Source organism: Opitutia bacterium KCR 482, from assembly GCA_029269845.2.
Classification (GTDB): Bacteria; Verrucomicrobiota; Verrucomicrobiia; order Opitutales; family Intestinicryptomonadaceae; genus Merdousia.
In genome coordinates, this window is sequence record CP149973.1 from 1,940,139 (window position 1) to 1,995,786 (window position 55,648).

66 protein-coding genes and 3 tRNA genes (2 of these 69 only partly in view) are annotated in these 55,648 nt (G+C 51.0%); 60 read left to right on the top strand and 9 right to left on the bottom strand.

The window, feature by feature from the left end; genetic code table 11:
* From P3B99_008270 to P3B99_008280, 3 genes are all read left to right on the top strand, one after another.
* Positions 1-4: the final stretch of a hypothetical protein gene (locus tag P3B99_008270; GenBank protein WYJ07193.1), read on the top strand. Its footprint begins 257 nt before the window's first position; only the last 4 of its 261 coding nucleotides appear in the window; its start codon lies off the left edge, out of view; the stop codon is at positions 2-4.
* A gap of 105 nt (positions 5-109) precedes the next feature.
* Positions 110-1,015: an exonuclease domain-containing protein gene (locus P3B99_008275; protein WYJ07194.1), complete on the top strand. Its 906-nt coding sequence runs from the start codon at positions 110-112 to the stop codon at positions 1,013-1,015.
* An 83-nt stretch (positions 1,016-1,098) separates the two neighbouring features.
* Positions 1,099-1,175 (top strand) — tRNA-Met (locus P3B99_008280).
* A 192-nt stretch (positions 1,176-1,367) separates the two neighbouring features.
* On the opposite strand, the gene P3B99_008285 is transcribed toward P3B99_008280, so the two are convergent.
* A complete protein-coding gene (locus P3B99_008285) occupies positions 1,368-1,625 on the bottom strand; it encodes an energy-coupling factor transporter transmembrane component T (GenBank protein ID WYJ08446.1) in 258 nt (85 codons plus the stop codon).
* Between the two features lie 193 nt (positions 1,626-1,818).
* Here P3B99_008285 and P3B99_008290 point away from each other — a divergent pair, with 193 nt between their 5' ends.
* The 11 genes from P3B99_008290 to P3B99_008340 all read left to right on the top strand — a co-directional run bounded on the left by P3B99_008290 (position 1,819) and on the right by P3B99_008340 (position 9,047).
* On the top strand, positions 1,819-2,493 hold the full coding sequence (locus P3B99_008290) for a phosphate propanoyltransferase (GenBank protein WYJ07195.1): 675 nt from the start codon (positions 1,819-1,821) through the stop codon (positions 2,491-2,493).
* A gap of 41 nt (positions 2,494-2,534) precedes the next feature.
* Positions 2,535-2,804: a BMC domain-containing protein gene (locus tag P3B99_008295; protein ID WYJ07196.1), complete on the top strand. Its 270-nt coding sequence runs from the start codon at positions 2,535-2,537 to the stop codon at positions 2,802-2,804.
* Positions 2,805-2,834: 30 nt separating this feature from the next.
* Positions 2,835-3,110, top strand: coding sequence for a BMC domain-containing protein (locus P3B99_008300; GenBank protein ID WYJ07197.1), 276 nt, complete (start codon positions 2,835-2,837; stop codon positions 3,108-3,110).
* A gap of 13 nt (positions 3,111-3,123) precedes the next feature.
* Positions 3,124-4,296 (top strand): acetate kinase, encoded by a 1,173-nt coding sequence (locus tag P3B99_008305; protein WYJ07198.1) that lies wholly within the window; start codon positions 3,124-3,126, stop codon positions 4,294-4,296.
* A gap of 28 nt (positions 4,297-4,324) precedes the next feature.
* On the top strand, positions 4,325-4,615 hold the full coding sequence (locus tag P3B99_008310) for a BMC domain-containing protein (protein WYJ07199.1): 291 nt from the start codon (positions 4,325-4,327) through the stop codon (positions 4,613-4,615).
* An 18-nt stretch (positions 4,616-4,633) separates the two neighbouring features.
* Positions 4,634-4,945: a EutN/CcmL family microcompartment protein gene (locus P3B99_008315; GenBank protein ID WYJ07200.1), complete on the top strand. Its 312-nt coding sequence runs from the start codon at positions 4,634-4,636 to the stop codon at positions 4,943-4,945.
* A 63-nt stretch (positions 4,946-5,008) separates the two neighbouring features.
* A complete protein-coding gene (locus P3B99_008320; protein ID WYJ07201.1) occupies positions 5,009-6,454 on the top strand; it encodes an aldehyde dehydrogenase in 1,446 nt (481 codons plus the stop codon).
* 45 nt (positions 6,455-6,499) lie between these two features.
* Positions 6,500-6,757 carry a EutN/CcmL family microcompartment protein gene (locus tag P3B99_008325; GenBank protein ID WYJ07202.1) on the top strand — a complete coding sequence of 86 codons (258 nt, stop codon included), beginning with the start codon at positions 6,500-6,502 and terminating at the stop codon, positions 6,755-6,757.
* 8 nt (positions 6,758-6,765) lie between these two features.
* Positions 6,766-7,065, top strand: a complete 300-nt coding sequence (locus tag P3B99_008330; protein ID WYJ07203.1) for a EutN/CcmL family microcompartment protein — start codon at positions 6,766-6,768, stop codon at positions 7,063-7,065.
* 12 nt (positions 7,066-7,077) lie between these two features.
* A complete protein-coding gene (locus tag P3B99_008335) occupies positions 7,078-8,127 on the top strand; it encodes a class II aldolase/adducin family protein (protein ID WYJ07204.1) in 1,050 nt (349 codons plus the stop codon).
* Positions 8,127-9,047 (top strand): lactate/malate dehydrogenase family protein, encoded by a 921-nt coding sequence (locus P3B99_008340; GenBank protein ID WYJ07205.1) that lies wholly within the window; start codon positions 8,127-8,129, stop codon positions 9,045-9,047. The genes P3B99_008335 and P3B99_008340 overlap by 1 nt, the downstream gene beginning before the upstream one ends.
* 442 nt (positions 9,048-9,489) lie before the next feature.
* Here the strand turns inward: P3B99_008340 and rffA are convergent, their stop codons facing one another.
* Positions 9,490-10,623 carry a dTDP-4-amino-4,6-dideoxygalactose transaminase gene (rffA, locus tag P3B99_008345; protein WYJ07206.1) on the bottom strand — a complete coding sequence of 378 codons (1,134 nt, stop codon included), beginning with the start codon at positions 10,621-10,623 and terminating at the stop codon, positions 9,490-9,492.
* A gap of 210 nt (positions 10,624-10,833) precedes the next feature.
* Between rffA and P3B99_008350 the strand changes: the two genes are divergently transcribed.
* Positions 10,834-11,886, top strand: a complete 1,053-nt coding sequence (locus P3B99_008350) for an ADP-ribosylglycohydrolase family protein (GenBank protein WYJ07207.1) — start codon at positions 10,834-10,836, stop codon at positions 11,884-11,886.
* A 127-nt stretch (positions 11,887-12,013) separates the two neighbouring features.
* Here P3B99_008350 and P3B99_008355 read toward each other — a convergent pair whose 3' ends face one another.
* Positions 12,014-13,180, bottom strand: a complete 1,167-nt coding sequence (locus P3B99_008355; GenBank protein WYJ07208.1) for a DUF5696 domain-containing protein — start codon at positions 13,178-13,180, stop codon at positions 12,014-12,016.
* A gap of 146 nt (positions 13,181-13,326) precedes the next feature.
* Here P3B99_008355 and P3B99_008360 point away from each other — a divergent pair, with 146 nt between their 5' ends.
* From P3B99_008360 to P3B99_008385, 6 genes are all read left to right on the top strand, one after another.
* Positions 13,327-13,557 (top strand): ferredoxin, encoded by a 231-nt coding sequence (locus tag P3B99_008360; protein WYJ07209.1) that lies wholly within the window; start codon positions 13,327-13,329, stop codon positions 13,555-13,557.
* A 276-nt stretch (positions 13,558-13,833) separates the two neighbouring features.
* Positions 13,834-16,089, top strand: coding sequence for a putative LPS assembly protein LptD (locus tag P3B99_008365; protein WYJ07210.1), 2,256 nt, complete (start codon positions 13,834-13,836; stop codon positions 16,087-16,089).
* Between the two features lies 1 nt (position 16,090).
* Positions 16,091-16,903, top strand: a complete 813-nt coding sequence (locus tag P3B99_008370) for a segregation/condensation protein A (protein WYJ07211.1) — start codon at positions 16,091-16,093, stop codon at positions 16,901-16,903.
* Position 16,904: 1 nt separating this feature from the next.
* Positions 16,905-17,147, top strand: a complete 243-nt coding sequence (locus tag P3B99_008375; GenBank protein WYJ07212.1) for a hypothetical protein — start codon at positions 16,905-16,907, stop codon at positions 17,145-17,147.
* A 2-nt stretch (positions 17,148-17,149) separates the two neighbouring features.
* Positions 17,150-18,496: a phosphoglucosamine mutase gene (locus P3B99_008380; protein ID WYJ07213.1), complete on the top strand. Its 1,347-nt coding sequence runs from the start codon at positions 17,150-17,152 to the stop codon at positions 18,494-18,496.
* A gap of 49 nt (positions 18,497-18,545) precedes the next feature.
* On the top strand, positions 18,546-19,976 hold the full coding sequence (locus tag P3B99_008385) for a tetratricopeptide repeat protein (protein ID WYJ07214.1): 1,431 nt from the start codon (positions 18,546-18,548) through the stop codon (positions 19,974-19,976).
* A gap of 174 nt (positions 19,977-20,150) precedes the next feature.
* On the opposite strand, the gene P3B99_008390 is transcribed toward P3B99_008385, so the two are convergent.
* Both P3B99_008390 and P3B99_008395 read right to left on the bottom strand, forming a co-directional pair.
* Positions 20,151-21,563, bottom strand: coding sequence for a Mur ligase family protein (locus tag P3B99_008390; GenBank protein WYJ07215.1), 1,413 nt, complete (start codon positions 21,561-21,563; stop codon positions 20,151-20,153).
* 152 nt (positions 21,564-21,715) lie between these two features.
* Positions 21,716-23,089, bottom strand: coding sequence for an SGNH/GDSL hydrolase family protein (locus P3B99_008395; GenBank protein ID WYJ07216.1), 1,374 nt, complete (start codon positions 23,087-23,089; stop codon positions 21,716-21,718).
* A gap of 126 nt (positions 23,090-23,215) precedes the next feature.
* On the opposite strand from P3B99_008395, the gene mutL reads away from it, so the two are divergent.
* The 4 genes from mutL to P3B99_008415 all read left to right on the top strand — a co-directional run bounded on the left by mutL (position 23,216) and on the right by P3B99_008415 (position 28,678).
* The gene (gene mutL, locus P3B99_008400; protein ID WYJ07217.1) at positions 23,216-25,123 is read left to right on the top strand and encodes a DNA mismatch repair endonuclease MutL; all 1,908 of its coding nucleotides are present in this window, start codon (positions 23,216-23,218) and stop codon (positions 25,121-25,123) included.
* 61 nt (positions 25,124-25,184) lie between these two features.
* Complete coding sequence (locus P3B99_008405) at positions 25,185-26,897, top strand: hypothetical protein (protein WYJ07218.1); 1,713 nt, start codon at positions 25,185-25,187, stop codon at positions 26,895-26,897.
* Positions 26,898-27,149: 252 nt separating this feature from the next.
* A complete protein-coding gene (locus tag P3B99_008410; protein ID WYJ07219.1) occupies positions 27,150-28,433 on the top strand; it encodes a carbohydrate porin in 1,284 nt (427 codons plus the stop codon).
* A 168-nt stretch (positions 28,434-28,601) separates the two neighbouring features.
* Positions 28,602-28,678: transfer RNA gene (locus P3B99_008415), tRNA-Asp, on the top strand.
* A gap of 242 nt (positions 28,679-28,920) precedes the next feature.
* Here the strand turns inward: P3B99_008415 and P3B99_008420 are convergent.
* The 3 genes from P3B99_008420 to P3B99_008430 all read right to left on the bottom strand — a co-directional run bounded on the left by P3B99_008420 (position 28,921) and on the right by P3B99_008430 (position 32,320).
* Positions 28,921-30,021: a hypothetical protein gene (locus P3B99_008420; GenBank protein WYJ07220.1), complete on the bottom strand. Its 1,101-nt coding sequence runs from the start codon at positions 30,019-30,021 to the stop codon at positions 28,921-28,923.
* A 132-nt stretch (positions 30,022-30,153) separates the two neighbouring features.
* Positions 30,154-31,209, bottom strand: a complete 1,056-nt coding sequence (locus tag P3B99_008425; protein ID WYJ07221.1) for a hypothetical protein — start codon at positions 31,207-31,209, stop codon at positions 30,154-30,156.
* On the bottom strand, positions 31,157-32,320 hold the full coding sequence (locus P3B99_008430; protein WYJ07222.1) for a hypothetical protein: 1,164 nt from the start codon (positions 32,318-32,320) through the stop codon (positions 31,157-31,159). Before P3B99_008430 ends, P3B99_008425 begins: the two co-directional genes overlap by 53 nt.
* Positions 32,321-32,867: 547 nt before the next feature.
* Between P3B99_008430 and P3B99_008435 the strand changes: the two genes are divergently transcribed.
* The 11 genes from P3B99_008435 (at position 32,868) to P3B99_008485 (ending at position 39,254) form a co-directional block, all read left to right on the top strand.
* Positions 32,868-33,284 (top strand): hypothetical protein, encoded by a 417-nt coding sequence (locus P3B99_008435; GenBank protein WYJ07223.1) that lies wholly within the window; start codon positions 32,868-32,870, stop codon positions 33,282-33,284.
* Positions 33,281-34,231, top strand: a complete 951-nt coding sequence (locus tag P3B99_008440; protein ID WYJ07224.1) for an AAA family ATPase — start codon at positions 33,281-33,283, stop codon at positions 34,229-34,231. Before P3B99_008435 ends, P3B99_008440 begins: the two co-directional genes overlap by 4 nt.
* Before the next feature lie 11 nt (positions 34,232-34,242).
* Positions 34,243-34,650 carry a DUF669 domain-containing protein gene (locus tag P3B99_008445; protein WYJ07225.1) on the top strand — a complete coding sequence of 136 codons (408 nt, stop codon included), beginning with the start codon at positions 34,243-34,245 and terminating at the stop codon, positions 34,648-34,650.
* 9 nt (positions 34,651-34,659) lie between these two features.
* A complete protein-coding gene (locus P3B99_008450; protein WYJ07226.1) occupies positions 34,660-34,797 on the top strand; it encodes a hypothetical protein in 138 nt (45 codons plus the stop codon).
* Positions 34,798-34,809: 12 nt separating this feature from the next.
* A complete protein-coding gene (locus P3B99_008455; GenBank protein WYJ07227.1) occupies positions 34,810-35,427 on the top strand; it encodes a hypothetical protein in 618 nt (205 codons plus the stop codon).
* Positions 35,366-36,115, top strand: coding sequence for a hypothetical protein (locus tag P3B99_008460; protein WYJ07228.1), 750 nt, complete (start codon positions 35,366-35,368; stop codon positions 36,113-36,115). The genes P3B99_008455 and P3B99_008460 overlap by 62 nt, the downstream gene beginning before the upstream one ends.
* Positions 36,112-36,633, top strand: a complete 522-nt coding sequence (locus P3B99_008465; protein ID WYJ07229.1) for a hypothetical protein — start codon at positions 36,112-36,114, stop codon at positions 36,631-36,633. Before P3B99_008460 ends, P3B99_008465 begins: the two co-directional genes overlap by 4 nt.
* Before the next feature lie 4 nt (positions 36,634-36,637).
* On the top strand, positions 36,638-37,234 hold the full coding sequence (locus tag P3B99_008470; GenBank protein ID WYJ07230.1) for a DUF3102 domain-containing protein: 597 nt from the start codon (positions 36,638-36,640) through the stop codon (positions 37,232-37,234).
* A 6-nt stretch (positions 37,235-37,240) separates the two neighbouring features.
* A tRNA-Met gene (locus P3B99_008475) sits at positions 37,241-37,312 on the top strand.
* A gap of 45 nt (positions 37,313-37,357) precedes the next feature.
* Positions 37,358-38,413, top strand: a complete 1,056-nt coding sequence (locus tag P3B99_008480) for a hypothetical protein (protein WYJ07231.1) — start codon at positions 37,358-37,360, stop codon at positions 38,411-38,413.
* A 226-nt stretch (positions 38,414-38,639) separates the two neighbouring features.
* On the top strand, positions 38,640-39,254 hold the full coding sequence (locus tag P3B99_008485; GenBank protein WYJ07232.1) for a hypothetical protein: 615 nt from the start codon (positions 38,640-38,642) through the stop codon (positions 39,252-39,254).
* Here the strand turns inward: P3B99_008485 and P3B99_008490 are convergent.
* Positions 39,251-39,526: a hypothetical protein gene (locus P3B99_008490; GenBank protein ID WYJ07233.1), complete on the bottom strand. Its 276-nt coding sequence runs from the start codon at positions 39,524-39,526 to the stop codon at positions 39,251-39,253. The two genes, P3B99_008485 and P3B99_008490, sit on opposite strands and share 4 nt — an antisense overlap.
* A 178-nt stretch (positions 39,527-39,704) precedes the next feature.
* On the opposite strand from P3B99_008490, the gene P3B99_008495 reads away from it, so the two are divergent.
* The 24 genes from P3B99_008495 to P3B99_008610 all read left to right on the top strand — a co-directional run.
* Positions 39,705-40,322, top strand: coding sequence for a hypothetical protein (locus P3B99_008495; GenBank protein WYJ07234.1), 618 nt, complete (start codon positions 39,705-39,707; stop codon positions 40,320-40,322).
* A gap of 342 nt (positions 40,323-40,664) precedes the next feature.
* Positions 40,665-41,081 (top strand): hypothetical protein, encoded by a 417-nt coding sequence (locus P3B99_008500; protein WYJ07235.1) that lies wholly within the window; start codon positions 40,665-40,667, stop codon positions 41,079-41,081.
* A 23-nt stretch (positions 41,082-41,104) separates the two neighbouring features.
* Positions 41,105-41,743: a ParB/Srx family N-terminal domain-containing protein gene (locus P3B99_008505; protein WYJ07236.1), complete on the top strand. Its 639-nt coding sequence runs from the start codon at positions 41,105-41,107 to the stop codon at positions 41,741-41,743.
* Positions 41,740-43,251 carry a ParB N-terminal domain-containing protein gene (locus P3B99_008510; protein ID WYJ07237.1) on the top strand — a complete coding sequence of 504 codons (1,512 nt, stop codon included), beginning with the start codon at positions 41,740-41,742 and terminating at the stop codon, positions 43,249-43,251. The genes P3B99_008505 and P3B99_008510 overlap by 4 nt, the downstream gene beginning before the upstream one ends.
* Before the next feature lie 14 nt (positions 43,252-43,265).
* Entirely contained in the window at positions 43,266-43,667 is a 402-nt protein-coding gene (locus tag P3B99_008515; GenBank protein WYJ07238.1) for a hypothetical protein, read from the top strand.
* 42 nt (positions 43,668-43,709) lie between these two features.
* Complete coding sequence (locus tag P3B99_008520) at positions 43,710-43,940, top strand: type II toxin-antitoxin system RelB/DinJ family antitoxin (protein WYJ07239.1); 231 nt, start codon at positions 43,710-43,712, stop codon at positions 43,938-43,940.
* Positions 43,930-44,259, top strand: coding sequence for a type II toxin-antitoxin system PemK/MazF family toxin (locus P3B99_008525; GenBank protein ID WYJ07240.1), 330 nt, complete (start codon positions 43,930-43,932; stop codon positions 44,257-44,259). Before P3B99_008520 ends, P3B99_008525 begins: the two co-directional genes overlap by 11 nt.
* 22 nt (positions 44,260-44,281) lie before the next feature.
* Positions 44,282-44,977, top strand: a complete 696-nt coding sequence (locus P3B99_008530) for a methyltransferase domain-containing protein (GenBank protein WYJ07241.1) — start codon at positions 44,282-44,284, stop codon at positions 44,975-44,977.
* Positions 44,978-44,992: 15 nt separating this feature from the next.
* On the top strand, positions 44,993-46,774 hold the full coding sequence (locus tag P3B99_008535) for a terminase gpA endonuclease subunit (protein WYJ07242.1): 1,782 nt from the start codon (positions 44,993-44,995) through the stop codon (positions 46,772-46,774).
* Between the two features lie 52 nt (positions 46,775-46,826).
* Positions 46,827-47,228, top strand: a complete 402-nt coding sequence (locus tag P3B99_008540; GenBank protein WYJ07243.1) for a DUF2513 domain-containing protein — start codon at positions 46,827-46,829, stop codon at positions 47,226-47,228.
* A gap of 121 nt (positions 47,229-47,349) precedes the next feature.
* Entirely contained in the window at positions 47,350-47,607 is a 258-nt protein-coding gene (locus P3B99_008545; protein WYJ07244.1) for a hypothetical protein, read from the top strand.
* 23 nt (positions 47,608-47,630) lie between these two features.
* Positions 47,631-49,019, top strand: coding sequence for a phage portal protein (locus P3B99_008550; protein ID WYJ07245.1), 1,389 nt, complete (start codon positions 47,631-47,633; stop codon positions 49,017-49,019).
* Positions 49,009-49,833, top strand: a complete 825-nt coding sequence (locus P3B99_008555; GenBank protein ID WYJ07246.1) for a S49 family peptidase — start codon at positions 49,009-49,011, stop codon at positions 49,831-49,833. The genes P3B99_008550 and P3B99_008555 overlap by 11 nt, the downstream gene beginning before the upstream one ends.
* Positions 49,834-49,838: 5 nt before the next feature.
* A complete protein-coding gene (locus tag P3B99_008560) occupies positions 49,839-50,243 on the top strand; it encodes a hypothetical protein (protein WYJ07247.1) in 405 nt (134 codons plus the stop codon).
* Complete coding sequence (locus P3B99_008565; protein WYJ07248.1) at positions 50,244-51,137, top strand: hypothetical protein; 894 nt, start codon at positions 50,244-50,246, stop codon at positions 51,135-51,137. It abuts the gene before it with no gap.
* Positions 51,137-51,355: a hypothetical protein gene (locus P3B99_008570; protein WYJ07249.1), complete on the top strand. Its 219-nt coding sequence runs from the start codon at positions 51,137-51,139 to the stop codon at positions 51,353-51,355. Before P3B99_008565 ends, P3B99_008570 begins: the two co-directional genes overlap by 1 nt.
* Positions 51,356-51,358: 3 nt before the next feature.
* Positions 51,359-51,607: a hypothetical protein gene (locus P3B99_008575; GenBank protein WYJ07250.1), complete on the top strand. Its 249-nt coding sequence runs from the start codon at positions 51,359-51,361 to the stop codon at positions 51,605-51,607.
* 98 nt (positions 51,608-51,705) lie between these two features.
* Positions 51,706-52,971, top strand: a complete 1,266-nt coding sequence (locus P3B99_008580) for a hypothetical protein (protein WYJ07251.1) — start codon at positions 51,706-51,708, stop codon at positions 52,969-52,971.
* A 111-nt stretch (positions 52,972-53,082) separates the two neighbouring features.
* Positions 53,083-53,310 carry a hypothetical protein gene (locus tag P3B99_008585; GenBank protein WYJ07252.1) on the top strand — a complete coding sequence of 76 codons (228 nt, stop codon included), beginning with the start codon at positions 53,083-53,085 and terminating at the stop codon, positions 53,308-53,310.
* Entirely contained in the window at positions 53,307-54,047 is a 741-nt protein-coding gene (locus tag P3B99_008590) for a hypothetical protein (protein WYJ07253.1), read from the top strand. The genes P3B99_008585 and P3B99_008590 overlap by 4 nt, the downstream gene beginning before the upstream one ends.
* A gap of 68 nt (positions 54,048-54,115) precedes the next feature.
* Positions 54,116-54,445 carry a hypothetical protein gene (locus P3B99_008595; GenBank protein ID WYJ07254.1) on the top strand — a complete coding sequence of 110 codons (330 nt, stop codon included), beginning with the start codon at positions 54,116-54,118 and terminating at the stop codon, positions 54,443-54,445.
* Positions 54,446-54,475: 30 nt separating this feature from the next.
* Positions 54,476-54,838 (top strand): hypothetical protein, encoded by a 363-nt coding sequence (locus tag P3B99_008600; GenBank protein WYJ07255.1) that lies wholly within the window; start codon positions 54,476-54,478, stop codon positions 54,836-54,838.
* Positions 54,838-55,368 (top strand): hypothetical protein, encoded by a 531-nt coding sequence (locus tag P3B99_008605; protein WYJ07256.1) that lies wholly within the window; start codon positions 54,838-54,840, stop codon positions 55,366-55,368. The genes P3B99_008600 and P3B99_008605 overlap by 1 nt, the downstream gene beginning before the upstream one ends.
* Positions 55,355-55,648, top strand: partial view of a hypothetical protein gene (locus P3B99_008610; protein WYJ07257.1) — the start only. Its footprint extends 1,185 nt past the window's final position; the window shows 294 of its 1,479 coding nt (coding positions 1-294); it begins with the start codon at positions 55,355-55,357; its stop codon lies off the right edge, out of view. The genes P3B99_008605 and P3B99_008610 overlap by 14 nt, the downstream gene beginning before the upstream one ends.

Genomic DNA, 55,648 nt, shown 5'->3' on the forward strand with positions numbered 1-55,648 from the left:
GTAGTTTTTTTTCATAATAATCCCAAAGCGGTGTCGGAATTTTCCGATACCGCTTTTTTTTCGGAAAATCCGTTGACGCGCTCCGCCTAAAAAATCTAATCTTTTCGGCATGGATTTTACGGCGATAGATTTCGAAACCGCCAACGCAAGCCGCGCGTCGATATGCGCGGTCGGGCTTGTGCGCGTCGAAAACGGGGAGGCCGTGGAGCAGTTCCACAGGCTTGTGAACCCGCAGTGTTCGTTCAATTTCTACAACACGGCGGTTCACGGAATAACCGCGTTCGACGTCCGCGACGCCCCGTGCTTCTGCGATGTCTACGAAGACATGAAGCCCTTTCTTGCCGACAACGTCGTTGCGCACAACGCGGCGTTCGACATCTCTTGCCTTCGCTCTTCGCTCGAACGCTACGACATCGCCGCGCCCGACTTCGACTATTTCTGCACGCTTTGCATAAGCCGTAAGGTGCTCGCAAACCTGCCGAGCCGCAAGCTCGACGTTCTTGCGCAGTACTACGGACTGGGCGACTTCAACCACCACAACGCGCTCGACGACGCCAGAATTTGCGCCCAGCTTTTCGGGATATTCTCCGACAGGTGCGACGTTGCGCCGCTGAAAAAAAGCTTCCGCGAAAAGACCGTCCGCCGCTCTAAGCCCGACGTTTTCGAGTCGGCTCGGCGAACCCTCGACCGCGCCCGAAAACACGAGGAGCGGCGCGCCTTGCACACCCCGCAGACCGACTTGGAGTTCGACTACTCGCCCGTGGATTTTTCGAAGACATTTGTCGTAAGCGGCGATTTCGGCGAAATGGGAGCACAGTACGTGGAGGGGCTGATTGCGCGGCAGGGCGGACGCATTCGGCGAACAGTGGACGCCGAGACCGACTACGTTGTCGTGGCGGACAGCCCGTCGGCGGCGTGGGGCGCGGGCGAGTACGGGCGCGAGATTGACGCGGCTCTTGGCTACGGACGCGCAAAGTTTTTGAGAATGTCGCACTTATTGCGCGAGATTATGTAGGGCGGGCAGGGCGCGAAAATTTTTTCGAAAAAAAAGCTTGCGCGGAACTTGAAAATCGTTTGTATGTCCAACCTATTAAATGTCGCAGGGTGGAGCAGCTTGGTAGCTCGTCAGGCTCATAACCTGAAGGTCATTGGTTCAAATCCAATCCCTGCATCCAATTTTAAAACCGTCCGTTTGGACGGTTTTTTTGTGTTTATATTTTTGAATGTGTTTGAGCTTGGGCGGTGTTAGCCAGCGGATTGTAGTGGCGGGCGGCTTAGGCAAGCCCGCAGTCGAGCAACAGGCGCGTGTCGGCGAGGATTTCTCCGATTCTTCCGAACGCAGCGGCGGCAAGTTCCGCAATCCGAATCTACCCCGCCCGCGCGGGAATGCCGGCAAGTCCCCTGTTTTGCATTGCGGCGAAAATGCCGTCGGCTCTGTCCGCGCTCCGCAACAGGAGCGAAACTATCATGTGCGGAAAATGCCGCATTCTGATTTTCGGGTGCGACGGCGACCTCAGCACGCACGCCCTGCGCATTATCGATGCTTCCTCGGCGAGAGTGCGGAGGTATCTTGCCGTGAGCAGAAGTTGGAGCGCAACCATTTTCGGAACTTTCAGTTTTGCCAGTGCCGCCTACGGCTTGCCCGAAAAAACACCTAAATTCCCAAAATGGGTACATAATCCATATGTCATTTTCCGTTTTGGGTGCTAAATTGCGCATTTTTGGTTTAATTTAGGTTTTTGGGGATTTTTTTTAAAAAATGTCTTGAAATCTGTTTGAAAGTGTTGTCTATTGTTCGAGGTTTGAATTTCAACAGCTATGAATCTTTATAAAGATACTCCGCGCACAAAAATAGAACAGCTTGTTCGCGAAACGGTATACAAAGAACTGAACCTGCCCGTTCCGCACCCCGCGGAAGGGCCGAATCCGTTGGTCGTGAACGTCAGCGCGCGCCACGTGCACCTCACGCAGGAGGCGGTCGAGGCTCTGTTCGGCAAGGGCTACCAGCTCAACGTCCACAAATGGCTCTATCAAAAAGGGCAGTTTGCCGCAAAGGAATCCATTACCCTCATCGGTCCGCGCAGCAGGGTTATTTCCAACCTGCGCATTTTGGGCCCGTGCCGCAAGGAAAGCCAAGTCGAGCTTGCCCTGACCGACGCCCGCGCATTGGGCTTCGACGTTCCCCCTAGAAACAGCGGCGACTTGAAGGGAACGCCCGGCTGCATGCTCATGGGCCCCGCGGGCTTTTACGAAATGCCCTTCGGGGTAATCCGCGCGGCGCGGCACGTGCACATGAGTCCCGCCGACGCCGAATTCTACGGCGTGAAAGACAAGGACATGATGAAGCTTCGCGTCTACGGCGAAAACTCCATTGTGTTCGAAAATCTCCTTTGCAGGGTTGATTCCGCGCTAAAACTCGAAGTCCACATCGATACAGACGAGGGCAACGCGTGCGACCTCAACCCGCACTCGCTGTGCGAGCTTGTGAAATAATTTTCAATCTAAAAAAACAAATTCAATACGAAAGGCAAAATATGAGTCAGTCATTGGGAATGATAGAAACCCGCGGTTTTACCGGTTGCGTTGAAGCGACCGACGCGATGGTCAAGGCGGCGAACGTCGAACTCGTCAAGCAGGTGCAAATCGGCGGCGGATACGTCACGGCGATTGTGCGCGGCGACGTCGGCAGCGTAAAGGCGGCGGTCGAAGCGGGCAAACAGGCGGCGCAGGCGGTCGGCGAACTTGTGGGCGCGAACATCATCGCAAGCCCGCACCCGACGCTTCTCGAAAAAATGGGTCTCTAATTTCAACACCTCGAAAAGGAATTTTACTATATGAAACAGGCATTGGCAATGGTTGAAACCAAGGGTTTTGTTGCGGCTATGCAGGCTGCCGACGCGGCTGTCAAGGCGGCGAACGTGGAACTTTTGGGCTGGAAAAAAGTCGGAAGCGGCCTCGTGGCGGTATTCTTCACGGGCGACGTGGCATCGGCAAAGGCGGCGTTGGACTCGGCGGTCGAAGCGGCGGGCCGCATCGGCGAAGTTTCGTCCGCCGACGTAATCGCGCGTCCGCACGACGACCTCTCGAAACTCGGCTGCTTCTCGTTCTAACAGGCAGGATACCGTGAAAAGAATTCTGATAGCAAACGTAGGTTCGACAAGCTACAAGTACACGGTTTTCGACGTGTCGGAAACGTGCAAGGAGCTTGTGCGCGGGGGAATCGAAAGAGTCTCCGACTACGAACTTGCGATTGCGCGCTCGCTTGAAGACTTGGCGGGAAAGGGCATTCCGAAAGAGTCGATTGACGCCGTTGCGTTCAAGACGGTCTTGGGTAAAGACCTGTCGGGACTGCGCGACGCCGACTCGAAAGTGCTCGACGCCCTCGAAGCCATGAGCTACGTTGCGCCCGCGCACAACCCGCCCTACGCGGCGGCGATACGCGCGTTCGCAAAGGTTCTTCCGTCGGCGCGGGGCGTGGTGCTGTTCGAAACGTCGTTCTACCGCTGGGCGGACGCGGCGTGGAAACGCTACGCCGTGCCGAAAAGCTGGGACGAAATCGGAATTCGCAGAAACGGCTTCCACGGGGCGAGCCACAAATTCGCCGCCGAACGCGTCGCGGAGCTTTGCGGAGAGGCTGAGGCCGCCGAAAGCGCGCGCATGCTGTACGTCAACGACGGGCCGATGAAGCTTGCAAAACCGTTCAGAATGGTGAACTGCCACTTGGGCGGGTCGTCGTCGGTTTGCGGCATACTAAACGGCGCGGCGGTCGGTTCGAGCATGGGCTTCACGCCCCAGAGCGGGCTTCCCCAAAACAACAGAGTTGGCGACTTGGACTCGATGGCGATTCCCTTCGCAATGAAAACGCTGGGAATTACCGCCGAAGAGGCGGCGTCGGAACTGTCCAAAAAAGGCGGGCTTCTCGGAATAAGCGGCGTCTCCAACGACATGCGCGACGTCCGCGCGGCGGCGGAGGCGGGCAACCGCGACGCGGAGCTTGCGATAGACGTTTTGGCGTACGCGGCGAGATCGTACATCGGGCAGTTCATGGCGCAAATGGGCGGCTTGGACGCAATCGGGTTCAGCGGCGGAATAGCCGAAAACAACCCGTGGCTCAGGGCTAAGATTCTCGATCCGCTCGCGGGCTTGGGCGTCGTAGTGGACGCGGAGAAAAATTCGAAACTCGTAAAGGCGGAGGGCGTGTTCTCTTCGCCGGATTCAAAAATCAAGGCGGTCGCGGTCGTCGCAAACGAGGAAATCGTGATAGCGCGCGAGGCCGCTGGGTACTTGAAAAAATAAAATTTAATAACTAAAAAAAGGCAAAAAAATGGCAAACGCAATCGGTATATTGGAAACACAGGGAATGGTAGCCCTCGTAAAGGGCGTAGACGCAATGCTCAAAGCGGCGAGCGTAAGCTTGGCGGGGCAGTACAAGGACGTCGGCAGCGCGTACATGAGCGCGGCGGTCGTCGGCGACGTTGCGTCGGTAAAGGCGGCGGTCGAAGCGGGAGCTACGGCGGCGGGCGAAGTCGGCAAGGTTTGCAGCGTGCACGTAATCGCGCGTCCGAACGAAAACACCGAAGCCATTCTCGCGCCCAAAGCGGCTTCCAAGAAATAAAAACGGAAACGTTCCGACATGTATCTTGCAAAGGTCATAGGGCAGGTTGTAGCCACACAGAAGGACGACAAGCTCAGAGGCAGCAGACTTTTGGTGCTGCGTCCGTTGCAGATTGACGGCGAAAAGCCCGCAAAGCTCGTCGAGAGCAGGAGCGCGATAGTCGCGGTGGACAACTGCGGCGCGGGGACGGGGCAGATTGTCCTGTTCGCGTCGGGGTCGAGCGCGCGTCAGGCGGAGGGCATGAAGGCTCTTCCTGTTGACGCGGCGGTCATCGGGCTTGTAGACAGCGTTGAGGCGTTTTCGCAGGAGGTTTTCAAAGTCGAAAAATAGGCGGCGCAAGCCGCGCTACCAAATTGGGAACGCGGCGGCGCAAAAATTTAAGGAAGGCAAAACATGGGCATAAATTTGGACGAAGCTGCGCTCAGACAGATAGTGCGCGGCGTAATCGAGCAAATGGGCGGGGCGCAGGGCGCGCAGCAGTGCCGCTGCGGCGGCGCGGCTCCCGCAATAGTGCATTCAACCCCCATGAACGGGATTTTCCCCGATGCAAAGTCGGCGGCGGAGGCAGCGTTCGACGGGTACAAACAACTTTGCAAGGGTGGTTTCGAAGCCCGCAAGGCGGTAGTGGACATCGTGAAGTCGATGACGGTCGCCAACGCGAAAGAGTGGGGCACTTTCGAATACAACGAAACGAAAATCGGCAAGCTCGAACACAAAATCGGCAAGCTTGAAATCGTGAAACTCGTCCCCGGCGTCGAGTGGATTCGCCCCGACGCGTACAGCGGCGACCATGGAATCATGCTCGAAGAGTACACACCCTACGGGGTCGTCGGCGCGATTACGCCCGTCACGCACTCGATTCCCACGATTGCCGGCAACATCATCAACATGGTCGCCGCGGGCAACGCGATAGTTTTCAACCCGCACCCCGGCGGCGTCAAGAGCGCGGTGAAGGCGATTTCGGCGTTCAACGCGGAAATCGAAAAACGCCTCGGCATACGCAACCTTATTTGCTGCGTCGGCAACCCGACGCTCGAATCGTTCGACGCAATCTGCAAGAGCGATTTGGTATCTATAATGTGCATTACGGGCGGCCCTGGGGTCGTCAAGGCGGCGATGCTTTCGGGCAAAAAGTCCATTTGCGCGGGTCCGGGCAATCCCCCCGTGATTGTCGACGACACTGTCGATTTGAACAAGGCTGCCGCCGACATCATCGCGGGAGGCTGCTTCGACAACAATCTGCTTTGCATAGGCGAAAAGGAAATCTTCGTCCTCGAAAGCGTAGCCGACGCGTTCATGCGCGCGCTCGACGCGCAGGGAGCGGTTAAAATCGGCGGAAGCGCGCTCGACAGGCTCACCGACGCCGTGTTCGCAAAGAAGGACGGCCGCTACGTTCTCAAACGCGACTTGGTCGGCAAAGACCCGCAGGTTCTGGCGCAGGCGGCAGGCGTTTCGGTTTCGGCGAACGCGCCCATGCTCTACGCGCAGACCGACGCAAACCACCCGTTTGTGGTCGAAGAACAGATGATGCCGATGATTCCCGTGACGGTTGTGAAAGACTTCGATTCGGCGGTTGACGCGGCGATGAAGGCGGAACACAACTACAAGCACAGCGCGATAATCCACTCGCTGAACGTCGGCAGAATGACGCAAATGGCGCGGGCGCTCAACACCACGCTTTTCGTCAAGAACGGGCCTTCCACATGCGGCTTGGGTCTGGGCGGCGAGGGCTACCTTTCGTACTCGATTGCCACGGCGACGGGCGAAGGCATATCGAACCCCAAGACGTTTACGCGCCGCCGCAGGTGCGTAATGGTGGACAACCTCAACATATTCTAAACAAAACGGCGCGTTCGGCGGAGCGTCGGACGCGCCAAGACAAAAATGCAGCTTGCGAAAATAGTCGGAAACATCGTGATGTCCCACGCGCATTCGAGCGTGTCGGGCAACGCGCTGCTCGTCTGCCAGCCCATCGACGAAAACGGGGCGGAGGCGGGAGAGCCTATTGTCGCGATAAGCCCCTTCGGGGGCGGCGCGGGGTCGCGGGTGCTGGTGCTCGCCGACGGCAGCGTCGCGGCGGAGTATGTGGGCGACAGCCACACGCCGATTCGCAACTCGATAGTCTGCATTTTGGACGACTGATTTTTTACATGAAACTGGCAAGGGTAATAGGCAGGGTTGTTCTCTCGAAGAAAGACGCAAATCTTCCGAGCGGGTTCCTGCTGCTTGCGTCGCCGCTCGACAGGTCGCAGATGTCGGGGGCGGACTCGTCGGAGCTTTCGAAGCGGACGAAAAACCTCGTGGTTTTCGATTCGTTCGGGGCGGTTCGCGGCGACGTCATAGGCTATGTCGAAGGGGCGGAGGCAACCGCGCCTTTCGAAACGCCCGCGTGCGTGGACGCGTACAATGTCGGCATAGTCGAGACTTTAAACTACAATCCGAATTTATAAACACAGACAAAGATGAAAAGAGTATACACGGCAAAAGACATCGAAGAACTCAAACTAAACGGCGGAAGCGTTCCCGCCGGCGCAATCCTCACCCCGCAGGCGAAAGAGCTTCTCGCGGGCGGAGCGTTCGTCGCGTCGCAACCGAAACCGCAGGCGGCGGTGCGCAAAGAGTACACCGTTCCCGTCAAGGAATACAAGTGGGTTTCGGGGCAGGACCCCAAGACGCCCGAAGAAATCGAAAAGTTCTTCCGCTCGCCCGAAATCGAAAAACTCAAAAGGCTGATTGTAGACTTGGGCAGACGCTCGTACTCCAAAAACTACAACGACGGCAACGGCGGCAATTTCAGCGTCAGAGTGGGCGACAACCTCGTGCTCTGCACGCCCACGATGATTTCGAAAGGCTCGATGTCGCCCGAAGACATGTGCCTTGTGGACATGGAGGGCGTTCAGCTTGCGGGCAACAGAAAGCGCACAAGCGAAGTCCTCGCGCACATCGCGATTATGAAACGCCAGCCCATGGCAAAGGCGTGCTGCCACGCGCATCCGCCGCACGCAACGGCGTTCGCGATTTCGGGTAAAACGCCGCCGCGCTGCGTCAACCCCGAAGCCGAAATCTTCATCGGTCAGGTCGGCCTTGCCGACTACGGCACGCCCGGAACGCTCCAAATGGCGAACGCAGTCGGCGAATGCGGCGTCAACCACGACTGCGTTTTCATGGTAAACCACGGCGTCATGACCTGGGCTAACGACATCGAAACGGCCTTCTGGAAAATGGAAAACGTGGAGGCGCACTGCTTTACGTCGCTGCTGGCGTTCCAAATCGGCGGGCCGAGAAGATTCTCCGATTCGGAAGAAGCGGAGGTTCTCAAAATCAGAAAGTCGCTCGGCATGGTAGACCAGGCGAACCTCAAAGAATGCAACCTTTGCGACGTTCCCGAAAACAGGGGAGTTGTCTGCAACGCAAAGTCGCCCGCACGGCAGAACGACGCGGGCTTCGACTGCGACGCCGAAAAACTCGTCGCAAAAATCACGCAAATGATAGTCGCGGAGCTTAACAAATAATGAAAGTTTCAATCATAGGAGGCGGCGGCAGGGTAGGCTCGTGCGCGGCGTTCGCGCTCGAATGCATGGGTCTTGTATCGGAAATCCAGATTATCGACGCCAACGCGGAGGCGGCGGAGGGCGAAGCTCTCGACCTGCTCCACGGCTCGGCGGTTCTGGGCGGACAGCGCATCAACACGGGGTGCTACAAACGCGCCGCCGACAGCGACATGTTCATAATCACGGCGGGGCTCCGCCGCAAGCCCGACGAAAGCAGGCTCGACCTCATCAACCGCAACGTATCGCTCTTCCGCCAGATTCTGGCGTCGATAAAAGAGGGCGGCTACAAGCGCGACGCGTTCGTGTTCGTGGTGTCGAACCCCGTGGACATTCTCACATACATCGCCGCGCAGGAGCTTGATTTGCCGCGCGAGCGCGTAATCGGCTTGGGCACAATGCTCGACACCTCGCGCTTCCGCGCACTGATTGCGAAGGAACTGAAAGTGCCCGCAACTCAGGTCAACGCTACGGTGCTCGGCGAACACGGAGACTCTATGTTCCCCGTGTGGAGCGCGGCGTCAATCGCGGGGCTTCCGTTCAAGGGCTTTGAAGGCTTCGACCTCAACTTCCAGAACAGGATTTTCGAACGCACGCGCCAGAGCGGCGCGGAGGTTATCAAACGCAAAGGCGGCGCGGGATACGCAGTCGGGGCGTCGATAGCGGCGGTGGTCAGGGCGATTCTGCTGGACACGCGCGAAATTCTCCCCGTTTCGACAGTGCAGACGGGCGCGTACGGACTGCGCGACGTTTCGATAAGCGTTCCGACAGTCGTAGGGGCGGCGGGCGCGCTGAGGCATGTGGAGCTTGAACTCTGGCCGAAGGAGTCGCAGGCGCTGCTGAACTCGGCAAACTCGCTCAAACAGACCTTGGCAAAAGTCTAAAAAACAAAAAATACACTTTCAACAGCCGCAACGGAATACCCCGCCGCGGCTTTTTTTTGCGCCCATGCGCCGCAACCTTTGCGGCAAAACGACCCGCAGTTTCTCTCATGCTCGGAGCGGAGGTTTTTGCGGGCAGGCGGCGGGCGGGCTGAAAACGTTCGACCGCAAAGAAGCGTCCGAAAAAAAACGCCCGACTGCTTGAAAGCGTCGGGCGTTTTTTCAAGAATCTTTTTTCAAGATTCAGACCCGCTTTGCGCGGGGCGCATTTCTTTTTTTGAAGCCGATTCAGAGTCGTCCGAACCGCATTCGCTGAAAGAAGCGAAGAACAGCAGCGTAGCCATTTTGAACTTCTCCATGTCGGGCATTTAAAGCCCGCAGCATTTTTTTGTAAAGCAAATTCTTTGAAAAATTTTTTGCTGCGGCGTCCGAATTTTTTGCGCCTTTATTTTGCGAAAAAGGCTTCGATGGAATCCACTACCCAGTCCTGCTCGTCGGGCGTGATTGCCGAGTATATGGGCAGGCGCAGCATTGTCTGCGACAGCTTTTCGGCGACGGGCAGCGGTTTGTATTCGCAGCCGAGCTTTTTCGTCATCGGGCATGTGTGCAGCGGCGCGTAGTGCGACAACGCCGAAATCTCGCGCGATTTCAGGAACGCCGCAAGCGACTTCGCAGTTTCGGGGCTTTCCGTTAGAATGAAGAAAATATGCGCGTTATGTTTGCATTCCGCGGGAACATGCGCCAGCGAAATCTTCCCCGCGCGTTCCAGCGGCAGAAGCCTTTCGCGGTAGTAGTTCCACGCCGCCACGCGTTCGTCGGTGAGTTTCTGCGCGGCTTCGAGCTGCGCCGCGAGGAACGCGGTGATAAGCTCCGACGGAATGTAGCTGCTGCCGTAGTCAATCCAAGTGTATTTGTCGATTTTCCCCTCTACGAACTGGATTCTGTTTGTGCCCTTTTCCCTGATGAAGCAGGCGCGGTCGATGAGGGATTCGTCGTTGCAAAGGAGTGCGCCGCATTCGCCCGCGATTACGTTCTTTGTGCTGTGGAAGCTGAGCGCGCCGAGGTCGCCGATAGTGCCGAGGTGTCTGCCTTTGTAGTAGGCGCAGAAGCCCTGCGCGGCGTCCTCCACAACCCTGATTCCCGCGCTTTTTGCGGTTTCCATAATTGTGTCCATTTCGCACCCGACGCCCGCGTAGTGGACTGGCACGACCGCCTTTGTGCGCTTTGTGAGCAGTTGCGGAATTTGCGATTCGTCGATATTGAGAGTGTCGGGGCGAATGTCGCAGAACACTGGTTTTGCGCCGCGCAGAACGAACGCGTTTACGCTCGAAACGAATGTGAACGTCGGCACGATTACCTCGTCGCCCGATTTGATGTCGCATAGGAGGGCCGCCATGTCTAGGGCGGAGGTGCACGATGTCGTAAGGAGGGCGGCTTTCGCCTTTGTCGCGGCGCGGAGGGCGGCTTCGCATTTTTTCAGGAACTCGCCGTCGCCTTGGAGGTGTCCGGAGGCTATCGCTTCTTTTATATATTCTACTTCGCGACCCGCGAGCGGTATTTTGTTGAAATTTACTTTCATGTGGACCCGAAATATTTGTTTTCGGATATTGTACCCAAACCGCTCCGATTTAAAGCAAAATATGCACTTTTTTGGGGGCTTGCGCCGCGGCGACGGCGCGCGTTTTTTTTATTAGTCCGACCGCATGTTAAAAATTTTTCCATATAAGTTTGACACGCCGCCTATAAAGGTATAATCTTCTTCCGAACCCCGAAAGGAAAGGCATTACAAATGAACAGTCTTAACATTGGCAGCAGTGCGTTCTTCGACAGATTTTTCGGCGCGTGGTGGGGCGCGTTCATAGGCGACGCAATGGCGTTGCCCGTACACGGGTATTCCTCCGAACGCGCAATCGCCGCCGACTACGGCAAAATTGCCGACTATGTTCCGCCGCTCGATTTCCACCCCGAAAGCGTTTTGCACGCGCTTCCGATTCCCCAGCTTCCGCCGGAATTCGACTACATCGGCAAGCGCCGCGCGTCGCTGTGGCGCAAGCGCGGCACGCACCCGCACATCGGAATGCGGGCGGGGGCGAGCACGCTTCCACTCGTGCTTGCGCTCCACTTGGGCGCGTCGATGGCGTCGGCGGGCGGCTTCGACATCGACGCGTGGCTTGAACGCTACGCTGCCGTGATGACTTCCGAAGACGGGCACGCCGACACATTCATTCCGTCGATTCACCGCAGGTATTTCGAAAATCTTGCCGCGGGGAAAAATCCCGAAACGAACGGCTGTCCCGACGCCCACATGAGCGACATCGCAATCTTCGCGCCGCTCCTGTTTTCGACGCTGAAAAATCCCGACAAGAGCAGCATGGACATCTTCCGCGCCCTCAAAAAATTCACGATAGGCGAGGGCGCGTCGTCGGGGGCGTTTTTCCTTTCCGAAATTTTGGCGAAAGTTTTGCGCGGCTCGTCGATAGAGGAGGCAATCTACAAAAACATGACGCCCGACCGCCACGTCAGCCTTGCCTTCCCCTACCGCAGGTGGATTAAAAACCGCGACGACTACGACGCCATAAGGGCGACGGGCAGGTTCGCCGCGATAGAGGAGGCGATTCCCCTCACGCTTTACATCTCGCTGAAATACGGCACGGACGTGATAACCGCGACCGTCGTCAACGCGAATATCGGCGGAGAAACGACGGGGCGCGGCGCGTTAATCGGCATGCTCGCGGGGGCGCAGTGCGGGCTTTCGCACATTCCGCGCAACTACATCGACGCGCTCGAATACGCCTCCGAAATTCAGGCTGTGGGCGAGCTTCTCTACGCAATGTTCAGATAGCCGACAGACTCCGCGCCCTAATGGCGGGCATAGCCGCGTTCCGTTCGCGTGCGTTCGATTAAGACGCAAAAAATCCCGCGCGGATTTTCTCCGACGCGGGATTTTGTTTTGCATGAGTTTTCGCGCTTTATTTCGCAAAGTGCCCGTATCCCTTTGCGGGAACGCTTTCGCCCTTGTATTCGAACGGCGCGGAAGTATAGTTTACGACGATTTCCTCGCCGCTTTCGAATGTCGAAACAAACACGCCTTTCGATATTTCGCGGTGGTCCTGCATGAATTGCAGTTGCAGGTGTTTGAGCTTCTGGAACTCGTCGTAGGCGCGTTTCATGGGCTTCAAGTTTTTGTAGTCGGTATAATAGAAAACGGGGCGGGCGTCGAACTCTATCGCTTTGAGCCAGCGCGTTTCGGGATTTTCAAGATAGTCGTACGCCTTGCGCTGGTCGGAAGTTGCGTATGACTTCGGGTAGAGGGCGTCGATTGTCGTGTAGTAGGGGTTGCTGAGAATTATGCCGTGGTAGACAAGCTGCCAGAGCGGCACGAACTTCTCGGCGAGCTTTTCGGGCTTGCCCTCCCAGTCGGGGTACGACCACAAATAGAGCGCGAAGTCGAGTGTCGGCGCAAGGTGGTCAAGTCCGCCCTCCGACGCAAGCCCTCCGAAAATTTCGTGCGCATACGCTCCTACCTTGTTTTCGTAGTCAACCGTCTGCTGCCTGTTGAGCGGGTGCATGGGGTCTTTGCACGGATAGGGGTGCACGAAAGACATAACGTCGAGGTGCATGATTCCGTTGAGACCGAGAGCCTTCATCTTCTTGAAGTCGTCCTTAATCCAGAGGTCGTGGTAGCGTTGGAAGCACGGGCGGAACGCCTTGCCGCCGGGCTGGAAATAGTCGAAAAACGGCGAGCCGTCGGGGTACATCGCAATTCCGTTGTCGTTCCACCTGTTCGAGATTGAAAACACCGAAAACGGGTTTATGTGGCAGTTGATGTGGTAGCCGAGCGACTTCCCCTCGGCGATTGCCTCGCGGAACTTTGCCTCGCCGCCGAGCTTCGGCTCGACGGGGAAGAACTGCGGAAAACGTCCGTCGTGCCCCGAAATGTTCCAGCCTACGGAACACACTTCCGCCTTGTCGATTCCCTCGGCTTTCATGCGGCGCATGATGTCGGCAACGGGGACGGTAATTCTGAACGCGTCCCCAGCCTTTTCGAAAGGCACTTGCTTCTCGACAGTCTGTCCGTCAAGCTTCTTTATCCTGAGCGTCGCATTCTGGAGCGCAAAAATAAGAGATTTCCCCATATATATCCTGCGCTGAATGACCGAAATGCCAGTACTCAATCGTTAGAGCAGGCGACCGTCAAGATAAAAGCCCGTTAAATTAATTTGCGCATTCGGATTCGAAAAAACTTGACTGGAAGCCTTCGAAATGTACCTTGAACAACATTATGGCAGATAAATCAGAAAAGAACGAATTTAACGTTGCGGGCAAATTCTACGTTGACTCGCAGTGCATAGGTTGCGCCCTCTGCAATTCCACGGCGGAAGGCTTTTTCCAAATGAGCGACAGCGGTTGCGCATACGTCGCAAAACAGCCCGAATCGGACGCCGACACGGCACTCTGCACGGAAGCAATGGAATCGTGCCCCGTACAGGCAATCGGCGACGACGGCGAATAATTGCAACAACATTTAAATCAAAACGGCGCGGCATAAACCGCGCTTTTTTTGCGCCCATTTTTTTTCCCGCGCAAAGCGCGACTATTTTTTACTTGTTTCTTTCTTGTTTGAAGCTTCATTAAAGATAAGTAATTGCCGCAGGCAATACGAACTAAACGGGGAAAGGCGCGGGTATACCCGCGCCGCATAACCACAGAAAGGAGCGAAGCTCCGACGCCGTTAAGGCTGCAGCCTTATTTGCTTGATTTTGGGGAGGGGTGGGGTAGAAAGTTGGGTGTGAAATTACTATTGGGAATATTGGCGATAGTCGGGGCGGCGTGCATGACAGTGCAGGGCGCGGAGACATCGGAAGGCGGAAAAACGGGGCGTATGCGCCGCGATATACCGTGGGTGTCGCTCGCACACCAGCGGGCGATGAGGGAAAAGCCCGCAGAGAAGACGGAAGAGCCGACAAAAGAGAAGTCGCTGATTTCGCGGTTTACAAAAGACGCCGCGCCGGAACTGTCGGCGGACAAGTTCGAGTACGCCGACGACGGGTCGGGAAAACTGACCGCCCGCGGCAACGCAAAGATTTCTGATAAGAACTACGAATTGGGGGCGGACAGGGTAGAATTTTCGGAAACACAGGGATACGCAAAGGCGACAGGCGACGTAAAAATATCGGCGGACAGGGCGAGAATAACGTCGGACGACATCTACGTGGATTTCAAAAACGACGCCATGAAGTCTGGCTACGTAAAATTCGGGTCGTCGCCAGTGTTTGCGGAGTCTACGTCATTGGACGCGGATAAATCGAAAGTGTCGCTTGGTGAGTCGTACATGTACTTCGGCGAACCCGCAAGCACGTCAATGTCGGCATCGGCGTCGGCTATTTCATACGATAAGGAGACAGACATTCTGTCGATGGACGACGCAACACTCGCAGTAGGACCTGTGCCGTTCTTCTACGTCCCGAACTACTACCAGCACGGCTTGCAGCGGCCGCCGTTCGATGTAAACACGAGCGCGGGCTATAACGGCGACTACGGCGCATATATCCGCAACAACCTTTACTATAACGGACTTGGCGACGTCTCGCCAGGGGTGCTACTCGACTATTACACAAAACGCTCGGTGCTCTTCGGACCCGCCGCAAACTACGATGCGGAACTTGCGAACTCTGTGCTCAGCGGCTGGGTTCAGGGGGCGTATATAAACGACCACGGCAACGCGTCGATACGCGGGGAGGACTCGCTTGGCAGGAAAATCGGCACGGACCGCTTCTTCGCGGAGTTCAGGCATAAGCAGACATTCGACGACAAAATTTCGCTCACGGGCAACCTCAGCTATTGGAGCGACGAATTTATCACGCGCGACTTCCGCCCCGAACTTTTCTACGACAACCAAACTCCCGACAACTTCGGCGAGGCGGTCTACTACGGCGAATTTTTCACGGGCTCGGTGTTCACGCGCTTCGCGCCGAACAGCTGGGAGATTGTCCAACAACGCCTGCCCGAAGTCCGCGTGGACGTTCAGCCGGTGGAGATTTTCAATACGGGCGCATACCAGACGGGCTTTGCGTCGTACGCATACCTCAGGAAATTCGACCCGATGTCGAGCGCAAACTACCTGTACTCTAACCGCGCCGACGCGTACTACGGCATCTACCGCCCGATAGAGCTTTCGTCGTGGAGCAAAATCACGCCGGTAATCGGCGGCCGCGCAACATACTACGCAAACGCGGAGGGCGGCGGCGACTACGCCAGATTCCTCGGTCAAGTCGGCTTCGACGCCCAAATGGACGTCTGGGGCACATGGGAGTACGAAAGCAAAACAATGGCAATAGACGGAATCCGCCACCATCTGATTCCGCAAATATCGTACCGCTACATACCCGCCGCCGAACAGGGCAGGGGAAAAATTCCGCAAATAGACACCGAATATCTTACGACATATCCGCCCGTGCTCGACCTCGGCACACTGCGCAACGCCGACGAAATCGCGGCGACAAACACAATGCGCTTCGGGGTGCAAAACGTGTTCGAAACGCGCGACGACGAATACGGCTCGCGCGAGATTGCGCGCTTCGACGTATATCAGGACGTCAACTTCGACAAGCGCGAAATTCCGCAGTCGGACGGAGAAAAATCGTTCTCCGACCTGTTCGTGAACGCGTCGGTCTCGCCCGCGCGCTGGCTTACGATAGGCTCGTATACGCGCGTGAACCTCGACAGAATAGACCTGCCCGAAACGAACGCATACGTCGGGCTGCTGGACGGCGACGCGTTTTCCGTGTACTTCATCGCAAGCTACCTTAAAAACGCAATCACGCAGTACACGACGCTCGCCGAATACAGAATCAGCGAACGCTACAAAGTGTTCGGACGCTGGAGCTACGACGAACGCCTCTCCGCATTCACAAACCAAACCTACGGACTCTGGACGCGCATAGGCAACTCTTGGGCGATAGAATACATGATAAGCGAACGCTCCGGCTCGAAACGCCAAAACAACTTTTCGTTTGGCATGCGCGTGAGCATGATGATTTTCTGATATGGCGGCGGAAATACAGAACGTCGACGACGCGCTCGCGGGCGGCGGCTTCGAAATGTCCGTCAAACTGAACGTGTTTGAAGGCCCGCTCGACCTGCTTTTGTTCCTAATCAGGAAGAACGAAATCGACATCTACGACATTCCGATTGCCGAAATTACGCGCCAATACATGGCGGTGCTGAGGTCGATGGAAAAAATGTCGCTCGACGTGGCGGGAGAGTTTTTTGTGATGGCGGCAACGCTCATGTACATCAAAAGCCGCATGCTTCTGCCGACCGACGAACGCGTGGCGCAGGCGGCGGAGGAGGACGGCGACGCCGACATAGACCCGCGCTGGCAGCTGGTTGAACAGCTCTTGGAGTACAAGAAAATCAAGGCGGCGGCGGACTCGCTCGAAGACATGATAGACTCGCGGCAGAACTTCGGGGAGCGCAGGATTTCGGACAAGGAAATCGTAGCCGACAGACCCTTGAAGGCGTCCGACAAAATGGAGATTTGGACGGCGTTCAACCTGATTTTGCGCAGACTCGCCGAAAAACTCGTGCAGGGCGAAATCACGAACGAAAACGTGACGGTCGCCGACAGAATGGAATATATTTTGAACTTCGGGGAGCGCAAATTCACGTTTTCGTCGCTGTTCGAGGGAAAGAAAACGGGCTTGGTGTCGCTAATGGCGACGTTCCTTGCGATGCTCGAACTCACAAGGCTCAAACGCCTTTTTATCAGGCAGGACGAAGGCTTCGGCGAAATATACTGCGAGAAAATCGGCGACGAAAAACCCGCCGCCGCCGACGACGAGGAGGGGGAACTTTAAAATGCGCGCAAACGACGGAAAATCAAAACTGTTCGGAATCGGTCTCGACTCGGACGGACAAAAACGCATAACACAGGCGGAGAAATTCCTGCTCGTGGGAGGCACGGAGGAAACCCACGACGCCATGACCGAAACCGTCATAAAAACTTTCGAAGACCTCAAACGGCGCGGCAAGGAGCTTGAAGACGCCTCGCCCGAAGAGCTTTCCGACATAATACAAAAACACACCCGAAGGAGGGACTGACAATGAAATATTTCGGAACGGACGGTATCCGCGGAACATACGGGGATACGGAAATCAGCGAGCCGTTTTTCGCGGCGTTGGGCGTCGCGGCGGCGGAATACCTCGCCGAAAACGGCGGCGGAAAAATAGTGGTAGGCGGCGACACCCGCGCTTCGACCGACGCGCTCAAAGCGGCGTTCTGCGGCGGGCTTGAAAAGGGCGGCGCGGAGTTTGAAGACTTGGGCGTTCTGCCCACGCCCGCGCTCGCATACGGCGTGCTATCGCGCGGGGCGGCAATGGGCGCAATGATTACCGCCTCCCACAACCCGCACACCGACAACGGCATTAAATTTTTCGACTCCGCCGCGAGAAAGGTCGAGGACGACGCGCAGGAGCGGCTCGAAGCTCTGCTCGAAAAGCACTACCGCCCCGACGCGTCCTACGCGCCGAAAACTTTTGCGCCCCGCAAAATAGAGACGGGCGCGTTTGCTCGCAACGAGTACGCAAAAAAAATGGCGTCGATTTTCCCGAAGAATTTTCTGAAAGGGCTGAAAGTCGCAATCGACATGGCGAACGGCGCGACGAGCAAAATTTCGTCGAAAGTCTTTGCCGAATACGGCGCGGAGGTCTTCGAGGCGGGTTGCGAGCCGACGGGGCTTAACATCAACGACGGAATCGGCAGCCAGCACCCCGAAAAAATTTCCGAACTTTGCAGGCGCGTGGGCGCGGACGTCGGCTTTGCGCACGACGGCGACGGCGACAGGGTAGTGGTTTCCGACGAAACGGGTTCGATTTTGGAGGGCGAGGAAATTCTTGGGCTAATCGCCCTCGACGCAAAGGAGCGCGGCGCGCTCGCATCAAACGCAATCGTCACGACCCTCCAAAGCAACATGGGGCTTGACGAATCGCTCGCAAAAAGCGGCGTGTCGGTTTTCAGAAGCGGAATCGGCGACAGGCTCGTAATGCGCGAAATGCTCGCGCACGGCTGCTCGGTGGGCGGCGAAAACTCGGGGCACTTCATATTCTCGGAAGTGTCGCCCTGCGGCGACGGACTGGCTGCGGCGCTCGCGCTGCTTTCGGTCATGGCGGACAGGGGCGGCAAACTCTCGGAACTGCGCGGCGGAATTTCGATGTACCCGCAGGTTTCGAAAGCCGTGAAAGTGGCTCGCAAAACGCCGATTGCGGAGACAGCAAACCTCTCGAAGGCAATCGCCGAATGCGAGTCCGCGCTGGGCAAAGAGGGCAGGCTGCTCGTGCGCTATTCGGGCACGGAAAAGAAAATCAGACTGCTTGTTGAGGGCAAGGACGCCGCGAAAATCGGCGACTGCATGAAAATACTCGAAAAAGCGGTTGAAATAGACTTGCAGTAAACGCCGCCCGACTTTAATTTATCTCCAACTTTTAATTCCTGAAATTTGTATGGCAGACGAAAACACATCCCCCGAAGTAATCGAAGAACAAATCAAGAATCTCGACCCGCGCTTTATCAGGCAAATCGAAAGCGCGGAAAAATCGATAGACAAAAACCCCGCATATGTAATCGACATTTGCTGCACCGTTTTGGCGAAACACCCGTCGTGCGTGGAGGTCAGAAAAATCCTGCGTCAGGCGCAGTTCAAAAAATTCGGCAAAGGCAACCCGATTGCGAAAATCGGCGCGGCCATTCAGGGCGCGGTGTTCGCAATGCAGGCGGGCGCGAAAATCAAGAAGGGCCAGGCTATCGAAGTGATGGCGGAGGCCGAAAAACTTTTGTCGGCGTGCCCCGAAAACGAAGCCGTTCTCAAAACGCTCGCGGACGCCGCAGCAAGCCTCCAATACTGGGGGACGGTCGCTGAGGCGTATCAGGCTATCGCCCGCTTCAAGCCCGACAACGAGAAAATCCTGATGTCGCTCGCCGACGCGCTCGTAAAGAGCAAACAGCCCGACGCCGCAATGCAGGTCTGCGAAAGAATCCTCAAAAAGAACCCGTCCAACGGCGACGCGCAGGCGATTGCCCGCAGCGCGTCGGTCATCAAGACGATGGAAAAGGGCGACTGGGAAAACACGGAAGTCAGCGCGACAAAGAAAGTCAAGGACGCCGAGGAAACCCTCAACCGCCAGAAGGAGACAAGCTCCGTCAACGACGAGGAAACCCTTAACAAGATGGTCGAACGCCTCGCCGCGCAAATCCAGACCGACCCCGAAAACATCAATCTTTACCGCGAAATCTGCGGACACCTCCGCACGCTCAAACGCTTCGACGAAGCCCTCGAATATGTCCGCAAGGCCCGCCAGCAGCCGCTCGGCAAGGGCGACACCACGTTCGAGAAAATGGAGCAGGGCTTCCTCGTTTCGTCGATGGACAGAAAGATTGCCGAACTCACAAAGAAGCTCGAAGAAAACCCGTCGGACGAACAGCTCAAAGCGGAGCTTGCGCAACTCAAAAAACAGGAGCACGACATCAAGCTCGAAAACGCAAAGCAGATGGTCGAACGCTACCCCAACGATTTCAGCTACCGCTTCGAACTCGGCACGCTTCTGTTCGAGGACGGAAATCTCGACGAGGCAATCATGCAGTTCCAGATTTCGCAGCGCAGCCCGAAAGTCCGCGCGCAGTCGCTGCTTGGCTTGGGCAGGGCGTTCACGATGGGCAAGAAATACGACCTTGCGGTAGACCAGCTGGAAACGGCGAAGAAAGAGTCGAAGATTATGAACGACTCGAAAAAGGAAATCATATACGAACTCGGCACCGCATACGAGCTCATGGGCAAGCCCGAACAGGCTTTCAACGAGTTCAAGGAAATCTACTCGGCGGATATTTCCTACAAGGACGTTGCCGCAAAAATCAACGCCTACTACGCAAAGAAGTAGACCTTGCAAAAAGACACGCAAAAACGCGCCCCGATTTCGGAGCGCGTTTTTTGTTTGCGCGGAGCGCAGGCCTTGCGCGTTTGCCAGCGGCTAGGAGTTTGCGAGTGAGCGGTTGCAAGTATCGCAAAACTGCGAAGCCCGACGCGCGTTGCGGCGCACCCTGCGCCCTTGCGGCTACGCGTTTGCGAAGCGTTCGGCGAATTTTTTGTGGATGCCGTCGAACGAGCCGTTGCTGAAAAACACGCAGACGGACTTTCCGCTTTCGGCGGAGATGTCGGCGGAAAGCTTTTCAAGCAGGGCTTGGTTTGAGTCGAAAGCGTGCAGTTTTTTCGGGTTGTGGGTTGCCGCCATTTCCGCGGTGTCTATGCGTCGGGCGGGGTCTGTCTTTGCGGTGTTGGCGTGCCCGATGTAGGCGGCGTCGGCGAGTTCGAGAGCCTCGCCGAAAGCGTCCTGAAAAACGTTCATTTTCGCCGTGTTGCTGCGCGGCTCGAAAGCGACGTAGAGCTTGGCGTCGGGATATTTCTGGCGCATGGACTCAATCGTCAGGCGGATTGCCGTCGGGTGGTGTCCGAAATCTTCTACGGCGAGGATTTTTTCCGTCTTCAAAATCGTCTCCTGCCTGCGCTTGACGCCCTTGAATTTTGCGAGCGGCGAAAGGTCGATGTCGAGCGGGTTCGCCCCGCCGCGCACGAGAGCCGCGCCGACGGCGGCCATCGCCGCGTTGCGGGCGTTGTATTCTCCCTGCAAATTCCACTCGACGCGCTTTTCGATTCCGCCGCAGACGAGCGAAAACGACGACGAATCCGCCGTCTGCCTGAAATCCTTTATGCGCACGTCGCAGTTTTCTCCGAAGCCCACTTTTATGCGCTTCGTCCACGGCGTGTCTTCGAGCGACGCAATGTTGGGGTCGTCGCCGTTTTCGACAATCGCGCCGAGGGGGGATACGATTCTGCGGACATGCGAGAACGTGCGCTTTACGTCGTAGAGGTCGCGGAAAATGTCGGCGTGGTCGAATTCGATGTTGTTTACCAGAAGGACAAAGGGGCGGTAGTGGATAAATTTGCTGCGCTTGTCGAAGTAGGCGGTATCGTACTCGTCGCCCTCAATCGCAAACGGCGCGTCGGTCGAGCCGAGGTTCGAGCCGCCTTCGGCGAGGTCTGTCGGAACTCCGCCGATGAGCCAGCCCGCATCGACGCCGTTTGCCCTCAGCAGGAACGCGGCAAGGCATGTGGTTGTGGTCTTGCCGTGCGTGCCGCTTACCACGAGCGACTTCCTGTCGCCTATGAGGTTTTCGCCGATGAGCGCCGAGAGGCTTGTGTACCTGTATTTCCGCGCCGCGAGCATGAATTCAAGCTCCGGATTCATGCGGCTGATTGCGTTGCCGACGACGACCAAATCGGGCGCAAAGTCTTCCAGATTTTTCGGGTTCCAGCCATCGCGCGCGTCAACATGCGCGTTGGCGAGCGCGCTTTTCATTGGCTCGTACATGCCCGTGTCGCTTCCGCAGACGGAGTGCCCGAGGCGTTTCATGAGAATGGCGACGTTTCCCGTCGCCGTGCCGCAAATTCCGATAAAATAGATTTTCATTTTCGCCGAAATTTCTAAGCCCGATTTCGCGAAAAGTCGAGCGGGATTAGCAAAAAAAAACGCGTCGGGCGGGGGCGGACGGATTTTGCGGGTCTTGGAAGAGCGCGGCGGCGCGGGAAATCCGTGCGGCATTCCGACGTCCCGCCGACGCGCTATTCCGAAATTTCGAGCGCGTATTTATGCTTTCGCGGAGTGGCGATTGCGCGGATTTCCGCGCGGGCATTTTCGCGCTCTTCCCTTAGCAAATTCTCGCGCGGCGCGTGCTCGCGGTAGAGTTGCGCGAGGCGCACATAGTACGGATTGTTCCGCGTCCTGCCGATTTCTTCGACGGCGTTTGCCGCGTCGTCCGCCGTCGTGCCGTCTTTGATTTTGTCGGCAAACATTTCGCGCAGGTGGGCGAGGAAGCGCAGGCGTTCGTTTATGAGCCTGATTTTCTTGCAGAGCGCAAGTATCTTGCGCGAAGCTTCAATCTGCGGGGTTTCGAGCGCGGCGGTGTCGATTCCCCTTGCAAGCTCGGCGGAGTGGAAGACGCCGACTTTTTTGCCGTCGATTTTCAGCGCGTATTTTCCGCTCGGCAGATTTTTAACTGCAAGCGTCTGTTTGTTCAGCGAGCTGCGGAAGTCGATGTATTTTGCCGCGCTTTCCTCCGCGGGCGTCGGCGCAAGCGGCAGCGCGTATTCGAGAGACTCGAAGCGCAGCCCGCCTGCGCTTTGCTTTACGTTTGAAATTTCGCAGTTTACCGCGCAAATATTTTCCCTGTCGATTTCCGCCGAGCACACCGTCGCCGGTTCTCCGAGCGATTTTAGGAATATCGCCGCCATCGCAAACCCTCCCGCTTCGGACGGGTGCACGCGGTCGCTTCCGATTATTGTTTTGCCGCGCCCAGCCTCGCTCTGGAAGTCGGCGTTTATCCGCACCGTCTCCGCCCAAATATCGACGAATTCCGCGTTGGGAATCCGCCTTGCGGCGTCTTCGCAGATTTTGCCGTAGCGTCCGAGCCGCGCGTTCAGCCCGACGTGCGAGTCGGTTGGGCTTTCGAGCGTTTCGTCGAAAATCGACGGCGAGAAAATGTAGAGTCTGCGCGAATTTTCCGCAAGCTTCTCCGCGACTTTCGCGAGCCGTTCTGCGTAGACGCTTTCGAGCCGCGCGATTTCCTCTTCGCACTTCGGGTTTTTCGCCCGCTCTTCGCGCGTGAAATATTTTCTGCCGACGTCGTTCATGCCGACCATCAAAACGTAAACGTCGGCTTTGGGTTTGAGTATGTCGGTCCGCATTCGGCGCAGCAGGTGGAAAGCCGACTGCCCCGCCGTCCCCCTGTTAAGGTATTGCAGCTCTGTTTCGGGAAAGCGCGTGCTGTAATAATATTCCAAAAACATCTGGTGGTAGCCGTTGTGCGTAATGCTGTCGCCGACGAACGCGATTGTCTCGCCCCCGCGCACGGCGACGGGCGCAAGCCTTGTCTGCGCCGAAAGCGCGGCGGCGGCAATTGCCGCAAGAATGAGCATGGTAAATTTCATCAAATCCATTCTGCCTTTCCGCCGCTCAGACGCAACGGAATTTTAAGCGTAAAAGTTTGCAATGCCTTTTCACGAATCTCGAAATTTGCTTGTGAAAACACGCGCCTTGCGGCAAAATGCGCCCGATTTCCGAAAATGAAAAAACTGCCGCCAGAAATACGCATTCTCACCGACGACGTCGCAAACAAAATCGCGGCGGGCGAGGTTGTCGAACGCCCAGCGGCGGTCGCAAAAGAGCTTCTCGAAAACGCGATAGACGCGGGGGCTACGCGCATCGAAATAGAATTCAAGCACGGCGGAAAATCGTTCGTGAAAGTTGTGGACGACGGCTGCGGAATGACGCGCCAGCAGGCTCTGACATGTCTCGAACCGCACGCGACAAGCAAAATCCGCGCGCCCGAAGACCTCTTCAACATTTCAAGCTACGGCTTTCGCGGCGAGGCGGTGCCGTCCATCGCAAGTGTCAGTCGTTTCCGCCTGCGCACCAGACCCGAAGCGCAGGTCTTGGGCACTGAAATCGACGTCTACGCTGGCAGTGTAAATTCCGTGCGCGACTGCGGCATGGCGGCGGGCACCGAAATCACCGTCGAAAACCTTTTCTGCTCCGTCCCTGCGCGGCGGAAATTTTTAAAAAGCGACAACGTCGAGGCGTCGCACATCGTCAAACTTTGCAGGCTCTACGCGCTCGCCTTGCCCGACCTTTCGATAACGCTTGTCGAAAATTCTCGCACCGTCTTCCGCTCCGAGCGCAATCTCGGCGTGCTCGACAGAATCGAACGCGTTTTCGGCGCGGAGATTTCGTCAAAGCTTTTCGAACTGCGCCGAAGCGGGCGCGGCGGCATGGCGGTCTCCGGCGCGATACTTCGCGCGGGCGAATCTTTTCCGACGGGGCGCAACATCTGCGCGTTTATCAACGGCAGACCCGTGGAGTGCAAGGCGGTCTATTCGGCGATAAAGGAGGCGTATTCGCAGTTCGTGCCGAAGGGCAGGTTCGCGGCGGCGTACCTTTTCATCGAGCTAGACCCGCGCACGGTTGACGTCAACGTGCACCCAGCCAAACGCGAAGTGCGCCTAAAAAACGAGTTCCAAGTGCGCGACTTTCTCTTTGCGGCGATTTCGTCCGCGCTCGCCGAATCGAACTCGAACCTGCGCGAAAATTTTTCGGCCGAACCCGCCGCCGAACCCGAATTTTCCGCGGTTCCGAAGCCCGCGCTTACGCCCGCAAGCGAGGCCGAAATTCCCGCGCCGCGGCTCGGCAATCACGAGACCGCGCAAGCGGCGGAGCGCGACCCCGCTCCCGCCCGCGGATTTTCAAAACCTCTTTCCGTAGCGGAAAAGCCCGCGTTTTCTCCCGCGGTTTCGGACGAACAAAAACCGCCCGTTCGCGAAATTCCCGCGCTTGCGCCCGTCGGACGCGGCGTTTCCGAACGCGCAGACGCGCCGCAAAAATCGGCAATAGCAGCAGTCGCCGCAGAGTGGCGCTACATCGGCTGCCTGAAAAAACGCTTCGCAATTTTCGAGACCGCAAAGGGGCTTGTTCTCATGTCGGTTTCCGCCGCCCTCAAACGCGTCAGATACGAGGAGATTTTGGCTGGGCTTCGCGGCGGCAAAGTGGTGTCGCAAAACCTGCTGATACCGCTGCCGCTGAAATTCGAGCGCGGCGACGACGAGTATTTCTCGGCAAACAGAAAGGCGTTCGAAACCTGCGGGTTTGTCGTCGAGGATTTCGGCAAGTCGTTTTACAGAATTTCCGCCGCACCCCTCTGGCTGAAATACGGCGACATCGAAAATTTCGTGCGCGACTTCGTCGAAATTGCGCGTGAGGAAAACCGCGCCCTGCGCAAGTCCGCGCTGTCGGACGAAAATTTCGCGCGGTCGCTCGTGGTCAGATACGGCGCGGCGGACTTCACATGCACCGAAACCACCGCGACCGAACTTCTGGCAAAACTCCTTTCGGGAAATTCGGGCGCGTCGTCGCCCGATGGCAAACCCACGCTCAAAGAAATCTCCGACGCCGAAATCCTGCGCATGTTCCAGATGTAGCGGGCTTGCCGCCGCCGGAATTCTTTCTCCTTTCCAAAAATCAGCATAATCAAAAATACATATGAGAAAACAGAAAATAATTGCGTTTATCGCGCTTTTGTGCGCGGCGTTTCCCGCCTCCGCCGCGGAAATCCGCGTGTCCGATTTCGGCGCGAAACCCGACGACGGAAAGTGCGACATTTCGGCAATCCGAAAGGCGTTTGCCTATGCCGTTGCCAACAAAGCCACGACCGTGCGCTTCGACGCCGGCGTCTACGATTTGAATATCGGCGACGCAACTCGTGATATTTTCGAAATCGACGGCGCGGAGAATCTTTCGATAGTCGGTGCTGTCGGCCCGGACGGCGAGCCGAAGACCGTCTTTTTGCGCAGGTACAAACCCGAAAGAAATCTCTTCGGCGGAAAAATCATCAAAGTGCTGCGCTCTCCGAATCTTTCGGTCAGGGGAATTGCGTTCGACAATTTTCCGCGCTACATGAGCTGCGGCGAAATCGTCGCAAACGACGGCAGGGGCATTACCGTAAAAGTTTTCGAGGGCAACCCGTACCTCGACGGCACATACGCCTACTGCTCCAACCTGTGGGACGGGAAAACGGGAAACCTCGTGGTCGGCAAACCGAGCACGACTTTCGGCACCGACGTTGACAGAAATTTGCGCGAGTTCGAAATGAAGAAAATCGGCGCGGAGTCGGAAAGGCTCATGCGCCTCGATTCCCCGAAAGTCGCGCGGACGGCGGCCGTCGGCGAAGTGTTCTCGTGGAATTTCGGCTGGCGCGGACACCAAATTCTTTTCGAGCGTTGCGACAGCCTGCGCCTCGAAAACGTCGCCGTCAGAAGCTCGATAGGCTTCTGCATGCTCGCTTTCAAATGCCGCAACATCTACGCAAAAAACGTGGAATTCAGGCGCGAAAAAGGCTCGCGCCAAATGAACGTCGGCAGCCGCGACGCATGGAAAATCCGCGCATGCCGCGGGCTTGCCGTCGTCGAAAACATGTATGTCGAGGGCGTCAGGTGGGACGGGCAGAACGTCCACGGAACTTTCGTCTACCCCTACGGAAGAGTCGGCAAAAACGCCCTGCTTATGTCCAACGACTTCGGCGGGCCGACGGGTTCAAACGACGAAGTTTTCGAGGTCGGGACAAAGGCCGGCTTCTGGAAAAATAAATCCGAGGAAGTTTTGCTTACGATAAAAAGCGTTCGCAAAAGCGGAACGAAAGTGGGGCGCAATTCGCAACCCGCATACGAGGTCGAATTCGTCGAGACTGTCCCAGATTTCGTCGGCGAAACAACCCTCTGCAACCTCTACGGGCTGAATCTCGACTCCTACGTTCTCATTAATTCAACGTTCAAAAATATCGCGGGGTGCGCTAGCCTTATCCGCAACGACAACGCAAACATCGCGGGCTGCACTTTCGACCACATCATGTACCCCGCAGTGTGCGTCGGCGGCGCGATTGCCGAGGTGGAGGGCGTGGTTTCCAAGAACGCGTACATTTGCGGAAACAAGTTCGTCTCTTGCGGCTGGTCGGCTCGCCACGGCGCGTCGGCGGCGGTCGCCGTGCGCATACAGCCTTCCCAAAAGACTCCGATTGAAACCGCGCCGTATATCGAAAACGTCGTAATCGGCGGCAACGAGTTCTCGGACTGCAACGTCGGAATAGACGCGGCGGGCGCGGACGGACTCTACATTTCGGGCAACAAATTCGAAAACGTTCGCAAGACAATTTTAGAGCGCAAAAATCAAAATGTATTCATAAATAACAATGTTGAATAGCCTGAATCTGGGCTTTCAGAATCCTGAAAACGCAAAAAAAGACGTCCGAACGGAAACTAATTCGGACGCCTTTTTTTATGTCGTCTCACGACGACCGCAACACTACAACAACACTAATACAACTATACACACGCTTTCTATATCGGACAAAATTTTTCCGCTTAAACGGATTTTTCAAAACTTTAAAATTTTCCATTCGGGACGATTAGAAAAATACCGCCGACAAGCGCGGATATTAACCGATATAAAAAGATGCAAAATATAAAAAATAAGTTGTCGTGCTCGGCGGCCGCCGCGGCATGTTTTTCAATCGCGGCGTTCGCGGAGGCGTCCGCAGAACCCCTCCCGTTCGGAAATTTCGGCTTGGACCAGCTTTCCGAATGCGTCTCGAAATTGCAGTCCGACGTGAAAAACGAAACGGGCTTCAAGCCCTTCTTCGACTACTACGCCGTTCTGCTCACAAACCCCTACGGCGGGGCGGAGCAGGGCACCAACTACACCCACGAAATGATTTACGGCATCACCGGAGACCTCGAAAAAGTCGTCGGCTGGAAAGGCGCAACGCTCGTGGTTTCGGGGGCGTACAATGCGGGCGGAAATCTGTCGAACACGATAGGAAATTTCTTCACGGTCTCGGAGTCGTCGGTGGTTGACGGCGGCATGTTCTTCGAACTCTATCTGGCGCAGAAAATCGACTTGGCAAACGGCGATTCCGCAACCGTGCGTCTTGGCAGAATCGCGATGGCGGACAGCTTCAACTCGCTCCCGATTTTCGGCAGCCTCGTAAGCGGCGCGTTCGACTCTACGCCGGCGTCGATGTTCGGCAACAGCCCGTTCACCTCGTCGCCCGTCGCAACTTGGGGCGCGAGCGTCAAGTACGAAACCGTCGAAAACCTGAGCCTCTGCGCGGGGATTTATCAAATTCCGCAAAACGTGCAGTCTACGACGTGGAGCGGAACCGACTGGCGCATACAGTCGGACGACGGCTATATGGCGATGTTCCAAATTGCGTGGAACCCGACATTCTGCGCGGAGTCGGACGGCTCAGGCGGACTTTCGGGAACATACCAAATCGGCGCATGGTTCTTCGGCGGCTTCGACATGCCGTACCTCGACGGCAGCACTGGTTCGCGCGGCAACGGCTACGGATTCTACGCGCACGGCCAGCAGCAAATTTGGGCCGAAAGGGATAATCCGAATAAGTACGTTTCGGTTTTCGCGGGCGCGCAGGTCGCGCCGGTAAATTCGATTTCGACAATGCCGCTAATGCTCTACGGGGGCTTCCAGTTGCAGGGCTTCGTTCCGAAAAGGGAAAACGACGGCTTGTGCGTCGCCTTCGCAAACGGGTGGTTCAGCTACGAACTTAATAAAGTTCAGGAGGCGACATACGAAAACATGATAGAAATAACATACGTCATGCAATTAAACGAAAATGTATCAATACAGCCAGATTTTCAGTATATAATGAGACCCTATGGCAATAGCGGAATCGACGATGCCCTCGTGGTCGGCGGACAACTGATAGTGTCGTTTTAGCCAGACGGGGGCTGAAAAAGCCCCGCAACGAAAGAAGGACACAAACGGATTATAATAACAGAAAGACATTTAAGAGGGCGAGACTGGGAGATGAAAAATTTTTTTAAATTTCGCATTGACAAGCCCTCTCTAAAATGTATGTTAAAGGGCATAATATTTTAAACCACTGGGGTGGTAGTTCAGTTGGTTAGAACGCCTGCCTGTCACGCAGGAGGTCGCGAGTTCGAGTCTCGTCCATCCCGCCACTTTAAAGAATAAAAAAGGCTGATTTGCAGTAAGTTGCGAGTCAGCCTTTTTTTGTGGCTTTCCATAGCCAAATTTCAACTTGTTGATAGCCAGATTAAAACAATAACCAATTTCCAATAAAACGACAACTGCACGGCAACTGAGTCTGCGCCGAACAAAGTGGCGACACCATTGAACTGCCCCTTTTGCAGGCAACAGAAAGCCCTTTGCGAGAATCACAAAGGACTTGAGTTCGGAATGTTTATTGGGCGTTTACAGTTTCTGGTTTTACATAGTCCGACGGATAAATGTTAAAGTATTTCACCGCGTCGTCATGCTTTGCGACGCCCAAATAGTGCTCGAATAAAATATCCGTATGCCTGTGCGATATTATGAGCGCGGTGTCGGTAAAGTTCCTGTGAAGCGCGACGTGATAGCTCACAAAGCTGTGTCTAAATGCGTTGTGCGGCGGAAACTTTACCTTGTCCGCCAATCCTTTTTTTACGTCTTCTGCACTCACTAAAAGTCCTGCCCTGGGATACGCCAATTCTCTGCGTCTTTTAAACTTTCTTTCGCACATTGTAAATGCGCTCGGAGGTGTTCGTTCCAGCCAAGCCCAAAGGTTGTCTGGAAGATTTTCGATAAACTGGCGGCGGTTCTTCTTTGTCTTTCCCGCAGGCGTTTCTATTCCGCGTTCCTTGAAGTTGATTTCTTCATACGCCACGCGGGTTATGGCGGAACTTCTCATTCCTGCGAATAGCCCCAACGCCATAAGTCCGCAAATTTCTGGGTCGTAGTTTTCGTTTGCCCGAAGCAGTTGTTCTACCTCTTCCACTTTCAATATCCCGATTTCACCGCGAACTATGCGCTCTACGGGCAGCTTCACGGCGACATTCTTGCTCAGCCATTCCCTGTCGTCGAAATACGACCACGCCGCGCGGATTATGTCTTTGTAGTTTGTTTTCGTCTGCCCGCTATATGGCAGTTTGTTTATCCAAGCTACGAGTTCCTTTCGCGATATGTGGTCCAAGAAAACGTCGCCGAAAGTTTCGCAAAACATTTCGAGAATGCGTCTAACCCTCACGATATGGCTTCTGGGGCGTTCGGCGTCTTTCAATGCGAATATGTAGCTATTGCAGGCGTCGAACGTCGTGATGAGTTCCCTCGTCTTATGGTTTTCTACCCAGAAATGCCAGATGTCACGAAATGTTATGTCGTCGCCTTTTGCGGCTTTTATTTGGGCGACTTCGCTAATTTCGGACTTCGTCATTTTAAGCAGGGCTTCAAATTGATACTCCTCCAAGAAGTCGTATGTTTTGATAAATTCTTCGCGGGCATCGTATGTCTCGAAGAATCTTGCCAATCTTTGTCCGTTTACTCGCCAAGCTACCTTGAACGGAGCTTTGCGACCTTCACAGTATGATTTTGTAATATGTGCCATAGTTCTTATATTATAAAACTATTTGTTGATATTTACAAGATTATTATAAACAATCTATTGCAAAATTCCGTCAAAAATCTGGGAGCAAATGCGCGTTGATTTATATTCGCGGGCGGTGATTGGAAAATTTGCCGAAATAACGCCTTCTTTGCAACTAAACGCCGATTCTGGGAATCCGAAAAAATCCCTGAATTTAGCATTCAAGCGGCTTGTGTATCGCGGCAGATTCCTTGTGTCGTATCCGAGCAAATCCTTTCGCAACGCGCACGCGCAAACGACCTTCCAGCTGAAACTGACTTCGCTTGTATCGTTGCTTTTGAAAATCGAAATATCCGCATAATGCGCCCTGAGCGACTTTGCGCCGTAGGCAATTTTTATTTCAGACGGAGAAACTAAATCCATACTAAGCGCGCCAAGCGTCAAATTTGCGGGTGTCGGCAAGTTTGTTCCCTGCCAAGAATAAAATGCCGTATTGTTTGACCGTTTCGTTCTTGCGGAATGCTGGCGGAACTTACCGCTGTCTTTGAATCCGTCCACGCCGAAATCTATTACCGATTCCAATGCTACGGTTCTTCCGCGATTTTCGGCGATGAACATTTCCGTTTCGCGGTCGACTTCATCAAAATAAATCACGACTGGGACTTCTCCGTTCAAAACGGACTTTGTATATTCAATGAACTTCGGCTTCGAGAAATAGAAAAACACTTTCCCCGCCGACGAATTGCCGAGATAAAATCCGTCGCAATCGTATCCACTGAATTTCCCAAGACTTTTCCCAAGCTGCGAAACATCGTCCGAAATTCCCAGAATCCGCGAGATATGACGCGCGAACGCCGTTTTATTGAACGACACTCGCAATGCGCCGGTTGCGGACATTTCAAAATAGTCGCCAAACTCGTTTACTGCAACATATCCACTTTGACATTGCGAAACATTGTAGCAAGTTTCACCAATGAAGATTTCAGAAACGCACTCTCCGTTTGGCGAATATTGCAACGCGCCGACTTTCTCCAAGGACCGTTTCTTCTTTTCGCCAAGCAGTTCGCGCCACTGTAAATTACAAAGAGGGAGATTTCGCGCCGTTTGCCACCAATATTTCAAGTTCTTCATAAGACATATCCCTTATTAACCCTTTACTTACGAAAAATCTTTCGACGAGTTCTTCGTCGCAACCTGTCTGAATTTTCGAGCGATACGCATTTGAAATTGTCGCCCTGTATTTCCTGTCAGACCCAATAAACGTGAATTCAAACGTAGCCGAAACAATTTCCGAATCGTCGCGTTCCATCGTATCGAAAAACGCGAAGTTCACAAACCCGCTATACGAAAGCCTACATCCGTCTTTGAGTTCTGTATACGCGGCAACCCTTACCGTTTTTATTTCCGCCGCAAATTCGCCGAGAGCCAATACATCGTAGGATTTCAATTTGCGGAGATTGTATTTGCCGTTAAGAACATACATCACTCCGCCGCCCAAGACTTCCGCGAACAGGCTATTGTAGACTTCAGAAAGACGTTTGCTTGTGTAGCGGGTATAAATGGAAAGTTCCCCCGTTTGGTAATCGAGGCGCAAAATGTCCATATTCTGCGGATGATAGCGGACAAGCGATTCTTCGTCGCAATCGTTTACGGCGTTTTCGACCCTGATATTTGCTGCATGAAATATGCAGTAGTAGGCGAATCTTCCAATCTTATGCGAATGGATTTCCACAAAAGAAAGCCCCGTGTTTGTCTTGAAATACCCGCACAAGAGCATTCGCAAACGCTCTACTTGAAAGCCATCAAGCGGCGGCGTTTTTTGAAACTTCGTGGGGCGAAAACTTATATAGTAGTGGGCTTCCTGCGCTGTTTTCAGTGATTCTATAATTTGACAATGCCTGTATGTTTTGTCGGCACAAACAAGCTTGAACGCCAACTCATACAAATTGTCGTTCGGGTTTACAGCTACGCCCAATTCGCGCAAATGATTCTCCACAAATTCGCGAAGCTCGGGCTTTGCGATAGTATGCAAATGGTATAACTTTTCCCCAATGTCGGCTGGGCAGTTGTCGTAAAGATACTTTGCAAGCTTGGAATAGTCAAAGCAGGTTTTACCGTGTTCTTCGTTCCAGATTTCAAACTTTTGCAGGGAATCTTTGAGAGAAACGAACAGTAGTTCGTTATTTGCAGTCCCCAGCTTCCTCAAAAGCGTGGGCGCAATAAAAGACTTTAATGTAGCCATTTTTCATAAGACCTTTCAGTTAATTTTGTAATGTGAGTGGCACGAGACCGTGCGTTGTTCTGCTTCGTTGTACTGAATATACCTCGGAACGAAAAAGGAGGTGGTCCTTGCGCCTCGCGGCGCACACACTCTAATCGGCTGAAAAATGTCCGACAGAGTGGGCAAAGGGTTTCCCCGATTGCCGACATAATCCAAAGGAAGAAAAATCTGTTCCTTTCGATGGTCGCGATTAGGGGATTTTTTTAGAGCGATTGCAAGAAGTTTTTTCGAAAAATTTATGTCGCTTGTTCGCAAATCAATACACCGCCTTGCTTGGGGAGAAATTCGGGCTTCGATAGGACACACCAACCCGAGATTTTTAGCGGATTACACTGTTTTTATTTTTATATTACACTGGTTGTTAGAAAGATAACAATAGGACAAAAGTCGGGATATGACTGTCAGCTTCCATAGTGTGCGATTGCGGTTCTACACAAAAACAAGAACTTCGCGTTTTACCGAAAATCCCAAAATCCGCAAACGCTGACGGGAAACGCACCGAGAAAAAATGGAAGTAAAACCCGACATCAATTTGGACGAAAGAGTTTCGCGTTTGGAGGATATTATCCGCACGCAAAACGACCTTCTAATCCAGTTGATTGAGCGTGTCGGTGACACGTTCGCAAAGCAGGCGTTTTCTGTTGAAGAACTTATGGTTAGGTGGGGCTATGAAAAAAGCAGCGTCTACAAAATCATAAACGAACACAACCTTACTCTGCTTCGCGGCGCGAACGGCAAGCCGAGAAAACCGATTGCCGTTTTGCGGGCGTCGGTTCTCGATTACGAAAACGGCAGAACGCTTCAGCCAAAGAACAGGCGCAAGCCGAAACCGATTCCTAATTGGGCGGAACGCCCGTGTTTGCCAAAGCCCGAAATCAAATCCGTTTTTATCGGCAAAGGAGTTCGACTTGGAGAAATCAGATGAAACATAACTCATTCAAAAAAGCGAATAAAAGCGCGGTTTATCTTAAACTCGCAATTACGGGCCCGAGCGGCTCGGGCAAAACCACCGCCGCATTGCGCCTTGCGCGCGGACTCGTAGGAGACAACGGCAGAATTGCCGTAATAGATACGGAGAATTCTTCGTCGTTATTGTATGCCGATACGTTCGACTTCGACGTATGCGTTGTCGAGCCGCCCTATACCGAAGACAAATTCATAACGGCCATCACCGATGCCGTTGAAAACAAGTATGACTGCGTTATCATAGATTCGTTTTCGCACGTTTGGCAGGCTATTTTGGATTACAAAAGCAAGCTCGATATGCGCGGCGGAAATTCCTACACAAACTGGGCGGCGGCAGGCGGAAAATTTGAAAGCATTTTGCAGGCTGTGCTTTCGTCGAAACTCCACATCATATGCTGTATGCGCTCGAAGATGGACTACGCAATAGACATCGACGAAAAAGGCAAAAAGTCCATACGTAAAGTCGGGCTTGCCCCAATTATGCGCGACGGAATCGAGTTCGAGTTCTCGCTCGTGTTCGATTTGGATATGAATCACAAAGCGGTAGCGTCAAAGGACAGAACGCGAATGTTCGACGGCAATATTTCGGAAATAACCGAAGAAACGGGCAAAATGCTCAACTCTTGGAGGTTTGGGAACGCGAAAAATACCGCCCTGCCCGAAGCGGTTGCGGTAGCCGAAAATTCCGACGACGAAATCCCTATGTCGTTTTCTTCCGAGTTGGAATCCGTAATAGGCACACATTCGCAGGAAGCTAACTTTGCCCTGCGCTCTTGGGGCTGGATTCAACCCGACGAAACATGGAAGAACCTGCGTCCCGACCAAGTCTCGCAAATACTGAAAAGACCAAACGAATTTGTGGCAAAAGCCATTGAAGCATTCGAAAGCACACAATCTGAAAAATAGGAGAAAATATTATGAGAAAAATTTCAAATGAAGGCAGATACGAAACAACCGTAATTTTTGCCGAAGTCAGACAATCCGAAAATACGGGAAAATTCTTCGTGTCGCTCGGGTTCAAAACCGATGACGGCGAATGTATTTACACCCGCTTATACCTTACCGACAAGGCGATTGAGCATTCTGTAAAGAAGCTCCGCGACGCGTTCGATTTTGACGGAGATTTCGGCAATATTGAATCCAGTGTGCTCGACAAACGTTGCAGAATTATCGTAGCCGAGCGCGAATCGGAGAATGGCAGAACCTTTCTCGATGTCAAATACATCAACCGCATCGGTTCTAATTCAGGCGTAGAGCCGTCGGAAATTTCGCGCCTTTCGGAGGAGGCAAGAAGAGTGATTTCGTCCGAAAACAGCCCGTTTTAGGAGGATGTTATGAGCAAATTATTTCCCTCTATTTTGATTGCGTTGGACGTTTTGGCGGCGCTTACATACGCCGTCCAAGACGGAGACTGGCGGCATTTTATCTACTGGATTTCGGCGGCAATTCTCACCGCTTCCGTAACATTCTGAAAGGGTGTTTAGATGAAAAACAAATATCTGAGACTTTTCCCCGATTCGGTGAAAATCATTATGAAGCTTTCGCCAGTCGGTCAGACCGAAATTTTCGCGGCGATGGACGCGCGCAATAACGGCGATATATTCGAATTTTCCGACAAGGGAGCGGAAGTCGTTTGGTGGTCGCTTGAAAACCAGTTCAGGCGCGACGACGAAGCCTATTTGAAACGTTGCGAGAAAAACAGAATCGCCTCGAAAATGCGCTGGCAAGCAATCGCATCGGAACGAAAGCAAACGCAATCAAACGATAGCATTGAATGCCAAGACAAAGATAAAGACAAGGACAATGAAAAAGACAAAAACCCTGTAAAAGAAAAAATAAAGAAAAAAGAAAAGCCTGCGTTCGCAAAGCCCACGATTGAAGAGGTTGCCGCGTATGTCGCCGAAAAAGGCTATTCGGTCAATCCCGCGCGGTTTGTGGCGTATTACGATTCCAACGGTTGGATTGTCGGCAAGACAAAAATGAAGGATTGGAAAGCCGCAGTCCGCACTTGGGAACTTAAAAACAAGGAAGGAGGATACAATGGATTCGGACAACATCAAAGAGCTGGAACGACTGACGCAATGCACGAAAACGGCTTCTAAGTGCATTGTATGCGGAAAAGACTTGGGAGCCGACGCAATTTACTACATAAACGGCGACGCCTTCTGTTCGCAGTCTTGCAGGGATATTTCCGACTATCGCGATAAATACGGCGGGAAAATCGACAAAACCATTGCCGAATATATCCGCCCGATTTACGCCAACAGCGACGCTGTCCTGCTTGCAAACAGGTTCAATAATGTGGAAAAAGTTCTCGGCTGGAATCCCGCTAAAAAGTCTCCGAGCGGGTTAATTGTTCACGGAAAAACTGGCTGCGGGAAAACGCGTTGCGTATCGCTACTTTTGATACGCCTTATTTCCGAAAAGCTCTACGGCATTGAACGCTCTTTGAAGGTTTTCTATGCGGGTGAACTCGAACGCGCGATTCTATCGGCATTCGGTGGGAATAAGACCACCTATTCAACGCTTATAGAACAGATTTGCGCCGCAAAGCTTCTTGTCATCGACGATTTCGGGAAAGAAAGATTTACCGAGCGTTTCGAGATAAGCGTTTTCAACATCTTCGAATGCAGAATTTCGAGATGTCTGCCAACAATAATTACGACAAACTACGTCGGCGAAACGCTAAAATCGCGCTTTTGCGATATGGACAATTTCGCGCCGTTCTACCGCCGACTCATCGAATTTAACGAGGCGGTATGCCTATCGCCAAGAAAGAATTTAAAATGACTTCATACGCGGAAACATATTCAAACTGGGTTAATGGGCTTTCGCAGTCGAAGCGCGAAAAGCTCGCCAAAGCGGGGCTGGACAAGCCTTTAATCGACTATCAGACAAATACGCCCGACGATACCGTAATTTTTGCAAAAATGGGCGTTGAATTTGACTATGACGCGTTGGATGCTGAGTGCGACGTCGACTCCATCGCCGAGATTGTCGAAGAGAAGGCGAAAGCCTATGGCGCGCAGTTGCTTTCGTGGGTATTTGCCCGATTGCAAGCCCACAAGAGTGCTCGGAGTGCCAGTATCGACCGCGACGCGCTCGTATTCGCGCTTGGTATGGCGAGCCTCGAAGGCAGAACCGAAACCGCCATCGCCGCGCAATACGGCATTACGAAGGCGGCATTTTCCGTCCGCGTAAAATCGTGGCAAAAGCTTTTGGGATTGTCACCGTCGTCGTTTATGCGTAGCGAAAAAGCGTGTCGGGCATACCGCAATGCGCGGCTAAAAAATTTGACACGCCGCTAATGGTATGCAGACGCAACTTTCAATCGCTTCAAAAATCAACGAACTTTACACCCAAGCCGAACTGTTCTCGAAACAGGCAAAGGATACAGCCTCGCAGGCAATATCCATTGCCGTCGAGTGCGGCAGGCTTTTGAACGACCAGAAAAAATCCGTCGGGCACGGCGCGTGGCTCGGCTGGCTTAAAGAAAATTGCCCGAGTATTTCCGAGAGAACCGCGCAAAAGTATATGCGCCTTTCCCGCAAGGTCTGCGAGCTTGAAGACTCTTCAAAAACGAATACGGATTCGGATTTGCCGACTGTTTCTTCCGAATGTGTTTCAAAGCTTCTCGACGGTTCGCCCAAGACGTTAACGCAAGCCTACATTGCGGCGGGGGTAATTCCAGAGCCGAAGAAGCCCGATGTAAACGCGAGTGTATCCGAGGCTACAATCACGTTTACGCGCCATATTGACGCCCTTGTCCTTTGGTATAAAAAGCGCACTGAGCACGACCCGATTGAAAATTGGCAGCCGAATATTCGCGGGCTTCTGATAAACGAACTCCGTCCGTGGGTGAAAATCTATAACGAACTTCTCGACCTACAAGACGGAGCTGGCGAATAATGCTTTTGCAGGGTGGTCTAACGGTAGGACATCGGGCTCATAACCCGAAGATTGGCGATTCGATTCCGCCCCCTGCACGCAATTTCACTTGAAACTTCTTATGTTTTTATTCAAAATTAAAGAATGAAAACGAACATATTTTTAAATTCGTATCAACAACCCGAAAATAAACTTACATATAATTTTTTATCTGTACTTGAATATCTGAACGATAAAAAAATTGTTAATTTCCTGACTGGATTAAATGCCGACAAAGAAAAACCTATTGAGAATATTCAAACCGTGTATGGTGGAGGAGAGACAAATCCAGATGGAAGTTTTGATGTCATAGCAAATGGCAAGAAAATTACAATATTATATGAAAATAAAACAAATCGCAGAGGATTAAAATCCGAGCAGCTGATTGGACACTTAAGTGGTCGCGACAAAGATGTTTTACTCTTGGTAACTACGCCACGAATAACAGATAGAAAAATAGTAGATGAAATAAACGATAAAAGAATTATTTTTAAGACTTGGAGCGAATTTGCTACATTCTTAACGGAAAATTACAAAAATGATTTTATCATTTCTAATTTTGTCGAATATGGAAAACAAAGCGGTGAATTTGAAACATTATGTGAACTTAACAGTAAAGATATAAAAATCTTTTGTGACTTTCAAAAATTGAATTTTGATAGAAAAATACGAGAGATTTTTAATACATTTAAGGACTACTTTAATAGTGATATTAACAGACTTTATAAAAAGATGGTCTTTTCTTATAAAGATCAATGGGGGAGACGAGGAGCAGAATTTGGGAACGAAAATGAGAATACTTATGGTCAATTCGGAGCTTTAGCGTATTATTGGGATACATACGATCACCTGATAAATTTTAAACAAGATAGCATTCCAGAGATAAGTTTCTTTTTTGATGTTCATGAAGATAAAAAATCTCTCTTACAGAATGACGAAAATTTTAGAAAAATTGTAAACGATTTAATCTTGCTAGGTTTTGAGAGTAATTTAGACGGGGAATTAACTGATAATGTTTGGAGACTTTTAGTTTATAGAAGATCTATAACTTCATTTGATTACCTTACTCCTCAGGTATTGTCATCTTTTGCGAATGAAGTGTTTGAAAGACTTATCGCAGTTAAAGCGAACGAACATACATACTTCAAAGAATTGATTTAAAATGATTACAGGGAACCTCAAAGGAATCTATTAACCAACGACATACGGCAGGGACGTTCGGCAGACCGCTTTCTTCTTACGACAGGTAATTTTTGAATTTCCCACTTTTTTTGAAATAGCAAGCTCGCAAGTGTCGTAAAATCGGTGTTTGCGGGCTTTTTTTATTGCGGGAAATCTGTGGGAAATCAGCAAAATATTTCCCACTTTTGACAGTTTTCTTTTCTATATGGACGAAAACATAAAAAACAGGATTCTTGAAGCCAATCTCCAAAATATCGCAAAGAAAGTTGCCGCAGGAAAAACTCTCACAAGTTCTGAACGCGCACTTATCGAAGTGCAAAACGGAGAATCCGAAATTAGCAAAACATACGCCGAATCTGTCGTTGATCTTGCGGAAATTCTCGGAGTTTCACGTAGAACTATCGGTAATTGGCGCAAAATTAAGGGCTCGCCCAAACCTACCGCGAACGGCAAACACAATATTTCCAAATGGAGGCAGTTCATCAAGAAGAACGGACTGAAAGAAGCCGACACGCCAGAAGACGAGGTTTTGAAGTCGCGAAAACTGCTTGCTGAGGTAAAACAGGCGGAAATTAAGCTGAAAGTGATGGAAGGAACTTATGTGCCGATTGAAAAAGTCCGTGAAGTTTGGACTATGCACATCGGACAAATCAGAAACATTCTCGAAAGCCGATTTTTAAACGAACTTCCGCCGATACTTACCACCCTTGACGCAATTCAGATTCGTGAGAAAATGCAGGAAGTTTTGGACGAAACCTATTCCGCGCTTTCCGTCGCGGCAGAGTCAATCAAAGAGCCTGTCGATATTGAAGAATCTTAATAGTCTTCTGGAAACAACATTGTAGTTGAGCTTCTATCGGCTTCGGTGATTATCCAGAATTTCGTTTTGTCGGGAAGTTCGTATTGGCTTAGAAGCCGACGGCCATTTTCCAATGATTCGTCGTTTTCTTTCTTATCCTCTTCGCATATTGAACCCCAATCGCAATTCGCGTGGCGCAATAGATATGGGAGAAGCAAATATCTCTTTTCTTTGCAGTAGTTAAAAAGCGTAGTTGTCGCAACAATCTGCCCGAGTTCAAACTTTTGGTTCATTGTGTCTTACCTTTCTCTTTTGTCGGTTGTTCATCTTATTATTATACCATATTTTATGACAATTCGCAACGGTTTTATTTGTCGTTTTCACAATAAAAAACCGAAGAAAAATGTTGCGTATATTATCCAACTATGTTATTATTAACAACATAGACCAACAAGAACAAAGGCAAGATATATGAATCAATACGATACAATGACAATCACCGAAGAACAGGCAAAACGCTATAAATTCCCCGCGAAGGCAGTCGGATATTGGGCGGTAGTCGAGGAAACCCAAGAACAAATGGTTCTGCACCGACTCACGAAAAGCGGGCAATTAGGAAGCGACAGACCGAACAATATCCTGAAAGTAAAAAAGCTCGATATTGCGGAAATATTCAAGCCAGAAAAGTTCCAAGATGAAAAGGTATTAACCGCTACAGCAAGCGACGGAAAAGAAGTTGTGATTGTCCGTAGTAGAACTGTCGATATTTCAGACAACGCCGACGAGCCGAAAATAGAAAGCTTTCCCGAAGAAAACGTTAAGATTGACGAACCCACATCCGACAATGATTGGAAGAATCTAAACATCGGCACGCGAAAATCTCGATGGATAGCGCAACTAATCGAGAAGATGAAATCCGAACCGTTTACTGGGCAATTCATCGAGAAAGTCGGCGAGAGAAAATTTGTCGAACAGGTTTTGAGGGATACAAATTCCAAACGTCGCGGAGGAAAAGTTTACAGTTCCATCGAAACCGCAATGACAACTTGGAATTCCCGCATTATGAAAGGATTCGGCTATGCCGAGTAATAATTTCTACCACATATTTTGCACTGCCGGCGAACGCGTAATATACGAAGGGCGTTTCCAATGTCCTTCAAGAAAAGCCGCAATAACGCTCTTGCGCGAAAAGGTCGGACGACGAAATTTATCGGGCTTAACGTATTCCATAACGGAAATCCCCGTCGATATAATCAAGGAAGTTGTCGATTCGATAATCAATAAGAAGCCCGTTCCCGAAGGCGACATTATCACACACGACAAAACAAAATCAATCCCGCCAGCTGGGTTTGCTTCGATAATTTGCAATAAACGCAATCCAATGGCGGCGCACGGAATTGCCAATACAAGGAGAAGGCTTGGAGGGTTTTGATGAAATACCTTCTCGACCTAAACCAGACGCTTGTCGACCGCGAGAAAGACGCGCCGAGAATTCGACCGTTCGAGCTTCAAATTGAGCGCGAAACATACCGCCAGTGGCTCGTTGAAATCTTGCGAAATAGCTATGTAATTCTGATAACGGCGCGCCCCGTAAAATACAAACAAATGACACTCGAGCGGATTTTGGCACTCACAAATTGGCAGCCTCGGGAAGCGTATTTCGCGGAAATTAAAACGCTCCCACACCTAAAAAAGGAACATCTCTTGCGCAAATACATTCTTCCAAGATTTAACCCCGACGAGCTTTTCGGGATAGAGAGCAATCCTAAAACCCGCGCGATATATTCAAATTACGGAATAAATTCAACTCCCGCAATCGACGAAAACGGCGTCAAAATATCGCTCTAAATTTGACACTTCCGCCGTTATGTATGGCAGAAGACAAAGCACGCATTTTGGCGGACGGAATTGAAGTTTGGTGCGCCTACGACAAACTCGTAAAGGTTGACGAACTCATTCCCCACCCGAAAAATCCAAATACCCACCCGCAAAACCAGATAAAGATTCTGGCGCAAAATATCCGCTACCACGGCTGGCGGCACCCGATTGTAGTTTCAAAGCTTTCGGGCTATATTGTGGCTGGGCACGGCAGACTCGAAGCCGCAAAAGAATTGGGCGTTTCAATCGTTCCCGTGGAGTTTCAAAAATTTTCTTCCGAAGACAACGAACTTGCCGTTCTTGTCGGCGACAACCGCTTGGCGGAGCTTTCGTCGCTCGACTTAAACGGGCTTCAAGACATCGTAGACGGCTTCAAGGAAACGAGCTTCGATACAATCTTAGCAGGCTTTGAACCCACCGATTTGAACGCTCTTCTTGGCGAAAAAACTCCCGATTTTAAAGACGAAGCCGAAAAGGAGCTTACCCAGTCGGAAGTCACAATTCAGGCTGGGAACTACCGATTCCGCATAAGTCAGGAAGATTTCGGGGTATGGATTGACAAGTTAAAGCAGGAAGTCGGGTTCGACAAGGAATCGGTAATTGCGGAACTTCGCAGGAGGCTTTCCATATGATAAAAATTGAGCCTCTTTCGGCGGTAAACCCGTCAACCTACAATCCGCGAACCGCCGATCCGAAGCGGCTTGATTTGATTGAGCTTTCGCTTCGCAAATTGGGATTTATCGCGCCCATTTACGCCGACGCAAACGGCGAAATTCTTTCGGGACACCAACGCCATTTTGTGGCAACGCGAATGGGCGTGAAAAACGTTCCCGTTTTCAGAATCCCGCCGATGGAATTGGATAAGCGCAAGGCGTTGAACATAGTCTTTAACCGCGCCACAAACGACGGCGATATTTGCCAGACACCCGAAAAGGCTAAGCGCATTTTGGAAAGTCTAAATCTCTCGGAACTCGCCGAAAATATTCAAGACAAGGAGCTGGAGAGCAAGGAATTTTTCCGTTGCGCTTATCCTGCCAATGTGTCGGTGGCAAAACTTTGCAAGATAAATTCTGGCAGATGGATTCAATACGCAAAGAGTATTGCAAGGACTCTCCGCAAGGCTGGCATTATTATGCCGATAGTCTGTACTCCCGACGGCAAGGTTATAAACGGTATTGGGCGTTTGGAAATGCTCGCCGAACTCAAGGCGGATACTTGTGATGTTGTATATATTTCAGAGGAAGAAGCCAAATTCGCGGACGCTATGATGAACCTGCTTACGATGGAATTCGACATTCACACGCGCTACGCCGATTTGCTTCGCTATAATTCGTTCCGACGCGCCCGCAGAGTTCGCGAAGAGTTGGGGCACGGCTTTGTGTTTGCCGTTCACGGCAACAAGCCCTGCCATAGTTTCGATATTTTCGACAACTCGCAACAGGCGAAATGGCGCAGAGAACACGGCAATTCCATTCTCGATTTCGGCGCGGGACACCTTACGGAGACAAATATTTTGAAGTCCGCGGGCTTTGATTGCGTTCCGTTTGAGCCGTATCACATAAGCGTTTCGGAAATCGACAAAGAAAAGTCCTTGGCAATATCGAGAGATTTCCTGAAAGCCGTCGGAGATGGCAAGGATTTTACGAGCGTGTTTATTTCAAGCGTATTAAATTCCGTTCCGTTCGCAAGGGATAGAGAGCACATAGTCTGCATATGCGCGGCATTGTGCCGACCTTTCACAAAGCTTTACGCCTGCGCTTCGTCAACGGCGGAGACTGGTTATAGGCAGGTAAACGGCAAGGCCTTTCATAATGAGTCGAATGCGGGTAATATCGCATTTAGACTTGAATACGAATCGGGAGTTCGTATTGGCGATTTTCAGGACAAGCCGAAAGTTCAGAAATACCACACAAAAAAGGAATTCTACGAACTCTTTTCTCCGTTTTTTAGAAATGTTCAGATTTCGGAAATGACAGGCAACGTAAACGCCAAGTGCGAAAATGTAAGGCGCATTCCGTGGGAACGCCTCGAAGAAGCATTGAGATTTGAGTTTGACCTCCCGTATCCTGACGGTAGCCGTATGGGATTGGTAGACGAGGCAATTTCGGCATTCAAGCACCGCTATGAAATACTTGGTTGATTTAAACTACACGCTTGTGGGAAATTCCCCGAAATGGGGAGAACCGCGCGCGCATTACGCCGTTTTCAAAACAGATTGAACGGGAAACATACCGCAAGTGGCTTGTTGACTTTCTGCGGGATAAATACGCAATCCTTATTACTGCGCGTCCTATTCGATACAAAGAACAAACGCTTGAAAGGATTTTCTCTCAGACAAATTGGCAACCGCAGGAAGCATATTTTGCGGAAATTTCCGCTACCCCTCCCGAAATCAAAAAAGACCTATTGTTGCGGTATATTTTCCCGAAACACGGCAAAAATAGCGCGGACTTCTTCGGAATTGAAAGCAATCTGAAAACGCGGGCGATGTATGAACGATATGGAATAAAATCATTAAGCGAAAAAGATTTTAGAAATATCGTAAACCTCCGATAATGTTCTTGACATCTTTGAGCACTTTTGAGCATATTCATGTCTATGAAAGAAGAAACAACATTGATAAGGGCGAGAGTTGATTCTCGCAAGGCGAAGAAAGCCGAAAAGGTATTTTCACGTCTCGGATTGAAAATGTCGGATGCCATAAATATTTTCATTTCCCAAGTAGACCTTAGGGATGATTTGCCTTTTATGGTTACGACAAAACCTGAAAGATTGCTATCAAACGAAGAACAGGGTAAAATCTGGAACGAGGCTCTCGGTGAATACTAAGCAAAAACCTCGGGCTGGCGAAATATGGATTGCCGATTTAGGAATGATTGGGAAAATTCGCCCAGTTCTTATCCTTTATTATCCAAATCCCGACGATTCGCGAATGCTCGTAATTGTAGCTCCGCTTACATCGCAAATACGGGGTTGTAATGGCGAAATTGACATTACACATATCAAGTGGTTGCCCAAGCCTTCCGCAATCAATATTCAAGGATTGGCAAGCGTGGATAAAAATTGCCTTTCAAGAAAACTCGGCATTCTGCCTGCAACAGATTTTAATAATGTAAAATCTGAAATTAAAAAACTTTTGAATCTCTAATTTTGACACTCCGCCGTCTTGTATGGAATTACATACGGACGACAGGATTATTTCGCGGCAGAGCAACTGGGTATTTGACGAGCACGTCGCTCCCGAATTCGACAAGCACGTCAGAAAGAGCGTGCCCAACTACGTTCACGTTCAGGATTTGGCGGAGACATTTTCCGACTGGTTCACATACCCCGATTCAACGGTTGTAGACTTCGGGGCTTCCACAGGCGAAACCCTGCGCAGAATAAAACGCCGCCATTCGAAAACGCTCAATCTCATCGGTTATGACAATTCGCAGGCGATGATAAATCAGGCGAAAACAAAAGGCGTAGACATTACTTTTGCCGACCTCGAAAAGCCGTTTGTTCTGCCCAATTTTTCCTACGCGGTTTCGCTTTACACATTGCAATTTCTGCGCCCAGACGCGCGGAACGCGCTCTTAAAGCGCATATTCCACAGCATTGAAAATTGCGGCGGAATGTTCGTCGTCGAGAAAGTTCTCGGCTCTACCTCGCAAATGCAGGACATTTTGCAACAGCTCTATTGGGAAATGAAAGCAAAAAACGGCTTTTCTTCCGAGCAAATTATCAACAAGGCAAAAGCCCTGAGAGGCTGTATGTATCCCAAAACCGTAGCCGACAACGAAGCGGAATTCTGCGCTATCGGATTCAATTCGGAAATAGTTTTCAAAGAATCGCAGTTCTGCGGCTGGCTGCTCACGAAATGAGCGGAAGTTCTGCTTATGCCCCGCAACCCGCTTTCATCAATTTTAAGGGACGCTTGGACTCCCGCCGACCGCCGTGAGCCTTGGCGTTGGTGCGAAGACCACATAAAAAGCATTCCGTATTCGCCGCTTCCAGGACCTTTCAGAAGCGAAAATTCGCCGTGGATACGCGAAGTTATGGAGGCTATCGTAGACCCGAAAATCCGCCTCGTCTCGATTATCGCCGCCGTTCAAAGCTCGAAGACTACAAGCCCCGAGCTTACGCTTTGCTACATAATCGCAAACCTTCCTGGACCTTGCCTTTGGCTCGACCAGACGGACGAGGACGCAAAAGACGAATCTGAAAGCCGCCTGCAAAAACTTTTTGAAAGCTGTGAACCAGTAAAGAAATTGTTCCCGAAAAACAAGAATAAACAGCGCAACTGCACAATCCATTTTTCAAACGGGATGACGCTTTGGCTGCTGGGCGCGTATAACAAGACCAACCTCCAACGCCGTTCAATCCGCTGGCTTTTCGGAGACGAAACTTGGCGATGGCCAGTCGGACATATGGCGGAAGCGGAGGCGCGAACTACGGCTTTCGGGTGGCTCGGCAAATGCGTATTTATGTCGCAAGGCGGAGAGGAAAACGACGACACCCACCGCAAATTTGAAACAACCGATATGCGCGAATGGCACTACAAGTGCCCCAAATGCGGCAAATACATTCCCTACAAGTGGGAAAATATTGAGTGGGACGACGACTGCAAAGACGAAAACGGCGAATACGACTTTTCAAAAATCAACCATTCAACCGCCTTGAAATGTCCCGAATGCGGAGAATATTTTGAAGATTCCGACAGAATGAGGCGCATTCTAAACAAAGACGGAAAGTTTATCGCGCTTAACCCAAACGCTTCAAAAGAAAACGTGGGCTTTCATTGGAATGCGCTTGCTTCGATGAGTTGGGGTAAGCTTGCCGAGCTTTACCTTCGCGCGAAAATTGCCGCGAGAAAAGGCGACAGTTCCTTGCTTCAACAATTCTACCAGAAACGTCTCGCGCTTGCTTGGAGGGAATTTGCCGAAGACTATCGCCTTGAAATCGCATCTGGCAGCTACAATTCGGGCGACGCTTGGGGCGATGAAGCGGGCTTCAACAAGCTCGGCGAAATCATCGCTCCGCCTTTTGCCGAAAACGAGGTTATCGCGCCACTTCGCATAATGTCGGTTGACGTTCAGATGAACTGCTTTTACTTGGTCGTCCGCGCTTGGAGCATTAACGGTTCGAGCCGTCTTCTATGGCACGAAAAGGTGTTGACGTGGGAAGACATAGAGGAAATCCAAAAGCGTTTTAAAATTTTGAACAACCTTGTGTTTGTCGACGCAGGGTATAATTCGTTCGAGGTATACAAGCATTGCGGAGAACGGAATTGGATTGCGCTTATGGGCGACAACAGGGCAAACTTCTTCCACAGACTTCCGAACGGCAAGACGGTTTTGCGGTTTTACTCTCCCGTAAAGCACATATTTATTTCGCGCTACGTTAAGTGCCGTATGCATTTTTGGAGCAACCTCAACGTAAAAGACACCTTGGCGAGAATCAGGCGAAACCAGAATCCCGCCGACGGCGCAACTTGGGAAGTTCCGACGGATATTTCCGAAGACTATTTAAAGCAAATGGAGTCCGAACACCGCATAAAAAAGGGCAACTCGTGGATATGGGAGCAAATCGGCAACCGACCCAACCACTACCTCGACTGTGAAGCTATGAACTGTGCAGGCGCGTTGATGTTGAAGATTGTGGGGAATGCAGCAACTTGAAATAAACTAAAATTATGTTGACATAAATTTATATTCTTTAAAATTTCATTTTATGAAGATTGAAATTGATTACATAAAACAAATATTAGATTCTCTGGAAGATTGTGATAATAACGACTATCCATCTCTTAATTATTTGATGAAATCACTTAATATAAGTATGTCTCATGGTAGAGAAATTATAAAGCTAAGATTTCATTTAAATATTTTGAAAGATGGAGGATTCGTTGAATGTATTTCAGATGATTTTGGAATATCAACGGGAATGAATGGAGATTTAATTATAAATTCTTCTGTTGGGACGAGAATTACGCTATTAGGAGCTCAATTATTGGAATCTTTGAAAAATGATACAATATGGAACAAATCTAAGGTGTTGTTAAAAGAAATAAGTGTTGAAACGTTAAAACAAATTCCAGGATTAGCCTTAAATATCTTAATGTCCTTTAAATGATCAGATTTTTGTTCGCATTTCGATAAAATGAGATGACATGAATAAGGTCGTAAGCGACTAAACCGTTTACGACCTTATCCGCATCGGTATTTAGCAAATTTTTGACACTTGCCGAGTGTGTATGTCCAATTACATTTACACACGCGGGTATACAGTGGCGGAGCTTGAGGCTTTGCTTGTTCGGGTAAAAGCCGAAAGGGAAAAATATCTTCAATCGGCTTCAGATAGCGGAAGCTCGTATTCGCGCATAGCACTTTCGGAAATCGAGAAGAAGTTCAACGGCATAATGGACGCGTTGGAACTTCTCGCGCCCGAAAAATACCCCAAAACAAACCGCCGAATTTTCCTAAGCGGCGTAGTCGGAGGAGTTATCCAATGACGCTGCGGAGGAAAATTGCCAATATGTTCTACGGAATCGGGCACGCGTTCGAGTCGGCAAAAGTTTCGCTTTCGCGCGGCAACCCAAATACGCTAAACCCTACGGACGCGAGCGCGGAATTGCCCTCATACACAAGAAGCGAACTCGTCCGCAAAGCCCGATACCTCGAAAAGAATTCGGGACACATTCGCGGAATTCTGCGCGATTTGAAAGTCTACGGAATAGGCAAGGGAATTTATCCTAACGCGAAATCCGACAACCACGCTTGGAATAAACAGGCGGAGGACTTCTTCTTCAAATGGAGCAGACATTGCGATATCACAAACCGCTTTTCTTGGCGCGAATGCCAGTCGATGATTCTGCGTTCGCTCATCGTCGACGGCGAAATCTTCGTAATAAAAACGTTCGACAGCTTCGGCATTCCCAAAATCCAGCTAATCGAAAGCCACCGCCTGATGTCGCCAAGCTTTTCTGATAACGGGCGCATTGTTGACGGAATGGAGTTCGACAAATTCGGGCGGGTTAAAAATTACTACTTCGTTGTAGACGATAATTCGCAAACTACAAAAGTTCCCGCAAACGCGGTTTTGCATATTTTCGACCCAGAACGCGTTTCGCAGATTAGAGCTTACCCGCAAATCCAACACTCGATTAACGACGTAATCGACCGAAAGGAAATTCTCGCGCTCGAAAAAAAGAAGGTGAAGGCGATTTCCGACATCGTCCATATCCTGAAAGGCGGTCAGGGAATGACGCTCGACGGCGACTATAAAGTTGACGTCGGCAACCGCCCCGAAGGAACGTCTACGGCAACGCTAAACCGAATCTTGGGCGGAAAAAATATCCGAATCGACCCCGACGAAAGCATAGACGTTCACGAAAGCAATATTCCCTCTCCCACGTTTTCGGGTTTTTTGACGGAGCTTGACAGAAGCGGCTCGCTCGGCGTTCTCCCATATGAATTCGTCATAGACCCCTCGAAAATCGGCGGGGCTTCGGTGCGGCTTATCGCCTCAAAAACACAACGATACATCGACGACATCGCGCAAATCATAGACGAACGCTTCAACGACGCCGTATGGTTCTTTGTAATCGGCTGGGCAATCGACAGCGGAACTTTGCCCGCTCAAAATTGGTGGTGGTATTGCTCTTGGACTCACCCGCGCAAACTCACCGTCGACGCGGGGCGCGAGGAACAGCAAAACCGCGCGAACGTCGAAACGGGCTTGAAAACGCTCGAAGAAAGCTTCGCCGAATGCGGGCAGGACTTCGAGGGCGAAATGCGCACGCGCGCCGACAACGCCCGTTTCATTATGCGTTTGGCGGGAATCCCCGACAGCGAGCCGATTCCGCTTTATATGCTCTACAAGGTAAACGGCACACAGGTAATCGAAAAATCCGATGGCAAATAACATCTTTCTAAACGGCATTTGCAGACCGTGGAATATCCACGCGGGAACGTTCCTTGCGCTTTCGCTTAGAACGCTTGCTGAGGCTTCGGGCGGAAATTCCCTCGAAACTTGGCGGGAGAAATTCTCGCAATTCGTTCCGCAACGAAGCCCGCTTTCAATAGACGAAAACAGCATAGCGCATATTTCAATTCACGGAACGCTTTTTAACAAGGAAGCCCCGTATTTTGTGGCAGGCTATGGCGGAACCGACTACGCGGAAATTCTGCGCGACATTGAAACCGCTTCCGAAAAAGCTAAGGCGATTTTCCTGAAAATAGATTCGGGCGGCGGACACGCCTGCGGGAACGACAAAGTGGCAAAAGCCGTTTCGCAATGTCCAAAGCCCGTATTCGCCTACACCGACGAAATGTGTTGTTCTGCGGCATACGCGATAGCTTCGGGAGCTTCATACATCTGCGCGTCGGCGGATTCAACCGTTGGCAGTATCGGAACAATTCTTCCGTTAATGGACGTTTCGGGACTTTGGCAGTCGCTCGGGATAAAGCCCGACTACATTACAAACCGCGAGGGAACGCTCAAAACGGCGGGCTATCCGCCGAGCCAGAACGAAGCCGAACGCGCAGCTTTGCAAGCCGAAACGCAGGAGTATTTCGAGCTATTTAAATCACACGTTTTGGCAAACAAGCAAATTGCAAACGACGATATGCGCGGACAGGCGTTTGTAGGTATTGATGCGTTAAAGCGCGGGCTTGTCGACGAAATCTGCGACGAAAAGACCGCCTACAACAAACTCAAAATTTTGACAACCTGCTAAGAAGTATGGACGAATCTAAACAAAAAACACTTGCCGATGCCATCGCGAAAATCGAGACGCTTTCGGCGGAAAATACGAATCTTGCTTCGGATTTGGAAGTGGCAAAGGCGCACATCTGCGAACTCGAAAACGAATTGTCTGCCGAAAAGTCAGCGCACAATTCAACAAACGAAAAGCTCGCCGCGCTCGAAGCAAAGCACCGAGACATCGACAAAGAGGTTTCGGCAAAAGTCGCAAAAGTTGCGGCGCAAAGCGGAGTTTCACCGATTGCGGACGTTTCCAACAGTATCAACAATGAAAGCCTTGAAGAGCTTGCAAAGCGCATTGACGCCGCCCACGGAATCGAAAAGGCAAAACTCATCGAGGAAAACTACGAACGCATTATGTCGGCAATGAAAGGAGCGTGCTAAGTGAACACAATTCCCGCAGCATTAAGGCGTTCGCTGATTTTGAAGTCGGCGATGGAGGAATTTAAGCACAAGCTCATTCCGCTTGGCTTGTTTTCAACGGTTCTTCGCAACGTTCCGCTCGAAGGCAACAATGAAATTGACATTCCGTATATCCCGCTTGCCACGAGCGCGAGCAAGGATTTTGACGTAACGTATAAGTTCGACAAGGGCGATATGGAGTCCCGCAAAATCACGGTAGATAGGCGCAAATACCAGTCGCTTACATACACGTCGGAGGAAAAGGCGCGCCAGCCGTATTTCGACCCGATTACGTTGGGTCGCCTCAAAGGTGCGAAGCTTGCCGAAGACGTATTGCTCGACATCTTGTCGGTAATCACCAAGGCGAATTTCGGCGAGGCGATTCTCACAAGAAACGCGACCGACTTCGACACCGATGACATCATAGACCTCGAAACGAAGATTGACGAGCTTGAATGGCCAGACTCTCCGCGCGGAATGCTTTTGAAGTCGTCGTATATGGCGAACGTAAAAAAGGACATCAAAACATCTGGCGGGCTTGCAAACTTCGGGTTTTCGGCGTTGGGCGAACTGCCGAACCTTTTGGGATTTAGCTTTTCCAAGTTCAACAGGCTTCCGCACAACAACGAAAAGTTGCAGGGCTTTGTTGTGTATCCTTCGGCGATAATGGTTGCCCTTGCGCCGATTCAGCCTACGGCAAACGTTATGAAGCAGCTTTCGACATACACGACCTACACCGACCCGCAGACTGGGCTTACGCTTGAATACCGCGCTTGGGGCGACGCAGATACGGACGCTTCAAAGGAAATTATCGAGTGCAATTACGGCTTCGGCGTTGGCGAAAGCAAGGCATTAAAGCGCATAGTTTCGGAATAATGAACTCGTTTATAACAGTGGCATACAAGGCAAACGGAGCATCGGAAATTTTGGCAACGCCCGATATTCCCTATGCCAAGCAGCGCGAAATCTTCAAAACCCTGAAAGGCGGCTACACCGAAGTTGAAGTTTGGAGCCGTTCAATGGGCAAGATTAAACAGCGCAAAGTTTCAAAAGAATCAAAAGTTCCCAAAACTTCAAAAACATCAAAGGAGTAAAAAATGAGAGAAAACGACATTTTAAGAATCAGACCCGAACACACCCACGCGGGCGGCTTGCAAATTTGCGACGACGGCGCGGACGGAACGGTTCAAAAACTGGGCTTTTTCGGTGCGACACCTACCGTTCAGCGCAAAAACGCCGCGCAGGCAAAACTTGCCGAAAACGCGACAACTGCGCAGATTGTAACCCTCGTAAACGAACTGCGAGAAGCCCTTGTAGAAAAAGGCCTGATAAAAGGTTCGGCGTAGTAGATTTATTGTTTCTGTATTCATATAACTACAGGCTTCTGGAGAACAGGAGACTCCTTTTTGCTTGAAAAATATGTTAATCTATTTATGACAAAAGTATGTCGATTAATAAAGATGAATTTAAAGAATTTGTTAAAGATTTAATATTCCCACTTTTTACGGGGTTATCTATATTAGAAGAAGATCTTCCTATTCCTAAAAACAACAGAGATAAATTAGTCACAACTTGTAAAGATAAAGGCGATACAATCTTACGTTTAATGCCAGAAAAGGATGCCAAATTCGTAGTATCAATCCAACGTTCTCAAAAATTCAATAAGTCTGAAATAGAACTGATACGTCGTTTATTGAAACATACAAACGAATACGGCTTGTATCAAGTTGATTACAAAAAAGAACTTGTTGATTTTATACATAATAAATCTGTCGCAGAAACGCTTTCAACTACAGCAGATAAATCTATCCTGGAAATAATAAATATTTTCATGTCTCTTTCGCAAGAAACATACGAGGGACATCATATTTCATATGCAGTTGCTATTTCTGAAGAGGAAGTTGGAAATAGTGAAATTTATTTTAAGGACATTATAAAAGAAGATTTCGGGAAAACGCTTACAAATTCAATTGATTCTTTATTGTGCTTGGATAAAAATTGTATGCTACTGTCACATATGCAAATAGAGAGTATTGAGCAAAACTCTGAATTCAAACAATGTTATTATCCTTTGAGATTTGAGAAATTGGCAAATAGATCTTTAACGAAAAAATTACTAGTTATTGTTTTGACTAGAGATGGAGAAATTTTAATATTTAAAGAAGGTAATTTGATTTTTTCAAGAAGAAGAGGGATATGGACTTATTATCTACACGACATTCTAATTAAACAGATGGGTATAATTCGTAATCAAGAAGTAAAAAAATCTATATATTCAACAATTCTAGATGCTTCTTTTTCAAAGGGCGGAGCCTGTATTGCCGTAGTAAATAGTGAAACATATTTACAAGATTTATATGACAAGAAAAATTTCATTGGAAACAATGAAGATTCGCCATTAAAGTCGAAATGTTGCTATTGCTTAATATTAAACAGTGAAAAAACATTGAAATTCAATCAATTGCCTAGAATCTTACGCTTAGAATTTTCCTCAATGGACGGTGCAGTCCTTTTAAAAACAAACGGTGATATTATCGCTATTGGTGCGATTATAAATATTAAAGATGGAGAAATTTCAGAAGGAGGTAGAACGGCTGCCGCAAGAAAGCTAGCCGAGAAAGGAATTGCAGTAAAGGTGTCTAATGATGGATATATTAGAGCGTTCAAAAAAAAGGATAAGAGATCAAAAGAATCATTCAGAATAGCATAATCTGATTTTGACAAAGCCCATATTCGTATGGGCTTTTTTCGTGAAATTAAATCGGCGTTGGTGGAAATCTTTTCCTCTTTTTCGCAGCCTGTCATTTGGCGCGGGCGCGTTATGAATGCGATAATAGCCGAGGGGCAAGAGGCGGTCGAATTGGAGACTGGCGGGTTTGTTCCCGATTCCACTTTTTATATGAAATTTTTGGAGTCGGAACTTGACGGCGAATATCCCCACATCGGCGAAGTTGTCGAATATAATGGAAGACAATTCCGCATACATTGGGTGTCGGTTCGCGTAAAGCGCGGGCAAGTCGAAATAACCCTAAAACCAATCGACAAATGAGCGTGAATTTTGAAATCATCGCAAAAGACTTTGAAGACGCCCTCGCAAAATACAAAGTAGCCTGCCGCAAGGATTGGCAATTTGTGGTTCGGCAACAGTCGCGTATTGTCGGCGAAAGGCTTGTGAAATTTACTCCGCCTAAAACTGCGGCAATAGGCAAGCGCAATGTCGCGCGGGACATTGGCAAGGTGTTTGCAGACCTAAGCAATACAAAATGGCACGACAAGTCTTTGGATAAAATGTGGCGCGCGGGAAACTTCGAGGGCGTAAAAAAGGCTCTCGAAAACAACCCTAATAAGCTTCAAATGCCCGTCTTTAAATACAAGCGGATTCTCGCAAAGCCAGTCCGCAATATCCACAAAGCGGCAATCAGTAGAAGCGGAAGAGTCCCGAAGAATTGGCATACTACCTACGCAGTAGCAGCCAAAGGCGAACTTAAAAAATACGTCAAAAGGGTTCAGCTACAAGTTGGCGTTGCAAAATCTGGCTGGCTTGCGGCTCTTGTAAAATTGGGCGGCAAAACCCCAAGTTTTGTTTCGCGCCACGGCACAAAATACGGCGGATTTATCGACGGCAATAAGGGAGACAATCCATTTTTTACCCTAATCAACAAGGTTTCTACATTCCCGCAGGGAGGCACGCCCGCAAGAATTTTGCGCCGCGCGTTCATCGCCCAAATAAAGGCTATGGAAAATAATATCAAACGCCTGATGGACAAATCAGGAAGGATTTTCTAATGCGCGAAAAACTCGAAAATATACTTTTTACAAAGCTGAAAGCTTCGATTCCTGCGGAATTTAAAACAATGCTTGTTTGTGGACATTCCACGAACGACAGACACATTCCGTATATCAGCCTCGATGTCGGCGAACTTCGCCCGTTCGGCGATTTGCAATCCTCCGACGGAATGTTTGAAGCCGATGTAAACATTGCCATAGCAGATTCCGCTCACGACATCGAATATCCCGAACTCTTTAAACGCATTCGCTCCGTAATGGTGGCTTTCGAGAATTTTTCCTACACGGAAGACAATATCCTAATAAACGCCTTATATTACGAAAACGAAACGGACGCCAGAGACGACAACAACCTCGGCTGTGTAATGACATTCAAAGCCGTAGTTCAGTTTTTGTAACAGAAAAATTTTGACACCGTTCCCTTTTGTATGAGCAATCCATACAAACTAAGAGGGACAAAACAGCCTGTTTCTTTCGGCGTTGAAAAGCTTGACGGCTACATTGTCGACGCCACCGAAGAGACTATCGAGGGCGAAGAGCTTGAAGTTGAAGACGAAAACAACAACGTAGTTGCGCATTTTTCGGGCTTCGGGATTCGATACAAACGCACTGCAAGCGTGATTCCGCTTGTAGGCGCAACCGCGCCTCTTCCTGGAGATTCGTTTAAAATCGGCGACAGCTTCGAATTCATCGTAAAGTCTGTCAAGAAATCCCGCGCCCGCAAGGACGTTGAAAAATGGGATTTGGAGGGCACATACTACCCCGAAGTCCCTATGGAGGGAATCGGGTAATGGAAGACTTCTACGAAGCCTTTATAAATTGCTCGCACACGGCTTTGGGCAAACGCCTGAAGCCTTTTTGCTTGAAGCATTGCCTGTATTTGGAGGCTGTAAATTCGCCGATAATGCGCATTGTAAACGGCGAGGAAGCGGAAATTTCCCGCCAAGATTTGGAGGTAGCCGTTATTATTTGCTCGGCGGACGATATTCTAAAAAGCCTGAAATACCCGCATTTTGGAATGAAATTCCATTCATACAGACGCGGATTAACGGCGTTTCTTTCGTATCTGACAGACTTTGTAGCCGTTCCCGAACTCTGGGATAAAAGCGATTCGGAAACAACGCTCAACGCGCCTTGGATACTCTCGCGGGCGATGTTGCTTCTTTCAAAAACATCGCTAAGGCTTGACGAGGTTTGGAATATGCCGCTTGGAGAGCTACTCTGGTATTGCGCCGTGTTTGCCGAGCAGGAAGGAGTCGCGCAAATCCAGTCTGACGAAGAAAGGCGGATAATCGAGGAGGTGCAAAATGGCAACAAGTAGCATTCTTGCAAAAATCGGGCTAAATTCGGCTGGATTTAAAACGGGGTTGGCGCAATGCCGAATGGCGGCGGGGAATTTCAAAAAGTCCGTCGGCGGTATGTTTTCGGGAATCGGTTCGCAGATTCTCGGAGCGTTGGGAGTGTCGGCTGGCATTGTTGGGATTTCCGCGCTCACGCAAAAAACAATCGAATTCGGCGGGCACATTGAGGATATGGCAAACCAGCTGCGAATGGGCAAAAGCGAATTTCAATCGCTTGCCTACGCCGCAAAGCTTGCGGGG

Excerpts from the sequence above, each read along its gene's own strand:
- P3B99_008385 (WYJ07214.1), top strand. The coding sequence starts at position 18,546 with ATGGCAGACGAAAACACATCCCCCGAAGTAATCGAAGAACAAATCAAG.
- P3B99_008505 (WYJ07236.1), top strand. The coding sequence starts at position 41,105 with ATGGCAGAAGACAAAGCACGCATTTTGGCGGACGGAATTGAAGTTTGG.
- mutL (WYJ07217.1), top strand. The coding sequence starts at position 23,216 with ATGAAAAAACTGCCGCCAGAAATACGCATTCTCACCGACGACGTCGCA.
- P3B99_008445 (WYJ07225.1), top strand. The coding sequence starts at position 34,243 with ATGAGAAAAATTTCAAATGAAGGCAGATACGAAACAACCGTAATTTTT.
- P3B99_008340 (WYJ07205.1), top strand. The coding sequence starts at position 8,127 with ATGAAAGTTTCAATCATAGGAGGCGGCGGCAGGGTAGGCTCGTGCGCG.
- P3B99_008495 (WYJ07234.1), top strand. The coding sequence starts at position 39,705 with ATGAATCAATACGATACAATGACAATCACCGAAGAACAGGCAAAACGC.
- P3B99_008520 (WYJ07239.1), top strand. The coding sequence starts at position 43,710 with ATGAAAGAAGAAACAACATTGATAAGGGCGAGAGTTGATTCTCGCAAG.
- P3B99_008560 (WYJ07247.1), top strand. The coding sequence starts at position 49,839 with ATGGACGAATCTAAACAAAAAACACTTGCCGATGCCATCGCGAAAATC.
- P3B99_008330 (WYJ07203.1), top strand. The coding sequence starts at position 6,766 with ATGAAACTGGCAAGGGTAATAGGCAGGGTTGTTCTCTCGAAGAAAGAC.
- P3B99_008410 (WYJ07219.1), top strand. The coding sequence starts at position 27,150 with ATGCAAAATATAAAAAATAAGTTGTCGTGCTCGGCGGCCGCCGCGGCA.
- P3B99_008375 (WYJ07212.1), top strand. The coding sequence starts at position 16,905 with ATGCGCGCAAACGACGGAAAATCAAAACTGTTCGGAATCGGTCTCGAC.
- P3B99_008545 (WYJ07244.1), top strand. The coding sequence starts at position 47,350 with ATGTCCAATTACATTTACACACGCGGGTATACAGTGGCGGAGCTTGAG.
- P3B99_008480 (WYJ07231.1), top strand. The coding sequence starts at position 37,358 with ATGAAAACGAACATATTTTTAAATTCGTATCAACAACCCGAAAATAAA.
- P3B99_008370 (WYJ07211.1), top strand. The coding sequence starts at position 16,091 with ATGGCGGCGGAAATACAGAACGTCGACGACGCGCTCGCGGGCGGCGGC.
- P3B99_008580 (WYJ07251.1), top strand. The coding sequence starts at position 51,706 with ATGTCGATTAATAAAGATGAATTTAAAGAATTTGTTAAAGATTTAATA.
- P3B99_008325 (WYJ07202.1), top strand. The coding sequence starts at position 6,500 with ATGCAGCTTGCGAAAATAGTCGGAAACATCGTGATGTCCCACGCGCAT.
- P3B99_008320 (WYJ07201.1), top strand. The coding sequence starts at position 5,009 with ATGGGCATAAATTTGGACGAAGCTGCGCTCAGACAGATAGTGCGCGGC.
- P3B99_008600 (WYJ07255.1), top strand. The coding sequence starts at position 54,476 with ATGAGCAATCCATACAAACTAAGAGGGACAAAACAGCCTGTTTCTTTC.
- P3B99_008435 (WYJ07223.1), top strand. The coding sequence starts at position 32,868 with ATGGAAGTAAAACCCGACATCAATTTGGACGAAAGAGTTTCGCGTTTG.
- P3B99_008550 (WYJ07245.1), top strand. The coding sequence starts at position 47,631 with ATGTTCTACGGAATCGGGCACGCGTTCGAGTCGGCAAAAGTTTCGCTT.
- P3B99_008605 (WYJ07256.1), top strand. The coding sequence starts at position 54,838 with ATGGAAGACTTCTACGAAGCCTTTATAAATTGCTCGCACACGGCTTTG.
- P3B99_008500 (WYJ07235.1), top strand. The coding sequence starts at position 40,665 with ATGAAATACCTTCTCGACCTAAACCAGACGCTTGTCGACCGCGAGAAA.
- P3B99_008585 (WYJ07252.1), top strand. The coding sequence starts at position 53,083 with ATGAATGCGATAATAGCCGAGGGGCAAGAGGCGGTCGAATTGGAGACT.
- P3B99_008430 (WYJ07222.1), bottom strand. The coding sequence starts at position 32,320 with ATGGCTACATTAAAGTCTTTTATTGCGCCCACGCTTTTGAGGAAGCTG.
- P3B99_008425 (WYJ07221.1), bottom strand. The coding sequence starts at position 31,209 with ATGAAGAACTTGAAATATTGGTGGCAAACGGCGCGAAATCTCCCTCTT.
- P3B99_008290 (WYJ07195.1), top strand. The coding sequence starts at position 1,819 with ATGAATCTTTATAAAGATACTCCGCGCACAAAAATAGAACAGCTTGTT.
- P3B99_008535 (WYJ07242.1), top strand. The coding sequence starts at position 44,993 with ATGCCCCGCAACCCGCTTTCATCAATTTTAAGGGACGCTTGGACTCCC.
- P3B99_008310 (WYJ07199.1), top strand. The coding sequence starts at position 4,325 with ATGGCAAACGCAATCGGTATATTGGAAACACAGGGAATGGTAGCCCTC.
- P3B99_008355 (WYJ07208.1), bottom strand. The coding sequence starts at position 13,180 with ATGGGGAAATCTCTTATTTTTGCGCTCCAGAATGCGACGCTCAGGATA.
- P3B99_008490 (WYJ07233.1), bottom strand. The coding sequence starts at position 39,526 with ATGAACCAAAAGTTTGAACTCGGGCAGATTGTTGCGACAACTACGCTT.
- P3B99_008335 (WYJ07204.1), top strand. The coding sequence starts at position 7,078 with ATGAAAAGAGTATACACGGCAAAAGACATCGAAGAACTCAAACTAAAC.
- P3B99_008555 (WYJ07246.1), top strand. The coding sequence starts at position 49,009 with ATGGCAAATAACATCTTTCTAAACGGCATTTGCAGACCGTGGAATATC.
- P3B99_008455 (WYJ07227.1), top strand. The coding sequence starts at position 34,810 with ATGAAAAACAAATATCTGAGACTTTTCCCCGATTCGGTGAAAATCATT.
- P3B99_008405 (WYJ07218.1), top strand. The coding sequence starts at position 25,185 with ATGAGAAAACAGAAAATAATTGCGTTTATCGCGCTTTTGTGCGCGGCG.
- P3B99_008360 (WYJ07209.1), top strand. The coding sequence starts at position 13,327 with ATGGCAGATAAATCAGAAAAGAACGAATTTAACGTTGCGGGCAAATTC.
- P3B99_008460 (WYJ07228.1), top strand. The coding sequence starts at position 35,366 with ATGGATTCGGACAACATCAAAGAGCTGGAACGACTGACGCAATGCACG.
- P3B99_008275 (WYJ07194.1), top strand. The coding sequence starts at position 110 with ATGGATTTTACGGCGATAGATTTCGAAACCGCCAACGCAAGCCGCGCG.
- P3B99_008380 (WYJ07213.1), top strand. The coding sequence starts at position 17,150 with ATGAAATATTTCGGAACGGACGGTATCCGCGGAACATACGGGGATACG.
- P3B99_008575 (WYJ07250.1), top strand. The coding sequence starts at position 51,359 with ATGAGAGAAAACGACATTTTAAGAATCAGACCCGAACACACCCACGCG.
- P3B99_008300 (WYJ07197.1), top strand. The coding sequence starts at position 2,835 with ATGAAACAGGCATTGGCAATGGTTGAAACCAAGGGTTTTGTTGCGGCT.
- P3B99_008440 (WYJ07224.1), top strand. The coding sequence starts at position 33,281 with ATGAAACATAACTCATTCAAAAAAGCGAATAAAAGCGCGGTTTATCTT.
- P3B99_008390 (WYJ07215.1), bottom strand. The coding sequence starts at position 21,563 with ATGAAAATCTATTTTATCGGAATTTGCGGCACGGCGACGGGAAACGTC.
- P3B99_008470 (WYJ07230.1), top strand. The coding sequence starts at position 36,638 with ATGCAGACGCAACTTTCAATCGCTTCAAAAATCAACGAACTTTACACC.
- rffA (WYJ07206.1), bottom strand. The coding sequence starts at position 10,623 with ATGAAAGTAAATTTCAACAAAATACCGCTCGCGGGTCGCGAAGTAGAA.
- P3B99_008590 (WYJ07253.1), top strand. The coding sequence starts at position 53,307 with ATGAGCGTGAATTTTGAAATCATCGCAAAAGACTTTGAAGACGCCCTC.
- P3B99_008485 (WYJ07232.1), top strand. The coding sequence starts at position 38,640 with ATGGACGAAAACATAAAAAACAGGATTCTTGAAGCCAATCTCCAAAAT.
- P3B99_008465 (WYJ07229.1), top strand. The coding sequence starts at position 36,112 with ATGACTTCATACGCGGAAACATATTCAAACTGGGTTAATGGGCTTTCG.
- P3B99_008595 (WYJ07254.1), top strand. The coding sequence starts at position 54,116 with ATGCTTGTTTGTGGACATTCCACGAACGACAGACACATTCCGTATATC.
- P3B99_008570 (WYJ07249.1), top strand. The coding sequence starts at position 51,137 with ATGAACTCGTTTATAACAGTGGCATACAAGGCAAACGGAGCATCGGAA.
- P3B99_008530 (WYJ07241.1), top strand. The coding sequence starts at position 44,282 with ATGGAATTACATACGGACGACAGGATTATTTCGCGGCAGAGCAACTGG.
- P3B99_008395 (WYJ07216.1), bottom strand. The coding sequence starts at position 23,089 with ATGGATTTGATGAAATTTACCATGCTCATTCTTGCGGCAATTGCCGCC.
- P3B99_008350 (WYJ07207.1), top strand. The coding sequence starts at position 10,834 with ATGAACAGTCTTAACATTGGCAGCAGTGCGTTCTTCGACAGATTTTTC.
- P3B99_008540 (WYJ07243.1), top strand. The coding sequence starts at position 46,827 with ATGAAGATTGAAATTGATTACATAAAACAAATATTAGATTCTCTGGAA.
- P3B99_008450 (WYJ07226.1), top strand. The coding sequence starts at position 34,660 with ATGAGCAAATTATTTCCCTCTATTTTGATTGCGTTGGACGTTTTGGCG.
- P3B99_008295 (WYJ07196.1), top strand. The coding sequence starts at position 2,535 with ATGAGTCAGTCATTGGGAATGATAGAAACCCGCGGTTTTACCGGTTGC.
- P3B99_008315 (WYJ07200.1), top strand. The coding sequence starts at position 4,634 with ATGTATCTTGCAAAGGTCATAGGGCAGGTTGTAGCCACACAGAAGGAC.
- P3B99_008510 (WYJ07237.1), top strand. The coding sequence starts at position 41,740 with ATGATAAAAATTGAGCCTCTTTCGGCGGTAAACCCGTCAACCTACAAT.